The sequence below is a fragment of the Brevundimonas sp. GW822-FHT03E11 genome (assembly GCF_058801445.1).
In genome coordinates this window covers 1-56772 of record NZ_JBXANG010000004.1, presented here as the reverse complement: position 1 = coordinate 56772, position 56772 = coordinate 1, and the positions used below count along the sequence as shown (strand labels likewise).

Genomic DNA, 56772 nt, shown 5'->3' with positions numbered 1-56772 from the left:
CAGTGGCCAGAGGCTTCTGCACCTCGGCGCCGGCCCCGTGGGCGAGGGCCATCGGGATGAAACCGACGATGGCGACCATGGCCGTCGTCAGCACCGCCCGCAGACGGCTTGTCGCCCCCTCGATGGCGGCGTTGCGGGGATCGGCGCCGGCGGTCAGCCGGTCGCGGATCGCCTGCATCAGCACCAGCCCGTTCAAGGTGGCGACGCCGGAGACCGCGATGAAGCCGACCGCAGCGGACACCGAGAACGGCATCCCCCTGAGCAATAGCGCCAGGGCCCCGCCGACCAGGGCCAGAGGCACGCAGGCGAACACCAGTCCCGCCTCCGCGAAGGAGCCCAAAGCCATGAACAGCAGGATGCCGATCAATATGAAGACGACCGGAATGACGAGCCCCAGACGCTGCTCGGCGCGCTTGAGGTTCTCGAACTGTCCGCCCCAGTCGAGGCGCACGCCGGTCGGCAGCTGGATCTGATCGACCTGCTGCTGGGCGTCGCTGACGAAGCCCCCCAGATCGCGCCCGCGGACGTTGGCCTGAACCACCATGCGGCGGCTTCCGTCGTTGCGGCTGATCTGGTTCGGTCCCTCGGCGCTCTGGATACGGGCGACCGAGGACAGGGGCACGGTCACCCCGGTCGACGACACAATCGGAAGGGCGGCCAGGGCCGCCGGATCGTTACGCGCATCGTCCGGAAGACGGACCACCACGTCGAAGCGGCGGTCGCCCTCGAAGATCCGCCCGGCCTCGGCGCCGCCGATGGCGGCCGAGACCGCTTCGGAGACGTCGGCGGCCGACAGGCCGTAGTTGGCCGCCGCGAAGCGGTCCACGCTCACCGTCAGGGTCGGCAGGCCGGAGGCCTGTTCCACGCGGACGTCGGCGGAACCTTCGGTCTGACGCAAGGCGTTGGCGACCTGGTCGGCGACCTGCTGCATGGTGGCGAAGTCATCGCCATAGACCATGACGGCCAGGTCGGTCCGCACCCCCGAGATCAGCTCGTTGAACCGCAGTTCGATGGGCTGGCTGAACTCGAAGCTGTTCCCGATCTGTCGCGAGGCGACCTCCTCGAAGCGGGCGATCAATGCTTCCTTCTCGAGGTTGGGGTCCGGCCAGGCCTTGCGGTCCTTCAGCACGATGACGCTGTCCGAGATGTTCGGCGGCATCGGGTCGACGGCGGCCTCCGCGGTGCCGGTGCGGGAGAACATGGTCTCCACTTCCGGCTGGGCCGTGATGGCCCGCTCCAGCGCCATCTGCATGGCGAGGGATTGCTCCAGCGATGCGGACGGAACCCGCAGCGCCTGCATGGCGACATCGCCCTCGTCCAGGGTCGGGATGAACTCCCGGCCCAGGGTGGTGAAGGCGATCCCGCCGATCAGGACGGCGCCGAGCGCCGAGGCCAGAACGATCCTCGGACGGTCGACCGCGGACCGGATGGCCGGTTCGATCCACCGACGCGCCTTCCGGAGGATGAAGGTCTCGTGCTCGTGAGCGTGGCCGTGTTCGTCGACCTCGACCTTCTTGGGATCCCGCACCAGCAGGGCCGTCATCGCCGGCACGAAGGTGAAGGAGAAGATGAAGGCGCCGACCAGGGCCAGCATGACCGTCGCCCCCATCGGGATGAAGGTCTTGCCCTCGACACCCTCGAGCATCAGCAGCGGGGTGAAGACCAGAAGGATGATCAACTGGCCGAAGGCGGCCGGCTTGACCATCTGGCGCGCCGCCGCGGCGGCGACGCCGAGACGTTCGCGGCGCGTCAGCATCCGCCCCGCCTCGGCCCGCTTCTGGCTGAGCATCAGCAGGGTGTTCTCGACCACGACGACCGCACCATCGACCAGAAGGCCGAAGTCCAGGGCGCCGAGGCTCATCAGGTTTCCACTGATGCCGAAGCGGTTCATGCCGATGACCGCGAACAGGAAGCTGATCGGGATCATCAGGGCGGTGATCGATGCGGCGCGGATGTTGCCGAGCAGCAGGAACAGAACCACGATCACCAGCAGGGCGCCTTCGGTCAGGTTCTTGGCGACCGTGGCGATGGTCTTGTTCACCAGGGCTGAGCGATCCAGAACCGTGACCGCCTCGATGCCGGGCGGCAGGGTGGACCGGACCTCCTCAAGGCGCTCGCCGGCGGACTGGGCGACCGTCCGGCTGTTGCCGCCGGCGATCATCAGGGCCGTGCCGAGCACCGCCTCGTGACCGTCCCGGCTGGCCCCGCCCAGACGCGGCGCCTGGCCGATCTCGACGGTGGCGACATCGGCGACGCGGACCACCAGGCCGCCGCGATTGACGACCGGCGCCTGGGCGAGGTCCTCGATGGTGAGGGCCAAGGCGTCGGTGCGGACCGTCAGGGCCTCGCCGGAGCGCTGGACATAGCCGGCGCCGGCCTGGGTGTTGGCCCGGTCCAGCGCCTGGATCAGGTCGCCCAGACCGAGGCCGTAACCCGAGAGCCGGGCCGCATCGGGACGAACCGCATACTCCTTCACATAGCCGCCGACGGTGTCGACGCCGGCGAGGCCTGCGGCGGTCCGCATCTGCGGGGCGATGATCCAGTCCTGAACCGTGCGCAGATAGGTGGCGCGGGCCTGGGGCGTGGTCAGCAGCTCGCCGTCAGGGGTCAGATAGGCGCCTCCGGTCTGCCAACCGGGCTGGCCGGGCTTTGCGAGGTTTTCGGTGTTGAACGGCTTGTAATCGACCGTCCACATCAGGACCTCGCCCAACCCCGTGGTGATGGGGGCCATGGCCGGCTCCACCCCCTCGGGCATGGCTTCGCGCGCGCCGGCCAGACGTTCGGCGACCTGCTGGCGGGCGAAATAGATATCGGTCTGGTCGGTGAAGATGACCGTGACCTGGCTGAAGCCGTTGCGGCTGAGAGACCGGGTCGTCTGCAGACCCGGTATGCCCGCCATGGCGGTTTCGATGGGATAGGTGACCTGCCGTTCGATCTGCTCGGGCGCGAGGGCCGGAGCGACCGTGGTCACCTGGACCTGCCGGTTGGTGATGTCCGGCACGGCGTCGATGGGCAGTTTGGTGAGCTGGAACAGGCCCCAGGCCGCGACCAGGGCCGTGGCGAGCACCACGAACCAGCGGAAGCGGACGGAGGCCTCGATGATGGCTTTGAACATGCGATCGCCCCCTTAGTGACCGTGCTCGGCCTCGCCCTTGGCGAGTTCGGCCTTGAGCAGGAAGGCGTTGGCGGCGGCGATCCGTTCGGATCCCGTCAGACCGCGCAGGATCTCGGTCCGCCCGGCGGCCTGACGGCCGGCGAGCACCTGGACGGCCTGGAAGCCGCCCTCGACCTGGACGAAGACCACGGTGTTTCCGTCAACGGTCTGGACCGCCTCGGTCGGCACGGTCATGCCCCCGGTCGACTGGCCGGTGACGACCGCGCCGGTGACGGCCGAGCCGGCCGGCGGGAGCGTCGCGCCTGAAGGTCGGGCGCGGATCACGGTGGCCCCGCTCTCCCCGATCCCGGCGTCTGCGGCGACCCCGGTGACGATGGCGTCGAACTCGCCGTTCGGTCCGGTGACCCGCATCGCCGATCCGGTGCGAACGTTGGCCGCCAGCGCCGGCGGCGCATTGAACACCATCTCGACGCGGGCGGGGTTGCTGACCTCGGCGACCACGCCGCCCTGGGCGACGAAGCCGCCCGGACCGACCTGGACATTGCTGACCACGCCCGAGATCGGACTGACGACGCTCAGCCGGCCCGAAGCGTTGGGCGAGCCGGCCGCGGCGGAACGGGCCCGCGCGGCCCGGGTGGCGGCCTCGGCGCTGAGGAACTGGGCGCGGGACGCTTCCACTTCCTGGCGAGCGACGATGCCCTGATCCGAAAGACTGCGATTGCGCTCGTAGGCCTGGCGCGCCGCCTCGGCAGACGCCCCGGCGGCGTCTGCGTCGGCCCGGAAGGTAGCCGCCTCGCCGCTGACGAGACTGACCAGGGGCTGGCCGGCCCGCACCGCCTGGCCTGGAGCGACCAGCACCCGCTCGACCCGTCCGCCGACAGCGGCGGCCACCGCCGCGCGCGAGTCGACCATCGGCTCCACGCGACCGGCCAGGCGGGTCTCCCCGCCTCCGCCGCCGCCGACCCCGACGACGGTGATCCCCGCCGCCTGGATCTGGGCGGCGGTGAGCGTCACCTGGCCCTCGGGCGCTTCGCCCTCCTCGGCATGTTCGGCTTCGCCCTCGACGTGACCGGCTTCGTCTTCAGTATGGCCGGCTTCGCCTTCGGCGGCGGGCGGCGATGCCGGGTCGCCGCCTCGGGTGGCGAACCAGAGGCCGCCGCCGCCAAGGATCACCAGGGCGGCGACGCCGCCGATCAACAGGGTTTTGTTCGATGTGCGCTTGCGCATCACAGGGCTCCTTGGAAGGGGGCGCGGCCGTCCAGGCGCGCGAGATCGATTTCGGCGCGGACCCGCGCCAGGCGGGCGTCCACCGCGGCGGCGCGTGCGTTGACGAGGGCGGTGCGGGTGATGCGCAATTCCACCTGGGAGATGCGTCCGGCCTCGAAGCCGATCCGCGACAGGCGGTAGGCCTCCTCGGCGGCGGTGACGCCGGCGTCGGCCGCGCTCACCCGGCTGACCGAAGCGGCCAGACGGGCCACGGCCGCGGCGCGGTCGGCCTGGACCTCCTGCCGCGCCGACATCAGCCGGGCGTCCGCAGCGCGGAACTCAGCCTGGGCCGCGTCGATGTTCCCCCGGTTCCGATCGAACAAGGGGAGCGGCATGCTGATTCCGAAGGTCAGGGCCGTGGCGTCCTCCGCCTCGAACCGGCGAATGCCGACGCTGGCGTTGATGTCCGGGCGGGCCTGAACCCGCTGAACATCGACCCGGCGCTCGGCGGCCGTGCGCTGGGCCTCGGCGACGCGAACCGTAGGGGCGTCCTCAATAGCCGAGCCCCCTGTCGCCGGCGTTTCGTCCAGCAGGCTCGCATCGATCGCGGTCACGGGCGCAGGGATCATCGCGACGGCGGTCAGCCGGGCGTAGGCGGCGTCCCGTTCGGCGACGGCCTCGTCCCGTGTGGCGCGGGCGGCCGCGGCTTCGGCCTCCCCTTGAATACCGCGCAGCAGGGGCTCACGGCCTTCCTCGACCAGCGCCAGGGCGGCCCTGGCGTCGGCGACGGTAAGGGTCAGGGTTTCTTCGGCGAGCGCCGCCCGCCGTTGGGCGGCTTCCGCCTCGGCATAGACGAGCGCAAGGCGTCCGGCGGCGTCGATCACCGCCAGATCGCGCTGAAGTCCCACCGCGCCGGCCTCCGCACGCGCGGCGGCGACGCGGGTCGGACGACGCCCCCACAGTTCGAGATCCTGGCTGATCGCCAGGGTCATGTCGGCGTTGTTCAGCCCCGAATAGGGCCCGGAGCCGTAGGCGTTCTCGACATCGAAGCCGAGCACGGGGTTGGGCCGGACGCGCGCCTGACGGACACGCGCCTCGGCGGCGTCGTAGTTGGCGCGCGCCTCGAGGGTCGCCGGGGCTTGCCCGAGCTGGGCGAGAAGTTGGGCATAGGTCGGGGCCGGGTCAGCCCAAACGGGACTGGCCAGGCTCGCCGCGATCGCGACGAGGGCGCAGCCGACCGCGTAACGCGGCCGTCTGCGAGATGTGGGAGACATGATTCATTTCCAGAGTTTCTGAGGACGAAGAGGCGCGCAAAGGCGCAGGTCTTCGGTCAGACTCTGGGGGGACGCTTCAGCCCGTCGGGCGTGATGGAGGCCCGGAAATCATCCTGGCGGCCGCTCTCCAGCGGCGGTTCGCCGAAGGCGGGCGCGATCGCGTCCACGCCATTGGCGCGGGCGGTGGTCGTGTGGTGGCAGTGTCCGTGCGAGCAGACGCCGTGGCCGGCGCCCTTGTCGCTGTGATCGCCGCCGCCCTGATCGTGATCCACGATGGCATGGGCCGCGGGCGGCTCCGGCAGGCAGGTGGCGGCGTCGACGGCAGGCGCGAAGAAGAAGGCGGCGAACACGATAGTCGCCGCCACGATCAATCTCGCCCATGTCGTCATCGACCAGGTCATCTCGCGCTCGTTACTTCCGATCCCGAAAACAGGCAATGCGTTACAAAGTCCGCGCAAAGGCGGCTGTTGCCGGCCTCCGGCCCCCACATGAAACAGGATGGCGATGGCGAACCGCACGATTACACCGCTTTGCATCAGGCCCGCCCGACGCTCGCCCACGGGATCTCCACCATCCAAACCGGCCCGCCGCTCGGCGACCGCGCGCGGTTGGCAGGGTCGATGTCTGGCGTTAGATCGTGTGACGAAGCCTCATCGCCAGACCTCCGACAGACTCAGGTGAATTGTTGGGCGGCGTCGTTGAGGGATAACGCCAGCTTGAGCGCCCCCACCGGATCATCGCTCGGGGTCAGATAGGTCATCATGCCCTTGATCGCCGTGGGACGCGGACCGCCCCCATGCGTGGGAAGGGCGGAAGCGGCGGCCTGGCCGATGAACATCACCGGGAGAGCCGCCTTGCGGCCCGGTCCCAGGGCGGCGAGCCAATCATCGGCCGGGATTTCGTCGAGGGGCGCAAGGATCGCCCGGATCTGCTGGAAGTAGTCGGATGTGAATTTGGTCTCCGGGAAGGGCATCGACGACGCCGGCCACAGGGCGTCGTAGTCGAGCAGGTTCTTCACGTTCAGCACCACCAGACCATGGTCCGCCTCGCATGCCTCGATCTGGTCGGACGCCTTCTTGATGTTGTCGTAGATCGTCCGCGGGCGGCGGCTATGCAGGGTTTTCAGTGCGAGGGCCCAGCGTTTGGAGCGGTACGTCAACATGACATCCGGATTATCGCCCTTTGACGCAGAAGGATGATCCAGCTTCACGTCATCGGCGAACCTCATGGCCAGGGCGGCGACATAGAGCTCGATCACCTTGTTCCCGGCATCATCGGTCACCGGGCTGGCCGCATTCTGCAGCACGGTCGTCTTCGCCAGCATCTTGAGATGAGGGATCAGCTCCCCGAAATCCTTGTGACCCGCGACCCCCACCACCTTGCCGGCAAGATCGACGAACCCCATCGCCGCGCGCAGAACCGGCCGGGGATCGGCCGGCAGCAGGTGCGGATCGCGCCACATCTGGATGACGTTCATCATCTGCAACGCCTCGTCCTGCGACGCGCCGGCGAGGTCTACGCCGTGATCTGAGAGGATTTCGAGGAACCGGTCGACCGTCTCCTCGGCGCTGGTGAAGGAAGGGTAGGACATCAGGGCTCCATCGGCGTGCGGCCGGTCGATCCAAGCTACCATTTCTGACCTCCGGCGCCTGGCCCGGGGCGACGTTTCCGCAGTGGATCGACTCCGGGCGGGAAGCGCCCCTAGACTATGAGCCGGCGGGTTCCGGAACGGATAAGCGCTGATCGAGAGCCGGGGGACGCGAAAGCGTCGGCGGCGGTCATCGCTGAAACTCCCGGCTTCGGTACAGAAGTTCCAGACCCGCCCCCTCCTCGCTCCCGGCCCGAGACTTCACTCCGCGTCGGGGTCGATGATGCCGTCGCGGACGGCGACCGCGACCGCCTCAATACGGGTCCGGACACGGAGCTTCGCACAGGTTTTCTCCAGATAGCTGTCCACCGTGCGCGGCGAGAGGCCGACGATCTGGCCGATATCGGCCGAGCTTTTGCCTCGGCTGACCCACAGAAGGCACTCCGACTCGCGTGGGCTCAACGCGGGTGTCTCGTGAGGCTGGGTCGGTGACGCGCAATCCATGGACAACTCCCTGAGTGAACAGGATTCACGTTGGGCGGGAATCGTCGTTTCAGGCAACGACAGTGATTTGCGGTCTCCCCGCCAGATTTTTGCGGAAAGGCGGCCGGCGCGCCGCGGCACCGGGCGACTTGCACCCGCCACGCCTTTGATTCATGCTTCCAGGGCCGACGTTCGCGTTGGTGGGGCCTGGAATCCCCTGTGCGACATCAAGTCATCGACGACCCCGTGCGACGCACGGATGTCGGTTGCCGGCGCCTGCGGAGGCGTGCGCTGACGCGCGCGCGGCCGCGCGTGCGGTCTCGCCCGGATTCCGGACCTCTGTCGAAGAGGTCGGAGAGGCGTGGTGACAGACACGAAGCAGCTGGGCGCGGAGGGACAGGACGGTCTGGGCCGTCTCTACCGTCAGTACGCCCCCTGGCTGGGACGGCGTCTGCGCGGTCGGATCGGCGCAGACGCCGCCGCGGACGTGGTCCAGGAGACCTACATCCGCGCCGCGCCCTACGCCCTGGCCGACATCCGTCACCCCAAGGCCTTCCTGCTCAGGATCGCCCTGAACCTGCTGAATGACGAGCACAGGCGGGACGCCCGTCAGCGAAGGAACCGGGAGGCGGCGCCCGAGCCTGTCAGCGAAGCGGCCGCGCAATTCGACGCCGCGCTGCTGACCGAGACAATCCGCGAGATGCCGCCCCTGTATCGCAAAGTCTTCGTTCTCAACCGCTTTGGCGGTATGACTTATCCGGAGATTGCCCGGACCCTCGAGATCAGCGAGCAGACCGTGAAGTGGCGGATGGCCCGGGCGCTTGAGTATTGCGCGTCTCGGCTGGACCTTTAGGCAAGACGAATGACGATCGAGGCGGAGGCCGACATCAGGCGCAGGGAAGCCGTCGAGTGGTTCACTCGACTCAATCAGCGCAAGGTGACCACAGCGGACGTGCGCGGCTTCAGCGCCTGGCGCCGCGATCCCGCCAACGCGCGGGCTTTTCAGAAGATCGAGTCGATGTGGGAAGCCGCCGGCGCCCTGGCCGGCAACCCGGAGATGGCGGCCCTGACGGCCGAGGCGGCGCGCGGGCCTGAAACCCGACGGAAGCGCAGGCCGTCGGGCCGTCTGGTCTCGCTGGGCGTCGCCGGGGCGACCGCCCTGGCGGTCTGCGCCTTCAGCCTCACCTGGCTCCAGCAGAGGCCCGCGACCTATGAGACGGCGATCGGGGAGCAGAGGACGGTGCGGCTGGAGGACGGCTCGCGGATCACTCTGGACACCAACACGCGGGTCGCAGTGCGCTACACGCGGGATCGTCGCGCCGTCACCCTCACGTCCGGCCAGGCGATGTTCGATGTCGAAGGCGACGCCGCGCGCCCCTTCGTGGTGGCGGCCGGGGACACAAGGGTGACCGCTCTGGGGACCCGTTTCGACGTCCGGCGCTCCGGCGCGGGCGCGCGGGTCATCCTGGTCGATGGGCGGGTCGCGGTCCGACACGATGTGGACAGACCGGCTCAGTGGTCCCTCGCGCCGGGGCAGCAGGTCGTCACTTCCGCCCGCCAGCCCCAGGTGGTGACCACCAACGTCACGGCGGCGACGAGCTGGACGGTCGGACGGCTGACCTTCGAGAACACCCCGGTTTCGGTGGCGGTGGCGGAGGTCAATCGCTACAGCCGCGAGCCGATCGAGCTTCAGGACGCCAGGGTCTCGGAAATCCTTGTCAGCGGCGTCTTCAATGCAGGCGATGTCGACGGCTTTGTCGCGGCCCTGACGGACCTCTATCCGCTCCAGGCCTCGCGGACAGACGACGGCCGGATCGTGCTGCGCCGCAGCGCCTGAAAATAATTCGTTCCCGGACTTAGACTGAAGTCCGCGACCCAACGTCTCCTCCCCGCCCCGCACATTCGCGGGTAGAAAAATGGGGGAAAGCCATGGGCCACGGATACACTTCAACTGCGCTCGCCGCGCTGATGATGGCAGTCGCGACGCCCGTTATCGCGCAGTCGTCGGACGACGTCCGCCGCTTCGAGATCGCCGCTGGGCCGCTGGAGCGCACCTTGCCCGCCTTCGGCCGTCAGAGCGGTCTCCAGATCCTCTATCCGAGCGCCCTTGTCGCCGGCCGCCGGTCTGCGGCCCTGAGCGGAGATCACGCGCCGGAAGCCGCCCTGCAGCTCATGCTGCGCGACACCGGTCTGTCGTATCGCCAGAGCCGGCCGACGGTCTTCGTCCTGTTCGATCCCGCCGCGCGCGCCGACCTGGACGTGGACGAGGCCACCGAGCTGGGCGAGGTCGTGGTGACCGGCACCTATCTGCGCGGCGCCGACAGTCCGTCTCCCGTCACTGTCGTCACCCAGGCCGACGTCGACCGACAGGGACGGGGCACGGTCGCCGAAACGCTCGCCGCCCTCCCCCAGAACTTCACCGGCGCGGCCTATGAAGGGTCGGCCGGAACAGGCGCAGACCGCACGAGCCGCAACCTCGCCTATGCGACCGGAGTGAACCTGCGAGGCCTCGGGGCTGACGCCACCCTGGTCCTGGTCAATGGTCGGCGGATCGCTGGCACCGGCAGCGCGGGCGACTTCTCGGACATCTCGAACATCCCCACCAGCGCGGTCGCGAGGACGGACGTGCTCCTCGACGGCGCGTCCGCCCTGTACGGTGCGGACGCCGTAGGCGGGGTCGTCAACGTCATCCTGAAGTCCCGCTTCGAGGTGGCCGAGACCCGCCTGCGCGTGGGAGGGACGAGCGACGGCGGCGCCGAGGAAGTCTTGCTGTCGCATAGCGGCGGCTTCGACTGGTCGAGCGGCAGCATGGTCGCCGCCTACGAGTTTCATGACCGCGGAGAGCTTCGGGCGGCCGATCGCCGGCTGACCGCCGATGCCGACCTTCGCGCCCTGGGCGGGTCTGATCATCGCTTCTTCTACGGTGCGCCCGGCAATCTGATGGCGTTTGATCCCATCAGCGGTTCGTATGAACCAACCCACGCCATTCCCCCGGGTCAGAATGGCCTCAATCTCACGGCGGGCGATTTCCGGCCCGGCGCGGTCAATCTGACCAACCAGATGCAGGGACAGTGGAGCCTCCCCCACCAAAGGCGGAACAGTCTCTTCCTGGCGGGGCGTCAGGACCTGCCGGGCGGTTTCAGCCTGGACGGCGACATCCGGTACACGGACAGACGGTACAAGCAGGACACAATGGCCGATATCGGCATCCTGTTCGTATCCCCCGACAACCCCTATTTCACCCCTGTCGCGGGTGAGCCGTACCAGGAAATCGCCTACTCCTTCATCAACGATCTCGGCCCCGGCCGGGACGAGGGGTTCTCACGGAGCGTGGGCGGAGCCTTAGGGATCAGCGGAACGCTATTCGGATGGAACACCGACGCCTATTTCAGCGGAGGGCGTGAAACGACGGGGCTGCTGGCGACCAACCGTGTGCAGACGTCCCGGCTCGACGAAGCGATTGGCGCGACGCCCGATAATCCTGCGACCCCCTTCCGCCCGTCGGTCGACGGCTTCTTCAATCCCTACGGCGATCCGGCGTCGCACAGCGCGGCGCTGCTGGCCTTCATCGGGTCCGGCTACATCCGGTCGGAAAACGTCAGCACGGTCGCCTCGATGAACCTGAAGGCGGACGGCGTCCTGCTGAGCCTGCCCGGCGGCGACCTCCGCATGGCGATCGGCCTCGATGTCCGGCGCGAGCGGTTCGAGACCTCCGGTGAGAACTTCATCTCCGGCGCGACCCCACGTATCGCCGCCCCGACCCGGTTCGAGCGCGATGTGACCGCCGCCTTCGCCGAATTGCGAATCCCGATTGTGGGGCCGGACAATACCCGCCCCGGCCTCGAACGGCTGGAGGTATCGCTCGCCGGCCGGATCGAGGATCACGAAGGGGTCGGTCAGACGACCAATCCCAAGGTCGGACTGCTCTACAAGCCGACCACGGATCTACTTTTTCGAACAAGCTTCGGCACCTCGTTCAGAGCGCCCTCATTGCGCGAACTGAACAGTGCATATCGATTGGGCCCGGTTTTCCTCGATCGCGCGGGCTCCAATGTGATCAGCATCGTTCAGTACGGTGGCAATCCTGATCTGTCCCCGGAGACCGCCGAATCCTGGACCGCCGGGTTTGTCTGGACACCGAGCTCGATGGAAGGGTTGCGGATCGAAGGCGGCTGGTTCCGCACGACGTTCGAGGACCGGATCGCAACTCCGGTGGCGGAGAACCTGATCGACGCCCTGAACGATCCGACGCTCGCGCCTTTCATTCGCTACGTCGCCCCGCGCACCGATGCGGCCGATCTCGCCTATGTGCAGTCGCTCCTCGCCCATCCCGGCAACTACAACCCGAACGTCTTCCCCGCGACGGCTTATGGCGCGGTGATCGACAATCGCTATGTCAACGCCTCGGCGGTGGAGGTGCAGGGGCTGGATCTGTCGACGCGCTATCGCTTCACCCTTGGATCTGGCGACCTGTCGCTCGACGCGACCGTCACGCACCTGATCACGAACGACAGGACGATCACCCCGGCCTCGCCGACTGAGGACCTCCTCGGCGTTCCCAACTTCCCCGCGCGTTGGCGGGGCCGGCTGGGGGCCCAGTGGATGCAGGGGCCCATCACCATCGGGGGCGTCCTCAATCACGTCAGCGGCGGGCGGGACACCGCCAATGGCAGGGCGATTGATGACTGGATCACCCTCGACGGTCAGGCGCGTGTGGATCTGGATTCTGGCTGGATCAGGGGCCTTTCGCTCACCCTGAACGTGCTTAATCTCCTGAATGAGGGGCCGCCATTCTATGACGCCCCGGCGGGCATCGGCTACGACGCTGCGAACACAAATGTCCTCGGGCGCCAGGTCTCTCTCCAGCTCGTCAAGCGCTGGTGAGCGCGAATGCGCAGAGCCCTGTTTCTGATGGCGAGCGCTCTTGCGCTCGCCTGCCCGTCCCTCGTCCGGGCTGACCCATTGACGGTTGAGATCGCCTTGGGTCTTGAGAGCTACGGGCGCGTGGCGATCGACCCAACCGGCGCCATCGCCGTTTTCGAGGAACGCCTCAGCCGGATCGATCTCCCCCGACATGATGTCGAGGCCGAGGGCGCCAACCGCTACGCCCGACTGTATCGTCTCGATCTGGACGACACCGCCCCGCCGCGACCGCTTTTGCCGATGGCGGACAACGCCGGGTACACGGCTGGCCCGTTCTCGCCGGACGGCAGCCGCATGGTCGTCTTCAGACTTCGGGACGACGCCTGGCGTCTGGGGGTCGTCGTCCTGGCTACGGGGCGGGTGGTCTGGACGGAGGTTGCACCTGACCTGGGGCTGTGGGGGCGGTCAGTCGAATGGTTGGGAAACGACAGCCTGATCGTGCTGGGAACACCTGACGGCTCACTTCCCGCACGACTGGCGGGACCGCGCACGGAGCAAGCGCGCTTGCTGGCCCTGAGAGCGGCGGCGATGGAGGGGGCCGCTGCGGCCGTCATGGTGGGCTCAGACGCAAAGGATACCCTGGCCCCTCGTCGCCTCTGGCGGATCACGGCCACGACCGGACGCGCCTCCGCAATCGCCGACGGCCCGTTCCTGGACTTCGAATCCTCGCCGGATGGCCGCCATGTCGCGCTTCTCCTCGATGGTCCGCTGCTGCCGCCCCCAGCCGCCGAGGCCTCGACGGAGGTGAGGCGCGCGCGAGGCCTGCAGATCGTCTCGCTGGAGGATCGCCGGCTCATATCCCCCCCTGGGACTGGAGACATCTCCACCAGCCTTCTCGCCTGGTCGCCCCGATCAGACGCACTTCTCGTGGTCGCCATTGACGGCGACCGCACGCGGCTTCTGACTGTTGGGACCGACGGGCAGGTGCAGGATCAAACCCCGTCGGGCGTCACCCCCGTCGCGGCGACCGACTTCCAGGGAATGCCCACCGCCGAGGGTGGCTGGCTGGACGGCGCCCCGGTGTTCAAGGGCCGCTCCGAGGCGGGAGAAGGCTGGTTCAGCCTCGATGGCGGCATCCAGCCGATTTCCGGTCTGGGGCCGAACGCCCGGCTCGTTGCGGAACACCCGTCCGTCGTCCTCTTCAATCACGGAGGGAACCTCGTCCGCCTCGATTCAGACGGCCAGGTGACCGTGCTCGGACCGGCGGGATCCGCGGTCGACCCCGGCGGACCTTTCGGCCTGCGGGCCCTGAACGGCCCGATGAAAAGGCGCTTCGCCACCTTGTCACAACTTGGCGGGAGGCTCTGTCGAGTGTACGCCGACCCCGCTCTCGAGACGGCCTGTGCGATCGCCGCCCCAGGGGCTGCGGTCAGCTGGAGCCACGGGGTGAGCATCGACCGAAGTGGGCAGGAGGACGAGCCCGACGTCTTGAGGCGGCAGGACGAGCACGGGCGTACCGTGGTCCGGCGTATCAATCCCGAGCTGGACCGCATCGAGGTGGCGGCGCCGCGCCGGGTTTCAGCTCCGGGCGGCGTCGGCGGGTGGCTCTATCTTCCTCGAGATCTGTCCTCGAAACCGCCGGTCATCGTGGTGCCCTATCAGGGTGACGCCTATGACGCGCCGCCCTGGTGGATGCGGCGGGAATCCACGAGCCTTTCCATGGCCCCGCAACTGCTCGTGGCCGAAGGCTACGCCATTCTCATTCCGGACCTCCCGCCGACGCGCGAGCCCGCTGACGGACTGGCCGCGCGCATCCTTGCCGTTGTCGACGCGGCCGGCGCCGAAGGCCTGGTCGATGGGGAACGGGTCGGCGTATGGGGCTGGAGCTTCGGCGCCTGGTCAGCGGTCATGGGCGCGGCCCAGTCAGACCGCTTCGACGCCGTGGTCGCCCTGAACGGACCCATGAATTTCTCGACGGTCATTGGCGATGTGGGGTCGACCCTCAGGCTGGAGGGGGGGCATCCCCTTGCGGCCTCCGCCAGCGCGCGCTGGCTCGAGTCCGGCCAGGCCGCGATGCGGACGTCCTACTGGAGCGCGGCCGACCGATACCGCCGCAACAGTCCCTTCGACCAAGCCGACCGAATCCACACACCCACTCTCCTGGTCGCCGGGGAGTACGATCTCATGCTGGGCCAATCGGAACAGCTCTACGGCGCGCTCCACCGTCTTGGACGGCCCGTCGCCCTGACGCTCCTGATCGGGGAGGAGCATGGCCTTCGCAGCCCCGGCAATATCCGGCTCTACTACCAACAGGTCAGGGCGTGGTTCGACCGTTACCTCAAGCCCTCTGGAGGGCCAGCCGATCTCGCCACCGCCGAACCCAAGCCTCCGTCTGCGCCAGACTGAGCAGTTCTGAATGGCCGCCCCGCCAAAGCAGGTGATCACGGGTCAGGCGATCCTCCAGCGAGGGGGCGAGCAAGCCAGCTTCCGCCAGGGCGCCCCCGAGGAGATAGTCTCTGATGAAGGGAAGATGCTCGGCCACGGCTCGACCGTAATAGGCCCCGAGTTCGCCCTTGGATCGACGATCGAGGACGACGGACGGCACCGTATCGGCGAAAGCCGCCCGTGCGGCCGCGCGATCGCGACCGCCCCAGGTCAGGTCGACTGCGGAACGGGCGAGACCAGCCTCCATGACCGGCTGGCTGAGCAACGGATTGATACACGGTCCGCGACGGCTGCGGACCGCCGGGCCCTGAAAAGTCTGGCAGAAGGCCAGCGCCGAGATCTGCATGGCCTTGGCGGGCGGTACGCCCCGAAGGTCCTCGAGCCACGGATGCGTCCAGGACGACCGGTAACGGAGCTCTTCACGCCAGTCCCGGGCGAGCGCCGTCGGCCAAACGGGACGGCGCAACCAGCGGGACAGGCGATGCAGGACCTCGCCCCTCGCCCTGAAGCCACGCTCCCAGATTTCGTCCAGACCGATCAGCAAGGTCGGCATCTGGAAGAAGACGGCGTCGCCGCCCTGCCCCGTCAGCGATCCCCACGCATCGAGTTCCTCTATGCGTTCGGCGATGTCGTCATTGTAGTCGGGGTCGATGTCATTGGAGGCTGGCCGAAAGCCATCCGCGGCAACCTCAAGCCGTGGGGCTCCGAGACGCAATCCCTCCCGACGCACCTCGGTCAAGGTCACGCCGTGACGTCGAGCAACCGCCCGGGCATATCCCCGCTCGTCACCCTCCCGATGATCGACATAGTGATTGACCCAGGCCGCGACCCGTCCGCGCTGGTCGGTGGACAGGGCGGCCGCCACGATGGCGGAATCCAGCCCGCCGCTGAGTTCCGCGACCCAGCGCCTCGTCCCGGCAAGCGCGGTGACACCGAGTACCACGGATGCCTTGAGGTCCGGCGGCGCGGTCCGATCGCGATGCCTGTAGACTTCGGCCGGCTTCCAGATCCGGTCGCCGAGGTTGAACGTCTCTCCGACGGTCCGCAGTTCGCCGGCGGCGACAGGGGTCAGTCCGGTCAAGGCCAGGTTATGCCGGTGCTCACCCGGCCGACGCACCAGGGCGGCCACCTCGCTCCAGTCGATCGCCGTCGTGTCCGGAAGCCAGGGATCGAGGACGACATCGGCGCCGGTCGCAATGAAGGTCACGCCGTTTCGGCGCCAGACCACGCAATCGATTCCGCCAGACGGGTCGCGGAGAATGGAGACCTCGCCGGAGAACCGGCGAAGGAGAAGATAACGGCCCCAGTATTGGGAGCACACGTCACGGGCGCGCGCGCTGTCGAGACGACGACACCCGAGGACGCCCCGTTCCCGGGCCTCCAGTCGCTCCCCGTCCCTGTTGTAGATGTCTCCGATCAGAAGCCCATGGCCATCGAGGCCGCAGGTGATGTCCAGCCGTCCGGCGGACGGAGCAAACACCGCAAGGAAGGGCGCCTGAACCTTGCGGGACCAGCCGCGTCGGCTCAGTCGTTTCCGCATCGGCGCGATGGCCGCCTCGAGCGCGGCGGGATTGTCGCCGACGAGGACGATAGCCGAGTCCGCCGCCACGTCAGATCACCATGATCGGGCGGTAGACGATGAGGGTTTCAGGCGCCTCGCTGACGCAGTGATCGCCGCACTGGATCCAGCAGTGCGCAAGGAAGGGGAACGTCCTGACGCCGAACACCCAGTCGGCGTCGAGGCCGGCGGCATTGAGAAATCGCAGAAGCATCTCTGCCTGAAGGAGGCATGCCCCGGTCACGGGCGCGAACGGCAGCAGTTGTCTGAAGACCTCGACTCGGGCGGCGAGCGCGACCGGGTCGTCCCGCCGTCCCTGTCGCTCGGCGTGCCGTTGCTTGAGCTGAAGCAGCGTTGGCCGGCGTCCTGCACAATCGGCCCATATCCGGGCAAAGACGATGATATCCCGGATATCGGGCCTGGTCGGCGGCGGCGGCGGAAGGCGGGTCGATGGAAGTTTCGGCGCGTCCGGTCGGTCGTCCTCGGCCTGCATGGGATGCAGCAATTCTTCCGCCGCGAGACGCAGGAGGGCCTCCATGGGGCCGGCGAGACTGCGACCGGTGACAGTGATGTCTCCGCACTCCGGCAGGCACAGATAGTCGTCTGCATTGAGGTCGAGGAGGACAAGGTCATCGCCGATCCGGACCGCATGAAGCCCGTCGGCCAGCGAGGCGCTTTGGAGCTGCGGTGCAACGAGAGAGGTCCCGGACGAGGCGGATTGGATCACAGCAGGGTTCCAGCATTCGAAAGGAGCGCGTGACGGCATCAGGCCTCTCCACATCACGCCCAAGGTCGGATCGAAGGGACCGTCGGGGGCCGCCCTGAGGCGACCCCGTCCGGATCATTCGGGCGGCATCGTCCAATGCCGAGCCGGATTCAGTTCGGTGAACGGTCCCATAGCGATGGCCCGGGTCAGCCGGCGAGCGGCCCCCAGTCGCAGGATCGTCGCGTCGGTCCGGATCTTCATCGATCCATCTCCTTGTCACGAAGAACGCCTCTGATCGCGGGGTCCGGGGCGAGGCCCAGCCCGGAGGTCCGGGCCGCCGAAGCGGCCCGTCCGCTTACTCGGTTGGCGGAATCGTGTACTTCAGCACAGGATTCAGCTCGTCGAACTCGCCACGCGAGTTGGCGCGGGTGAGCTGGCGGGCGGCGCCCAGGCGAACGAGGCGCGAGATGCTCTTGGTGGTCATGGTCGTCTCCTCTTTCTGAAGGTCGACAGAAGGTCGACGACAGACCATCAGCGCCCGATCCCAAATCGATTCAAACGATATTGCGCGTGTATTCGGACTGGCCGGGATCAAGCCGCCGGATGCGGGCGGCCACGAGGCCAGCCGCGACCCGCCACCGTGCATAGTAGGCCTCCAGCCGATCGCCTTCGTCCGGCGTCTCCGCATCGATCATCGCTTCGCCCAGGCGACGCAGGGGCGCGAGCCGGCGTCTGACCCGGATCAGACTCTCGACCAACGGCTGGCTTTCGCAACGGGCGACGACGTCCGTGATCCACCGTTCAACGACTTCATTGGTCGCATCGACCGGCCCCGGAACCATCCCGTCACGGGCGGCCAGACGAACATGGGCGGCCTCCAGATCCAGAAGCCCAACGATATCTTCGAATGGCGCGGCGCGGGTGAAGTACCCGAGCCCCCGCCGATCCTCGATCAGACCTTCGCCGCACAGCCTCGAGAGGGCCTCGCGAACGGGGCTGGTGCTGAGCTTCAGGGAGGCGGCGATGTCCGCGACCGACAGGTGCTGACCAGGCGCGAGACCGTCCTCGATCGCTGTCCGCAGACTGGCCATGGCCATGCCGAAGGGATCACGCTGCCTCATACGGGGCGCGGCGGATACGACCGCTCTCCCCGTAAGCGGACGACCGCTCGGTAAAGGGTCGTGCGCGCGGGTGAGTAGAGTCTATGGTGGGTTCCGCAATAAACTTGCGTCATGACCGCAGCTTTTACGTCGTTGATATTTCGAGGGTTTCATTTGACCCCCGGCTGATGCATTTTTCAACCAGTAGAGGTAGGGAGTATATCTCGCGTGATGTGGATGGCCGGGGCATAGACCGACAGATGGACTCCCAGCACCCCCTGACGCCGAACGCCGTCCTCTCCACCAGCCTGCGCCTCATCCGCACGCACAGACGTATGCGCACGATCGATGTGGCCCAGGGGATGAACATGGCCCTGCGGTCCTACGAGCATTTCGAGTCCGGCGCGGGCCGGATCAACATCGAGCGAATCCACCGCTTCGCCGAGGTCACCGACAGCGATCCACACGGCATCCTCGCGGCGCTGGCCCTGGGGTCTCCGGACTTCGCCTTGCGGTGCGCCGACAATAAACTTGCGACCATCCTGGTGGTCGTTCTGCAGGAGTTCGACGAGGAAGCAGGCGACGCCATCAACGACCTCGACGCCCGCACCTTGATCAACACCTTCACCAAGACGCTGCGGGATCTGGCGGTCCAGTCCGTACATCGTGACGCCGAGGCCGACGCCTGGCTTGAGGAACGTCGGGCGCGGCTGATGCGCCCGGTCCGCGACGACGCCAGCTGACCGAGCGTTCTGGCCGAGCGGACCGACCGTAGGTTTACGGCGCCAAGGTCACGGTCTTTCCAGATGCGCCTCAAGCTCCGCTCAATAGGTCATGTCCCTCGCCCCGACATCGCCGGGCTCGCTCGGATCGTCGATCGACGCCCTGTCAGACCGACAGTTTGAGTGCCTGCGGCTGGCAGCCACCGGTCTCTCCTCGCCCGGGATCGCCGAGCAGATCGGCATTTCACCGCGCACGGTGGACGAGCATCTGGCCGCGGCCTGCGAGGCGTTGGGCGTGCGCACCCGTATCCAGGCCGTGGCGCGTTTCGCCAAGGTCGAGCGTGAACTCTCCGAGCCGCGGTCCTTCCTACCGTAGATCTCCCACAGGGATCTCGCGGGTGGCCCGCAAACCCTCGTCTCTGGTGAGGTGAAGCCTTCTCGTTGGAGGCCTCATGCTCGAACTCGCCGCCGTTCTCGCCCTCTCGCAGGCCTGCGCGCCGTCGGTCGCGCCTGAAACGCTCGCAGCGATCGCCCATGTCGAAAGTCGCTTCGACCCCCTGGCGATCGGTGTGAACCGGGGCGGGACGGCGCCCGCGCGCGCCCGCGATGCAGCCCAGGCTGCGCGCGTGGCGCGGGCTCTGCTGGCGCGCGGCGCCAACATCGATCTCGGCCTGGCCCAGATCAATAGCCGCAATCTTGAATGGCTGGATCTGTCAGTCGAGGACGCCTTCGATCCCTGCCCTAATCTCGCGGCGGCGGCGACCGTGCTGCGGGCCGGTTACCGGGTTTCCGCGGAGACGCCCGCCGACCGTCAGGCCGCACTCAGGATCGCCCTGTCCCGGTACAACACCGGCGACGCCCGACGTGGGTTCCGGAACGGTTACGTCTCAAGAGTGGAGGCTGCGGCGGTCCAGCTTCGGCTGGCTGCGCCGCCCATCGTCGGGACCCTCGCGCGTCCCGATCGCGCCGACCCCGATCTGTCACCGCCAGCGCCCGCTCCGGCCTGGGACATCTTCGGCCGCCGGCAGGCCGGCCCCGTCGTCTTTGCAACTCCAGCCGAACGGTGAACCCGATGAGCCTGATCGCATCCGCGCGCCGCCCTTCCCGCTCCGCCGCGGCGACCCTCTCCATCGCCCTGGCCGCGACGGTCCTTACGGCCCAACCGGCCTTCGCTTCGGCGAACGTCGAGGGGCTGTTGCAAAACGTCGTCGACATGCTGACGGGAAACACCGCCCGTCTCCTGGCCGTGCTGGCGGTCGTGGTCGTCGGCATTCTGTGGATGTTCGGGCTCTTCGACCTGCGGCGGGCGGCGATCGTCGTTCTCGGCATCGTCGTCGTTTTCGGGGCGGCGGAGATCGTCAATCTCATCACGGGCGGAGCGTGATGCCCTCGCCCGGCCTGCTCTCCCTGATCGGACTGGCGTCGGCGCTCCTGGCTCTGTGCCTTGCGGTCGGGCTTGGTCTGATCTCACCGAAACGGTTCGCCCAGCTGATCGGCGGCGGCGCCTGCGGGGCTACCCTGGTCGTCACAGGCGTCTGGCTCGCCGATGGAGGCGGGCATGGCTGAAGAGCGCCTGACGGAGGATCCGCTGTTCCTCGCCTGCACCCGGCCGGCGATGGTGATGGGCGTGCCGATGGAAGCCATGGGCGTCAACGTCATCGTTTCCGGCGTGGTCTTCCTCGTCGGCGGCAGCCTTCTCTACCTCCTCGTGGCGCCCGCCCTGCACCTGGTGTTCCGGGCGATCTGCCGGGCGGATCACAATGCCTTCCGGCTCCTGTTCCTCTACGTCGACACAAAGGGACGGTGCCGGAACGGCGCCCTGTGGGGCGGCAGTTCGGTGTCCCCCCTCCCCCTCGTCCGCCGCTACCAGCCGATGGAGGTTCTCCGTGGGTGACGGCGGCGCTCCTTCGTCCCGCCTGCGCCGGGAGACCGAGTTCCGGTCCCAGCTCCCCTATGCGCGCCATGTGAACGACCAGGTGGTCGCACTGGACAGCGGAGCCCTGATGATGGTGTTCCAGGTCTCCGGCGCCAGTTTCGAGACCGCCGATGCGCGCGACCTGAACGACTGGCACGTCAAGCTCAACCAGGCCTGGCGCAACCTCGCCGACGACCGGCTGGCGATCTGGCATCATATCGTCCGGCGCGAGGTCCCGCCTTCTCCCCCGGGGGGCCATGCCTCGGCTTTCGCCGCCGGCCTCGCCGAGGCCTACGACGCCCGGATGGCCACTCGCCGCCTGTGGGTCAACGAACTGTTCGTGACCCTGGTCCTGCATCCGGGCCGCGACGGCGCCGACCGCGCTGCGGCCATGATGCGGCGGCTGCGCCAGGCTCGCCGGGACGACGCCGAGGTCATGACGGCCCAGGTGCGGCGTCTCGAGGAGGCCGGGCGCGACCTGGTCCAGTACCTCGATCGCTATGGACCGCGATCGCTGGGTCTCTACGAGAAAAACGGGCTGTGGTTCTCCGAACCTCTGGAGGTGATGGGGCTGATCCTGACCGGTCGCCGCTCCGCAGCACCGCTCGTCCACGGCCATCTCGGCGCAGCGGTCTATACTGTCCGCACCATCTTCGGCCGCGAGGTTCTGGAGTTGCGCGACGCGGCCGGAGAACGGTTCGGCGGGGTGCTGGCCATCAAGGAATATCCGGCGACGACCCGGCCAGGCCTCTGGGACCCCCTGCTGAACGCCCGGTTCGGCTTCGTCATGTCGCAGTCCTTCGCCTTCCTGTCGAAGGCCGCCGCGCGCGCGGTGATGGAGCGCAAGCAAAACCAGATGGTCTCGGCGCGCGATCGCGCCGGGTCGCAGATCGAGGGCCTGTCCGACGCCCTCGACGACCTGACCAGCAACCGCTTCGTCATGGGCGAGCATCAGGCGTCCGTCCTCGTCCACGGCGAGAACCCGTCGGAGCTCGCGGACCATCTGTCCAAGGCCCGCGCAGTGCTGGCTGATTCCGGCCTCGTCGTCGCGCGGGAAGACCTGGGCCTGGAAGCAGCCTTCTGGTCGCAGTTCCCCGGCGTCTTCTCGAGACGGACCCGACCGGCCGCCATCACCTCGCGCAATTTCGCGGCCCTGGCGCCGCTCCACGCCCACCCGGTCGGCAAGGCCGAGGGCAACCACTGGGGGTCCGCGGTGGCGGTGTTGCGCAGCACCGCCGGCTCGCCCTTCCATTTCAACTTCCATGTCGGCGACCTTGGCCACACCTTCATCTGCGGGCCCTCGGGATCCGGCAAGACGGTCGTCCAGAACTTCATGCTCGCCCAGCTCGAGCGGTTCGGCGCCCAGCAGCTCTTTATCGACAAGGATCGCGGCGCGGAGATCTTCGTCAGGGCCAGCGGCGGCACCTATCTGGCGCTCCGCAATGGGGAGCCGACCGGCTTCGCCCCCTTCAAGGCGCTGGCGCCCTCCGCCGCCAACCGCGCCTTCCTCGTGCGCCTCATCCGCACCCTGGTCGCCCGCCCTGACGAAACGCTGACGGTCGCCCAGGCGCGCGCCATCGACGACGGTGTCAGCGCGCTCGAGGCCCTGCCGCGCGACCGCCGCTCGATCGCAGCCTTACGCAGCCTCCTGGGTCAGGCCGACGCCGGGGGCATCGGCGCGCGCCTGGAACGCTGGCAGAAGGGCGGCCCTCTCGGCTGGGTGCTCGACAATGACGAGGACGCACTCAGTCTCGGCGCCCGGTTCGCCGGCTTCGACATCACCCAGGTGCTGGACCACGACGAGGTCCGCACGCCGGCCATGCTCTATCTCTTCCATCGTATCGCCGAACGGGTGGACGGCCGCCGCCTGGTTCTGGACATCGACGAGTTCTGGAAGGTTCTGGGCGATCCGGCCTTCACCGACTTGGCCCAGGACGGCCTGAAGACCTGGCGCAAGCAGAACGCCTTCATGGTGTTCGGCACCCAGTCACCCGCCGACGCGCTGCGTTCGCCGATCGCCCACGCCATCCTCGAACAGTGCGCCACCCAGATCTTCCTGCCGAACGCCCACGGCCAGGCGCGGGATTACATCGACGGATTTGGCCTGACCCGCGAGGAATTTCGCCTCGTCCGGGAGGAGCTGACGCCGGAGTCCCACCGCTTCCTCGTCAAGCAGGGCCACGACAGCGTCGTGGTCGAGCTAGACCTCGGCGGCATGGATGACGCGCTCGCCGTCCTGTCCGGTCGCGCCGGAACGGTCGCCCTGCTGGACCGCCTGCGCGCCGAGGTCGGCGACGACTACGCGCAATGGCGCGCACCCTTCCATGAGCAAAGGAGAACCCTGTGATCCTCCGTCCTCTCGCCGCAACAGCCCTGGCCGCAGGTCTGTTGTTCGCCGCCCCCGCCGCCCACGCCCAGTATGTCGTCCACGATCCGCGGGCCCTGGTGCAGATGATCGAGGATGCCCGGACCAGCCTCGAGCAGCTTCAGGCCCTGCAGGCCCAGATCGAGGAACAGCGCGCCCTGTTCGACAGCCTGAACGATCTGTCGGATGTCAACCGCCTGGCCGAAAGCCTGGGCGCACCCGAGCTTCGCAATCCCCTCCCGGACGGTCGTGCGCTGCGCGCCGCCGCCGAGGGAGATCTATCCGCCCTCGGCGCTCTGGCCGACCGGGCCGACGCGATCCGGCGCGAAACCCGGCTCTACACCCCGTCCGGAGGGGAGCTGTCCGAGGCCGACGCCTATTACCGGGACAGTCTCGAGCGGGCAGGCGCCCGCACGGCCCGGGACCTGGCGATCGGCGAGGCGGTCGGCGCGGCCTCCGATCGAAGGCTGGATGGGCTGGAAACGCTGCGTCGCGCCCTGGACACCGCCCCCAACGCCCGCGCGGTGATGGATCTCGAAGCGCGCCTCTCCGCCGAACAGGCCCTGATCCAGAACGAACAGCTTCGCCTTCAAGGACTCGCGGTCACCCAGGCGGCCGAGGCCCGGCTTGAGGAGCAAAGGAACCGGGAGCGGGCCGAGGCCGCTCGCGCCGCCCGTCAGTCCGCCTACGAACGGACGTTCCGGTGAAACGGCTCGTCTGTGTCGCCGGGCTGCTGCTGGCCGCCTGCTCCAGCCCTCAGCGGGACGCGGCGGATTTCGCCGCTGACCCGGAAGCGGCGTTGAGGACCGTGGCCGAGTGCGACGCGGGCGCCCGGCGCCCGGAATGCGCCGCCGCGCGGGAGGGTCTGGCTAAAGCGCGTCGCCGGGAGCGGATGGATGCCTATGCGCGGACGTTCGGCGAGCCCTGACCATGTCGTTCCGCGTCTTCGAGCCGAGCTACGATTTCATCGACGAGCGCCTCAATGTCTTCCTGGGCGAGCGGCTGGCCTCGGTCATCGGCGAGGTGGATGGTCCGCTCCGGATCGCCCTGCTGCTGTATGTCGTGCTGTACGGCGTCGCGATCCTGCGCGGCGCCATCTCGGAACCGGTGATGGATTTCGCGGTCCGCTCGATCAAGCTGGCCTTCCTCTACGCCCTGGCGACGACACCGGCCTATTCCAGCTTCGTCACCGAGCCCCTGTTCACCAGCCTGCCCAACGCCCTGACCCGTGCGGTCAGCGGATCCGAGACGCCGAGCGTCGGGGCCGCCTTCGACCAGTTTTTCGCCTACGCCGCCTGGCTCGGGGAAGACATCTCGCGCGACGCCTCCGCCTTCAATCCTGCCCCCTATATCGTGGCGGCAGCGGTCTTTATCATCGGTGCCCTGGCCGCCGCCCTCGGCTTCGGCGTCGTGCTCGTCGCCAAACTCGCCCTGGCGCTGCTGGTCACCCTGGGGCCCATCTTCATCGCCTGCGCCCTGTTCGACGCCACGCGGCGTTACTTCTTCGGCTGGCTGAGCCAGGCCGTGAACTATCTCGTCCTGTTCGCCCTGATCATCGTCATCTTCCAGCTGGTCCTGTCGCTGGTCCGCGATCAGTGGGGCGCCATCCAGGGGGCCGACCCGATGATCGGCGGTCTGATCTTCGTCGCCCTTTGCCTGCTGGGCGCGATCTTCTTCCTGCAGACGCCGGCGATCGCTGCGGGCATCGCCGGGGGGGCCAGCGCCGGCCTCGCCGACTTCGCCAACGCCGCCGCTCTCGGATCCGGGTTCTCGGGCCGGGCGCGAGGGCCGCTGGAAGCCAGTCGCCAGCCGCCCAAGGGCGGCGGAACCATCCGACCGACGAACGGAGCCTGACATGAGCCTTCGCCTGATGCTGATCCTGAGCGGCCTGCTCGCCGGCTGCGCCACCGGTCGCGACGCCGCGGCCCCGACCTGCGACGGGCGCGATCGACGGCCCGCCAACCCCTATGGATCGATCCTCCTGCCGACGTCGCCGCCTTCCCAGACCGGCGCCGAGCCGACCGCCGGCGAGCCATCCGGCGTCGCCGAAGAGGCCCCGGTCGCCGGAGGGTGCGCATGACCGGCGTTCAGTCCGACGACCTGAAGCAATACTTCACCGAGGCCCGACGGTGGGACCAGGACCGACTGGCGGCGGCCCTGCGATCCCGGCGCCTCGCCTGGGCCGCCGCGGGCGTGGCCACGGCCCTTGCGATCTCCGCCACGGCCGCTGTGACCTTCCTGACGCCGCTGAAGACCAGCGAGCCCTTTGTCATACGCGTCGACCAGGCGACCGGGGCCGTCGATGTCGTTCGGGGCCTGTCGGAGGAGACGGGTCCCATTCGCTATGACGAGGCGGTCAGCAAATACTTCCTCGGCCAGTATGTCCGGGCGCGGGAGGGCTACCTCGACCCGGCGGCGGAGGACGCCTTCCGCCAGGTCTCCCTCCTCTCGGGGCCAGGCGAACAACGCCGCTGGGCCGAGCTTTACCGGGGATCCAACCCCGAAAGTCCGCAGAACCTCTACGGCCGCAGCGGCGAGGCGGTCGTTTCCATCCGCGCCATCGGCTTCATCAACGACAGCGTCGCCAATGTGCGGTTCCGACGCACCGTCCGTCAGGCCCAACAGGTCACCGAGAGCGACTGGATCGCCACGATCGCCTTTTCCTACACCCGGGCGCCGATGACGGAGGCCGATCGCCTCCGCAACCCCCTCGGCTTCCAGGTCACATCCTATCGCGCCGACCCGGAGGTCATCCGATGAAATCCTTGAGCCTGCCCGTCGCGGCCGTCCTGCTGGCGATCACCCTGCCGGCCGGCGGCGCGCACGCGAATGATCGGATCCAGGAGTTCACCTATGCTCCGCACGCCGTCTACGAGATCTCGGGCGCCTTCCGGACGGCCACCCAGATCATTTTCTCGCCTGAGGAAACCATCCGCCACGCCGCCATCGGCGACAGCGTCGCCTGGGAGGTGGCGGCCGAGGGTTCGGTCCTGTTCCTGAAGCCTCGCGAACGCCATCAGGCGACCAATCTCCTGGTCGTCACAGAGCGGGCCGGGCTGGCGCGCCATTATGTGTTCGAGCTGGTCGCCCGCGATCCGGGCGCCCGTTCCACCGCCTACCAGGTCCGCTTCCGCTATCCTGAGGACGAGCAGGCTCGGGCGGCCGCCCAGTTGGCCGCGTCGGCGACCGCGCTCGAGGAACGGCTGGTCGGGCTGGAGCTTCAAGCCGGCGCCATCGAGGGCCGACGGAACCTGGCCTATTCGGTCCAGGGCGACGCCCGTCTCCAACCGAGCGAGGTCACCGACAACGGCCGCTTCACCGTCCTGCGCTTCCCGGGCGCCCAGCCCATCCCCGCGATTTTCGAGGTGGCCGGAGACGGCTCCGAACGGCTCGTCCCCTACGACGTGCGCGGCGAGTTCGTCGTGATCCACGGCGTGACGGCCGGGCTTCGGCTACGCCATGGCGGGTCCGTCCTCTGCATCTTCAACGACGCCTTCGATCCGCGTGGTGTGTCGACCGGCACCGGCACGGCCTCCCCTGTCGTCGACCGCACCGTGACAGGAGACCGGTCATGACGACGGATACGCCTCCCCCGCCGCCCGCTCCCGAGCCCCGGGATCCGTCGCCCGTCCAGGATCGCGGCGTATCGCCGATCGCCGGCCGCATCGGCGGTCGTCAGGGACGCCTGATCACCCTGGCGGCCCTTGCGGCCGGCTGCGGGGTCTTCCTGTTCGCCACATGGGACCGGGGCGATGCGCGCGACCGTGACAATCCGGCCGAGGACGCGCCGCCGCGCCAGCTTGCCCCCTTCGAGCCCGCGAGACGACCGGGGCCGCCGTTGCTGGAGACGGCGGCTTCCGATCCAGATGCGCCCCTGCTGCGCGACGAAGGCGAGGTGGTTCCCGCGATCGCGGCGACCGAACCCGACGCCCGGGCGTCCGGCCCCACGGCCGCGGAACAGCGGCAAGCGCTCGCCGAAAGCGCCCGCCGCGCCCCGGTGCTGGCCTATAGCCGCCCGGGGGCGATGCCGGCGGACCGTTCGCTGGTCGCCTCGCCCACACAGACCATCGTCCCGCCATCGGGCGCCGACCACGCGCTGGACCAGTTGCGGCGGATCAGCCCGATCGGCCAGGCGCGGGCCGGCCGACTTCCCGACCGCAACCTGCTGATCACGGCGGGCTCCACCCTGCCCTGCGTCCTTCAGACGGCGATGGACAGCGCCACCCCGGGCTATGTGACCTGCCTGATCTCCCGGGATGTCTATTCTGAGAACGGCGCCGTGGTCCTGCTCGAGCGGGGCACCCGGGTGCTGGGCGAGTACCGCGGCGCGCTGGAGCCTGGTCGCGGCCGGTTGTTCGTGCTCTGGACGCGGGCGGTGACGCCGGGAGGGGTGGCCATCGCCCTGGCCTCCCCGGCTGCGGACGCGCTCGGTCGCTCCGGCTTCGACGGCGCGATCGACACCCGGTTCTGGGACCGGTTCGGCGGGGCCCTGCTGCTGTCGATCGTCGATGACGCCGCCTATGCGGCAGCTGGCGGCGGCCAGGGTCTCCAGTCCACAGCTCGCGTACCGTCGGACGCGGCGGCCGTCGCTCTTCAGGGATCGATCGGCATTCCGCCGACCCTGCGCAAGGCCCAGGGCTCGGAAGTCTCGATCTTCGTCGCCCAGGATCTGAACTTCGCCGACGTCTATGGCCTGCGCCCGAGGTGATGCGCGACACCTCCGTCATCGACCACTACCTCGCGCCGCTGCGCCCCTATCTCGAACCGGCGACGGTGACCGAGGTGGTGATCAACCGGCCGACCGAGGTGGGGGTCGAGGGTCCGGAGGGCTGGCGTTGGCATACGGCGCCCGAACTCACCGAGAGCTGGCTGCGCACGCTCGCCGTCGCGGCGGCCGCCTACACCGGACAGGATGTGGACGCGGAGCGACCGATCTGTTCGACCGTCCTGCCGGGCGATGCGCGCTGCCAGATCGTGCTCCCGCCGGTCGTTCCACCGGGCACGGTCTCCCTGACGATCCGCAAGCCTTCCGGACGACGGATGGGCCTGGAAGACTTCCACGCGGCCGGCCTGTTCGCCTCGGCCGAGACTGTGACCGGCGACGAAATCGATGACACCGACGCGGCCCTGGTCCGGCTGCGGGAGGCCGGCGACTGGGTCGGCTTTTTCCGGCTGGCGGTGGAGAGCCGCCGCAACATCCTGATCTCCGGCGCCACGGGTTCTGGCAAGACCACCTTCGCCAAGGGTCTTGTCGAACTGATCCCGGCCCACGAGCGACTGCTGACCATCGAGGACACGCGCGAACTGATCCTGCCCCAACGCAACGTCGTCCATCTGGTCTATTCGAAGGACGGCCAGGGGCTGGCCAAGGTCGGCCCCAAGGCGCTCCTTGAGAGCGCGCTGAGGATGAGACCGGATCGGGTTCTGCTTCAGGAACTGCGCGACGGGACCGCCTTCTTCTTCCTGCGCAACGTCAACTCCGGTCACCCCGGATCGATCACCACGGTGCATGCCGATTCCGCCAGCCTCGCCTTCGAGCAACTCACGCTTCTGGTCCGCGAGTCCGAGGGCGGGCGCGACCTGCCGCGCGACGACATCCGCACCATGCTGCACCTGATGGTCGATGTGGTGGTGCAGATGAAGAAGACCAACGGCCGGTTCCTGATGACGGAGGTGTGGCATGACCCGCTTCGCAAGCGCCGCGCCGGGAACTAGGGCGGCCCTGGTCGCGGTGGGTCTGACCGCGGCGCTCGCCTTGATCACGACCGGCGCGCTGCTCATCGCCCTCATCGGTCTGGGCCGGTTCTCCGGAGAGATCGATCCCGTCCGCGTCCCGGCCTGGTTCTACTATTACCGCCACGATCCCGAGGTACGGCGCTGGCTCGGCGTCGGGGCGGGCGTGATGGGTCTGATCCTTCTCATCCTCATGACCGCGATCGCTCTCGGCATGCGCAGACCGCTCCATGGCGCGGCCCGCTGGTCGACCGGCGCGGAGCAGCGTCGTCATCATTTGCGGGACCGGACCGGCATCCTGCTGGGCCAGACCGCCGACGGCCTTCTGGTCGCGGGCGGCCCTATCCATGTGATGCTCTACGCCCCGACGCGGACGGGCAAGGGCGTGGGCGTCGTGATCCCGAACCTCCTGGCCTGGCCCAGTTCGGTCGTCGTCCTCGACATCAAGCGGGAGAATTTCGACGCCACGGCCGGCTTTCGAAAAGAGGCGGGACAGCAGGTGCATCTGTTCAACCCGCTCGCCGCGGACGGTCGCACGGCGCGCTTCAACCCGCTCCAGCACATTGATCGCACCGCCCCGATCGTCGTTCTGGATGAACTCCAGCGCATCGCAGGCATGTTGTTTCCGGCGCACAGCCATGCCGACCCCTTCTGGTCCGAAGCCGCCCGCACCGGCTTCATCGGGGTGGGCGCCTATGTCGCCGCGACGCCGGACCTCCCGTTCACGCTCGGCGAAATCTACCGCCAGCTCACCGAAGGCGACCCCCGCGAGCGTTTCCCCAAACTGCTGGAGGAGCGACGCCGGATCGGCGATCCGGTTCCGGCTGGCGCCGCCTCCGCCCTGACCGACTTCTGCAGTTCGGGCGAGAACACCTTCGCCTCCATCCGCCAGTCGATCACCACCCGGATGGGTCTCTGGCTCAATCCCCTGGTGGACGCGGCGACGTCCGCGAGCGACTTCGACCTCCGCGATATCCGCAACGGCCGTCTGTCGCTCTATCTGGCGGCCTCGCCCGAGAACATGGACCGGGTCGCCCCGCTCTACGCCCTCCTGTTCCAGCAACTCGTCGATCTCAACAGCCGCACCCTGCCGGCCGCCGACACGCCGCCGACGCTGGTCTTGCTGGACGAGTTCGCCCGGCTCGGTCGCGCCCCGGTGCTGGCCCACGCCTTCGCCTGGGTCGCCGGCTATGGCCTGCGTCTGCTTCCCGTCATCCAGAGCCCGTCCCAGCTGCGCGCCCTGTATGGACCGGACATCACCGAGGACATCCTCACCAACTGCGGTCTCGAGATCGTCTTCGCGCCAAAGGAACTGAAGGTGGCCCAGGAGTTGAGCGAACGCCTCGGCTTTTACACCTATCGCGCTCGCAGCCGCAGCCGGCCGATCGGTCTCGGCCAGGGCCGCCGCAGTCTGACGGACTCCGACCAGAGGCGCGCCCTCATGCTTCCGCAGGAACTGATGCAGTTGTCGGACAAGGCCCTGATCGTCCTGAAGGCGGGCCTTTCGCCGACGCGCGGCCGCAAGCTCGTCTACTACCGCGACCGGCGCTTCACGGATCGACTGCGCCCCCCGCCACCGCCGCCGGCGGCGACGGCGCCCCGTGCGCCCACACCGCCGCCGCCGGAGCCCCTGCCCCTGACAGAGGTGGAGACCGACATGGATTTCGACAGCATCGTCCGCCGCTTCACGGCTGAAGGCCTGACGCCCCCGGCGCCGGGCGCGACGGAGGCGGAGGTGCAGGCCTGGCTCCAGCGCGTCGTCACAGCCCCCGTCGGCGCTCCGTCCCGGGAGCGGCTGCCATGACATCCGCTCGGCCAAAGCCCGCCCCGGGCAACCGTGTGTCGCCCAAGCCGGGGACGCGAGCGGACGGCCGCTCGCTCGACAAGGGCGATGTCCCGACCCAGTTGCTGGATCGCTACCTGATCGAGCGCGACCGTCAGGGTCGCCCGGAGCGCTACTATCGCGACCACAAGGCGGCGGACCCGATGTTCCGCGATCATGGCCGGGCCCTGTCCTCGCCGCAGGCGTATCCGGACGCCGTCGCCTCCATGTTGCGGATCGCCCAGCACCGCGGCTGGTCCGGCATCAAGGTCTCGGGCGACGAGGCCTTCCGCCGTGAGGTCTGGGTGCAGGGACGATCCCTGGGCCTCGACGTGGCGGGCTACAAGCCGACCGAACGGGATCGGCAGGCCGCCAATGAGCCAACCGAACGCGCCGAACGCCGCGCCACGCCCCCCAGCCGGGAGGAGATGAAGCGTCGTCTGGACATGGCCGCCGTGGTCGTCCGCACCCTCATCGCCGACCCGGCCGCCCAGGCGCGTCTGCTGCAACAGGCCTGGGCGCGGGTTCAGCCCGGTCCGGACAAGTCTCGCGATACCGACAACCGCCAACGGGCCGAGCGAACCCGGCAGCGCTGATGACGACCTTCGCCCATGGTTGGGCGATGGCTGATCGTCCTCGTCAGCGGGTTCGATCCCTGCCCCTCTCCGGCCGCCCCTGACCCTCTCCTAGTGCTCGAGCGAGGATCTGGCGCCGCGTCGCCGCTGGCGGCAGGGTCCGGACAAACGTCTCCAGATCCCGCCCGAGACTCCGATCTGACTCCGATTTCGACGCCTGGAGCCGCAAGGCTTCGACCACGAGCGCCTTGCGGATCTGCGCCTGCCTTTCGCGCAGACGGACCTCCCAGGGGGCCGCTTCAGCCGGCGGCCGGGCCGCATCCTTCAGGGCGCCTTTCAGGGTCTCCGGCATCGGGCCGTCTCCACGCTCGAACCGCTCCCGCAGCTTACGAACGGGCATGCGCTCGCCCTTGCGCACCACGCCCCGCGCACGTCGCGGCGTGGCCTCGGCCTCGACGCCGCGATCCCGCAGGGCCGCCGCGAAGGTCTCTCGCCAGAGCTGGAGGTCCGCCTTGCGCGGATTGAGCCTCTCCCCGTCACGTCCGAGCGCCCGGACCGTCAGATGGACGTGGGGGTGTCGGTCGTCCGTGTGCAGGGCGAAGACATAGGGATGCCGATCGCCGAACAGGGCGTTCGCAAACGCGCGCGAGGCATCGTGCACGCGGCCGGGATCGACCCCCGCCGGCATGCTCAGGATGATCGAGAGGGAGACCGGCGCATCTTTCCGGGAGGTCAGCACATCCAGCTCGGCGCGCCAGTCCTCGGCAAGGGCGCGGACCTCCGCCCGTCCCGACAGGCGCTCGCCGTCGGGGCCCTCCAGGACGAGTTTTCCGTTCCGGGTGATGTAGTCCAGGTGGCGCTGCAGATGGCCTGCGTCCCGCGTTCGTCCGGTGATCTTGACCATCACCTCCGGAACCCGGCGCGCGACGCGTTGGAGCCTGGCGTTCGCCGGTTCGCCCGTCTTCCCCCGGGTGACGCGCAGCACCGCATGCGCCAGCCTCGCCCGCCGCATGCGGACGGGAGGACGCAGCGCCTCCTCGAACCCGGACGGGACGCGGAAGTCGTTCACGGATCGGGGGACCAGTAGGACAGGTTACCTGCGAAGGCGTCCCTTACCCCGACCAGATGGGCGCGGATTTCGCGGACGTAGGCGTCCAGCTGGGCGACTTCCAGGTCCAGCACCGCGCCCTCCATCACCGCCGTATTCAGGGCCCGGGCGATCTGGTTGATGTTGACGCCGATGCGGCGAAGCTCGCGCTGTACCTCTAGAAAGGCGATCGCCTCGCCACGGCTGAGTTGGGGGCGCCCATGCAGTCGCGCACGGATCAGGGCCACGGTCCATTGTGTCCGGGATTGGCCTCTCAGGGCCGCCTCGCGCTCCAGGGCGGCCATGTCCACGAGGGTCAGTCGCAGGCCCAATTTGCTCGACAGGCGCGCAGGCGGCGGCGTTTGAGCCTCCGGAAAGGGCGCCTGCGCCGCCGCCTCCATCAGCCGTCGCAGGAGCCGGGCGCGCCCGCCGCTCAGGGCCGCGGCGGCGTCGAAGCGGCGGATCAGATCAGGCGGGACGCGGAGGGTGAGGCGATCCATGAGGGTGTCGGTCTGTCAGACATTGCCGGCGCAAAGCCTATCCTGCCCTAGACCGTCACCCCCTTCGCCCCGTAGGCCTACGGGGCTGCTCGCCCTCCCCTCGGCGGCCGATTCCGGCCGCTCGCCCGCCGCCCTGAAGGGCGCCCCAGCCGATCGGGATACGACGCTGATGCGAAAATCAGGGAGCAGGGTGGGTCTTTCAGGCGCCCCACCGGTCAGGTCGTGACGTTCCGGACCTGGGTCACCACACAGCCACTGAATCATCGTGACTGTAACCATCGCTCCTGGCGTTAATCAACCGAACCATACCCAGTCAGGTGGGTCATGAAAGCACCATACCCCTCGAGCCCCCCCAACCTTGTTCGTGTGATGGAGCGCCCATAGGTTGTTCCGTGAAGGAGCTTTCCATGACCACCTCGACCACCCCGACCGTTGTGCCGTTCGCGCCCTTGGCGTCGGCTCCCGCCAAGGCCGCCGCCTCCCAGGACAAGATCTGGGGCAAGGCCGTGATCTCCAACGGGTACGCCGGCATCCCCTCGATCCTGATTCAGGCTCAGGCGCGACTGGGGCTGACCCCGATGCAGTTCAACATCCTCGTGCAGTTGCTGGACTACTACCGCGATCCGGGTCGCGCCCCCTTTCCTTCCAGGGCGGAGCTGGGTCGGCGGATCGGCGTGGGGCCGAAAACCATTCAAACCAACATCCGCCAACTGGAGCAGGCAGGTCTTGTCCGGCGCGAGCAGCGCAAGACGGCGGCCGGGGACTGGGGCTCGAACGTCTATCATCTGGATGGACTGGTCGAGCGCGTGCGCAAGCTCGAACCGGAATTCACCCAGGCGCGCAAAGACCGGGAGGCCGCCCGGCTGCGCGTCTCCACGCCGGTGGGACTGAGGCAGTCGTAAAGGCTGGGCCCAGAATTGATTTACCCCGGGGGCATGCTTTGCAGCAGAGGCGGTCCCAGGGTGTACGCAGGTAGAGCTAATCCATGACCCACCCCGATGCAAGGTCGGCGGCCGGCGCCGACGCGGTGGAAGCCGCGCTGTCTCTCGAACGCTTCGCCCGCTACGTCGCATGGGCGCAAGGCGACCGCGAGCGCGCCGTAGCCCTCCATACGCTGAACACCCGGGTCTCCGAAGCCCTCTATGTGCCTCTCCAGGCCCTGGAGGTGGCGCTGCGCAATCGCATCCATACTGTGATGTCCGAGGCCCATGGCGGGGTGGTTCCAGCCCGAGGCCGGTCACCTCACCGACCGTCAGGCCGAACAGGTGCGCGCGGCGATCGCCGAGCTGACCGAAGCAGGCAAGCCGATCGAGGACGGCCGGGTGGTCGCCGCCCTGACCTTCAGCTTCTGGACCTCGATGTTCGGGCGGGAGCAGGACGATCTGTGGCAGCGCACCCTGCACCGGATCGCCATGCGGGAGGGCCGCTTCCTGGCCCGCAAGGACTTCACGGCGCCTCTGACGCAGGTGCGGCTTCTGCGTAACCGGATCGCCCACCACGAACCCATCCTCTACTGGAACCTGCCCAAGCTGCATCAGGCCATGCTGGAGATGACCCGCTGGTTGTCGCCGGCGATGGACGACTGGCGTGGGACTGTCGACCGGTTCCCCGAGGTCCACCCGGCCGAACGTCTCGCCCTGCCTCGTCCCGGGAAGGGCGAGGCATGAGCGAGCCCCCCGAGACGACGAGGCAGGTCATCGACGTGAACGCGATGAGGCGGGCGTTGATCGAGGCGCACGGCCTAGTCCACGCCGACAGGACCTACTGGCTCTATTACGACGAGACAAACAACATCCGGCGACTGCATCTCCAGGCCGACGCCTTCAACGTGCCGGAGCTGAACTGCTGGGCGCTCGGCGGCGTGGGTCGTCGGGATGCGGCCCCGATCGATGTCGGGCCGCTGAGAGCGCGGGCCTTTATCCAGCCCAATGCCGAGGAGCTCCATTTCGCGCTCTTCGGCCGGGGCGAGTTTCCGAAGGTCCTCGGATCGAGGAAGCTGGAGGCGTTTCTCGACTGGGCGCTGGAGGAAAACCTCCTCGTCCACTACCTCGCGCTCGACCCCTTCTATTGGTCGGTCGTGGATGTCGTCGACTCGGTGCTGGCGGCCGGGGAGATGCCGGACGGCTTCGGGGAATCCCTGAAGTCGGACCTGTGCACCTTGCTTCGCGCCGACAGGCCCAGAACTGCGGCCCTGATGGCCCGGTTCGACTATCCGGACCTGAAGCCGGAACGCAGGCGCGCCTTCATGACCGAGCTGATCGCCTTCGCGGAAGATCACGCCGATCGCCTCGATCATTTCGGCTACCAGATGCTGCGGGGCCTGCTGCAGATGGGCCGCCACCATCCCCTGCCCTTCATCGAGGGCGGGGAGGCGCGCGTTCTGATCGACGGTTTCCGGGACTTCTTCCTGGAGCGCATCTGCATCCTGAAGAATGCGAGCCACGTCTTCGACGCCGAGGACGTCGTCTCCGGCGAACTCGCCCGGATGACGTTGACGGACGGCGACGCCCCCTTCTGCAACTATCGCTTCGTCGAGAGGTCGCATGACGATCCCGGCGTTCAGGTCTCCGATGTGATGGTCGGCTTCCTCGCCAAATTCTTCAGCTGGATCTCCACTGTGGACGAGGACGAGGTTCAGGAGCTGAAGGCCGCCCTGAGCCCGGCCCAGGCGCGCAACCGGGAGCGCCTCATCCGTCTTCTTGAAGCCAGCTACGCCGAGAACGCGGCGTTCACGCACACGGTCGTCAGCCTCGCGGATCGGCACAAGGCGGCGATGTTCCTCGATTTCTGAGGAAACGGGCCGACCGGTCGTCGGCCCGTCCCGGCCTCAGGGCTGCAGGCCATGTAGATGATCGACGGCCTTCTGCGCGTGCGAGGCCGCCGAGACGATGAAGCGCTTGTCGTCCTTCAGGACCTCCAGCCAGCTGGCGATGTAGGCCGCGTGATCCTCGCGCGGTTCGAGGGCGAGCCCGAGGTCCGCGCAGAGGAAGGCGGCGCCGAGTTCGGCGACCAGCTCCTCGCGGGCATAGCCGGCGTCCCCGAAGCGCTGGCGCCCCAGGTCCCGGTCAAGACGGGTGTGGTGGCGCGTCCAGTGGGTCATCTCGTGGCCGAGCGTGCTGTAGTAGTCGTCCGCCGTTTCGAAACATTCGAACGGCGGCATCTGCACATGGTCTGGACCCGGGGCGTAGTAGGCGCTGCCGCCGCCGTGCCGGATCTCGGCGCCGCAGTGTCTGAAGAAGGCGTCGATGCGGGCGATCCGTTCATCCGGATTGATGTCGATGGCTTCCGGGTCGCCGTAGCGCTCTGGCAGGCCGTCGATCTGGTCGACGTTGAAGACGGTGTAGGCCTTCAGGAACGGGATGCGCTGCTGGACATCCGCGCCCGTGGCGTCGGTGTCTTCACGGACGATCTGGTTGGCGTAGACGACCGTCGCGCCGCGTTCGCCCTTGCGGACGTGGGCGCCGAGGGCCAGCGCCTGACGGAAGGTCATCCAGGTGGACCGGCTGAAACCCCGGCTGGCCGCCTCGCCCCAGAGCAGGACGACATTGATGCCGTTATAGGGCGTTCCATCATGGCGGAGCGGACGGCTGACGGAGATCGAGGCCTTCCAGGGCTGGGTCCAGGGGCGGACCCCGGCTTCGAGCTGGGCGATGATCTGTTGGGTGATCCGGGTATGGATGTCCGGGCGTGCGGGGTCGGCAGGGCGCGTCATGGCGGCCTCCTCGAAACGGATTGTGGGAAGAAGGAGCGGCGGCGCGGTCTCCGCGCCGCCGCGGCTCTTGGTTCAGCGGGACCAGATCAGGCTGTGTCCGCCCTCGACCTCCACCAGGGAGGCGTAGATCGGCGCCGGGAAGCTGGGATCGTCGAGCTTGACCGAGAGGTAGTCGCGATCTTGCTGGCTCTTGCGCTTCCAGGCGGCGCCGAACTCGGTCTGGCCGGCGAAGATCCGGAAGTCGGGGGCCTTGTCGTCGTTCTTCTCGTTGGGCCGCAGAACCGCCGACTTGACGTTGAGGGTGAGGGTCTTGATCGAACCGGTGTAGCCGTCGCCTTGGGCGGTGAAGGTGCCGATGGTGGCCATGTCAGTCTCTCCTTTGCTTCGGGCCACGCCTGCCGCGGCCTCGATGGCGATCGGGAGACCGGAGCCCGGGCGGCGCGCAGGGAGAGCGGAGCGAGCCCCCGCAGCGAAGCGGAGGACCGCGACAAGAGACTTTCTTGTTTCGCGAGGAAGGCCGTCAGGCCGGGGATGAAAGTCGCGCAAGCGGTTGCGCCAGCCGACCGGGTTTCGGTCAGATCCGCCTCATCGAGAGGCCGCGCCGGCTGGCGCGAAAAGGATGCGAGACCCCGGCCGCCCCGAACACCCGGTCATCGCCATGGCCCCCGGCACGCTTGATCAGGCTCCCACCCGCCCAGGCTCAAACCGGCGCTCAGGCTGCGGCGGGGAAGACCTTCTCGACGTCAAGGCTCCCGGCGGGCAGAGCCCGCAACAGTTCGGTCTGTGGCCGCTGAAGGTCGAGCCAGGCCGCACCGTCCTCGGGCCGAAGCACCACGATCTGCCGGTCGTGATAGGGGGCGATATCCTCCCCCGGCTCGGTGGTCAGCATGGCGAAGGCGCCCTCCTTGATCAGGCCCGCCACCCAGAAGAGCCGCTGGCCGGACAGGGTGAAGCGCCATTTGGTCTTTCGCTTCTGTCCGGGCTCGGGGTCGGTGAATTCGAAGAAGCCGTCCGCCGGGATCAGGCACCGGTGCGAGCCATCGAAGGATCGCCCATCGGAACGGAAGTTGAAGACCGGGCGTCCGCCCGGCCCCTTCCAGGCCCAGGGGGTCATCACGGCCTCGGGCCCCTCCGCCCCCATCTGGATGATCGGGGCCCGATCCCCGATGCGGATCGAGGCCATCGGGCCGAAGTTCGGCATGCCGCCGGGAAAGACGAGCCGGTTTCCCGTCAGATTGAACGCCGCGATCACATCGTCGAACGGCAGGATGAGCTGGTACTCGTTGCACATCACACGACCTCCCGTGCTCTTGAACCGAGGATTTCACGAGGCCGCGCCGACCGCAAATCCCGGGGGATAAGACGCCGGCCGGATTGACTCCGACGCCGCCTTAGAACCAGAACATTTAAAGAACATTTATCTCCCCAGGGAGGACCCGTCCATGCAGGCCGTCTGCCCGGCCGACCTTGAAGACCTGCGCGCACAGGTGCGCGCCCTGGAGCAGGCCGATCGCAAATCGGTCGGCGTGCTTCCGTTCAGGGTCGCTGCGCTGGACGCCGCGCTTCCGGGCGGAGGTCTGGCCCTGGGGGCTTTGCACGAAGTCGCCGGCGGCGGAGACGACGCCGTAGGCGGCGCTGCGGCCGCGCTGTTCGCGGCCGGCATCGTCGCCCGTCTGCCGGGACAGGTGCTGTGGTGCATCACTCGACCGGACCTGTTCGCCCCGGCGCTCAGCCAGGCCGGTCTCGATCCGGACCGGGTCATCTATCTCGAAGCCGGTGACGAGAAATCTCTGATGGCCTGTTTCGAGGAAGGGCTGCGTCATGGCGGCCTGGCCGGCGTCGTTTGCGAGACGTCGCGCCTGACGATGACGGCCTCGCGCCGGCTTCAGTTGGCCGCCGAAGCCTCCGGGGTCATGGGCCTGGCGGTCCGACGATGGCGGCGCGCGGCCGAGGCCGCCGACTTCGGCCAGCCGACCGCCGCCGCGACGCGCTGGCGTGTCAGCGCCGAGCCGTCCGCCCCCCTGCCGGTCCCTGGGGTCGGCCGGGCGCGATGGCGGATCGAACTCATGCGTTGCCGCGGCGCCGACGCGGCGGACTTCATTGTGGACGCTTGCGATGAGACGGGTCGTCTCGCTCTTCCTGCCGAACTGGTCCGTCGATCGGCTGCGACGGCGGCTGGGCGCCGACGCGCCGCCGCCTGATCGCCCTCTCCTCCTCACGGGCCGAACCGGCCGCAAACGAATCGTGACGGCCTGCAATGCCGCCGCCGCCGCATGCGGCGCGCGCGTCGGCATGGCGGCGACCCAGGCGCAGGCGCTGATCCCGGGACTGGACGTGAGAGACGCCGACCCGAACGGCGACGCCGACGCCCTGGAGCGTCTCGCCCTGTGGGCGATGCGCCGATACGCGCCGGTCTGTCAGGCCGATCCGCCGGATGGTCTGGTGATCGACATCACCGGCGCCGCGCACCTTCAAGGGGGCGAGGCGGCGCTGTTGCGTGATCTGACGGCGCGGCTCCATGGGGCGGGCGTTACCGGCCGTGGCGTTATCGGCCCCACCTGGGGCGCCGCCCATGCGGTCGCGCGTTTTCGCGCCGACCAGACCCTCATCGCAGACGACGGCGTCGATTCGGCTCTCGCTCCCCTGCCTCTGGAGGCGTTGCGCCTGCCGGCGGACCTCACCGCCAGCCTGAGGCGGATGGGTTTCGAGCGGATCGCGGACATCGCTCATCGACCTCGCGCCCCGCTTCAACTGCGTTTCGGCGCGATGCTGGGGCGGCGGCTCGACCAGGCCTATGGCCGGGCGGCCGAGCCCTTGGTCCCGGTTGAGGCGCCCGAGACGCCGCGCGTCGAACGGATTTTCGCCGAGCCGATCGGCGCGGCCGAAACCCTGGCGCGCTACGCCGAAAGACTTGTCGAGACCCTGTGCGTGCAACTGGAGGCGCTCGGTCTCGGGGCTCGTCGACTGGACTGGCTCTGTTTCCGCATCGACAACCGGATCGAGGCTGTTCGCATCGGTCTGGCCCAGCCGATCCGGGATGTGCGCCGTCTGACGCGGCTGCTGACCGACAAGATTGAGACGATCGATCCCGGCTTCGGAATCGATCGCATGACGCTCGCGGCCAGCGCGGCCGAGCCGCTGAACTGGCGCCCCGCCGCCACGCGCCTCGGCGCGGAGGCGGCGCCGGATGTCTCCATGCTGGTCGATAGCTTGTCGAACCGCATCGGCGCCGACCGGCTGTATCGTCTGGCCCCGGTCGAGAGCGAGGTTCCCGAGCGGTCGATCCGCAAGGTCGCGCCCCTGGCGGCGCCGACCGGAGCGGCGTGGACGCCAGACTGGCCGCGTCCCACGCGGCTGTTCCGCAGACCGGAGCCGATCGAGACCATGGCGCTTCTGCCTGACAACCCGCCGACCCACTTCACCTGGCGGGGAATCCGCCGCCGCATCCGCCGGGCCGATGGTCCGGAACGGATCTTCGGCGAATGGGGACGCCGCGACGCCGAGATGTGGGCCGTCCGCGACTACTTCCAGGTCGAGGATGAGGCCGGCGAACGCTTCTGGCTGTTCCGCGCCGGCGACGGCGAGGACCCAACGACCGGCTCCCAGGCCTGGTTCATCCACGGGCGTTTCGGATAGGACGACGCAGAGTATTCAGCGATTTCAGAAGCGAAACGGAAAACCTCAAAGCGTCTCTTGAACAGTGCGAATCCAACGCCGCTCGAAATCTGTGAGTTCGCCAACCTCATCGACTTCCAGCCCACGCAGCTTGGAGATAACGGCATCGAGCACGATGTGCGGCTCAAGACGGGACGAGATCTTTCCGGCGATCTGGAGCGGAACACCATACTCGTCCAGCGCCGCCACGGTGGCGGGAAGGAAGAGATGGTTCGCCGCTTCGGCGTAGACGGTGTAGTCGCCAGCTTGGACATCCAACATGGCGGCGACTTCTAGCTGGATGTTGTGGATGACCATCAGATCCTGCGGAAAGCTGAAGCTGACGATGTTCCGCGCGATCTTCAGAGCCTCGTCGATCTTCGACGAAATGTCCTGATGCGGGAGCACGCCCTTGGCGACATCCGCAAGGTAAGCGCGCAGACCGCCATCCTGACTCAGGCGCGACAGATGCCAATGTAGCTGACTGGCAGAGGTAACGCCCAGATTTTGCATTGCTGCCCCCGAGAGGAAGTCCATGATCAGCTGGGCGACAGCGACGAGCTGATGCTTCTTTGGAAACCCGCGCCAAGTGTAGAGATCCGGCCTCTCCGCCATTGCGTCGTACAGGGCGCGGGCGATGAGGTTCTGGGTTTCCGGTTCTACCGAGCCGTTCAAGCGTATCGTGTCCTCGCTCAAGAAACTGTCCTTGAGCGCGGCTGCGACGCGAGATCGCGATATGTCCGTGAGATCCTGGTCTTCCAGCTGCATGATCAACGAGAGCGGCGTCTCCTGATCCTGCTCGCCGACCGGATACTCGACCACGGTTTCCTCGTCCGCTGGCGCCTTCTCCAGCATGTAGACCTTGCCGATGAAGTAACGCCCCATGCGACCGGCGCGGCCCTGGATGTTCTTATATGTGAAGAAGTCGAGCACGTTCTTGTTGCGGCGGCGGTCGTAGACGATCACGTTCTCTGCTGCGGTATTCACGCCCTCAATGAGTGTCGAGGTGCATATGAGACGCGTGATGACGCCCTCGTTGAATAGCCGGACCATGTGCTGCTGGAGGGCGCGGGGAATGCCTCCATGGTGCAACCCGATACCTCGTCGCATCGCCTTTGCGACAACCCATTCGGAGTGGAAATTCTCGTCTATCCAGTCCGCATGTTCGGCGCAGTCGGGTATGTCCTCCTTGGCCACCTCCCGCATCAAGGTCGCGGCGACTCGTGCAGCGCTTCCGGGCGCCTGGCAGTAGATCAAGGTCGCCGTATCGAGCTCACGGCAGAGCTCGACCAGCTTCTGATCCCGTTCATCACCACGGGTCGGCAGGTCGAAGTTGACCACATCCACAGCGACAGTGGAGTACTCGGATGGAATGAAGTGGATTTCATAGCGATCAAGCCCCTTGATCGCGTGAATGTTGGGTCCGAGCAGATAGAACTGCGCCTTGGTGCCCGCGAGTTGATGGAACGCGAGATTAAGTTCGATCGCGCGTCGTTTGTCCGTCTCATGGCGCAAATCGAGTTTGTAGAACTCGTCGATGACGAAAAAATCGACATTCGACAGGTCGATCCGTTGGCGGACGCGCTCCTGCGTCAGCACATAGACATTCGTCGTTTTCAGGTCTGCCGTCTGCGTCGGGTGCGTAATGACATGAACCCCGTCCCTGAAACGGCGGACGAGGCGCTTCCGAGTCTCGTCGATCAGGGCCAGGGTCGGCACCACGATGACGATCTTCTTGAACCTCCCCAGCGCGATCATGGCATCGATCAGCAGGCTCTTGCCTACGCTGGTTGACGCACTGAGCACGACATTGGAGCCGGTCCGGAGCTGGTAATAGACCTTCGCCTGGAGACTATGAAAAACCTCATCCATTCCGTCAGGTCGATGGAGCTCGTAGGCGAGGCGATCATCGTCTTGGGCGAAACGGAGCGCTTCGCTCATATAGGGATAGAGACCGACGGCCCGGACGAGAGATGTCAAAACCTGCATCTCGAATTCGTCGAAAGCGTCACTTCGCGCGAGCGCACGGATCACCAGGTCCCGTCCGTCCTGCGCGGCCTCCTTGTCGTTGACGTGGTTTGCGATCGCGCGCAGCAGATCGAACGGCTCGATGCCGTCGAAATCCTGCCCGGCCAAGGCCGATCTCACACGCGCGTAGTTCATGACAGCCCCAGGTTTTCGGCGAATTGGTCCTGGAGCGCCGAAAGCTTCTCCACCGGGATAAGGAAGATGTGGACCCGGACTTCCTCCACTGAGGTCGGGAGGCTCGCCGTCACACCTGCCCCAAGCTCGCTGAGTTCAGTCAGGAGATGGGTTTCATAATCATCGGCGTGCCCTCTGGAGAGTACCTCGCTGTCGTAGGCCACCAGGATGGGCAAGCAGAGGACGTTGATAAAGTCATCGATCGGCGCGCCGGGTGCGAGGGCCTCGCCGACCGCGTGGTCTGTATAATGCTGAGGCTCCCTCAGCTGCAGAATGATCCCCCGCTCTTCAACGAGCAGTTCGGTATCGAGCGCAGTTGTAAGCTCGGCGCTGATGCGCTCGAACAGCGGCGCAGGATCCTTCTCGTCAAACAGATGCGTGCGGCCGATCCAGAGTTCATCGCCCTGCTCTCCGTGCACCAGGTGAGCATTCTTTGTGACCCTGTCGCCATGGACCGACCGGTGAAACAACTTGCAAGGCACAGGCTCACTGCCGAACCAGTGCCGCAACACCGCATGGAGCATGGTCTCGGCCAACAAACTCGAGACATCCAATGCACGCTCGGCCTGAACGGCGCGAAGACCGGCCTCGAGCTTCTCCCGCATATTCAGGGCCGTGATCTCGACGAGCTCGCTGGCCTTCAGCGTCAGTTCCGGAACCCAGTCGGCGAGGTGGCGCGCCAACTGCTTTGAACGCCAGACTTTACGCTCGTACCGCGCGTCATAGCCCGATGATGATCGGCGAAACGACGCATCCTCAATGCGGTGAATTTCGGCGAAGAAGCGATCGCCCTTGGTTCTGTACGGCTTGGATGTTCTGGCCTGGGCGGCGCTCGTGTCCGCCAAATGCTTATCCCACCAAGCCACAGCTTGCTCACGCGTGATCGTCTTCTGTTCGGGGGTCTTGCGAGACGCCACGGCGGCGGCGTCCACGATCCCGAGCAGATCGTTGTAAATCGCCTTCACGTGCGAGTTGGTCGGATTGGCGCCCGCCACCTCGGCCATCGTGTTGATCGCCTGAAGGTTCTTCAACTCGACGTGGTCGACGCCGGGCAACACTTCCCATTGCGCGTTCCGGCCCCAGTACGCCAGATCATGGCCCCTCGCCGACTTGGTGCCGCTATGTTTCGCCAGCAGCTTCGCTGCGAGGGTTTCAACGGGGCCGTCGGTTGCTCGTTTATCGACCGGATCCAGAAGCGCCGAAGCGGTTTGGTTCACCGGCCGGCGTGTGACAATCCGGAAGCGCGCATTGTCTCCATCGGTGTCCGTCAGAAGCGATTTTTCAACGATTGAAGTCGGCCGTGTCTTTGCCGAGGGGTCTCGATCCGTGAGCTCCGTGAACGTCCACTTTTTGTCCCGGTCCGTACTCTTGACCTGAACATACTCGCGAAAAGAGCCCGCTGCGCGGCGATGCACCAGCGTGATATCATCGCTCGTTTCACACTCCACCTGGGCCATTCTGCGATCAGCGACCATCTGCAGAACAAACATCGCCGCGACATGGTCCTGGTACTTGAACCCCAGACGCGCAGATACGCCGCCTGCATCTGATGTTGCGCTCACGTCTGGGTGCCCTCGCGACTCGTTCCCGGATCACCACAATCATGGAGCGATGTTCAGCTTTATCAAAGACAAGGATCGCGCGGAGCGTGTGCGCGCCCCCTCCAGGCCGTGGATTGCAACGAAGGACGTCGAAACATAATAGAACAAAACAGCAACAGTTCGTCGCCCGATGCAATACGCAGAGCTCCAGTGCGCCTCCCACTTCTCGTTCCTTCGGGGTGCGAGCGGCTGCGACGAGTTGTTCGCTCAGGCGGCCGTCTGCGGTCTGTCAGCCCTTGCGATCACAGACCTGAACAGCGTCGCCGGTATCGTGCGCGCCCATGAGGCCGCCAAGGTTACCGGCGTTCGCCTCATCATCGGCTGTCGGGTCCAACTGACTGACGAGACCGCCATTCTCGCCTACCCAACGGATCGGGCCGCCTACAGCCGCCTGTGTCGCCTTCTGACCCTCGGCAAGGGGCGCGCCGGCAAGGGCGCCTGTCATCTCGACTGGTCGGATCTGGCTGACCACGCCAAGGGTCTGATCGCCGTGCTCGTGACCGATCGCGCCGATGCCCAATGTCGGCGACGCCTCACGGCTTTGTCCGAAGTCTTCGGCATGGACGCCTACTGCGCCCTGACGCTCCGCCGCCGCCCTCGCGACCAGATGCGACTGCATCAGCTATCCGAGCTCGCCACGGAGCTTGGGGTGAAGACTGTCGTGACCAACGACGTGCTCTTCCACCACCCTGACCGCCGCATTCTCCAGGACGTTGTGACCTGCATCCGCGAGGGCTCCACGATCGACGATGTCGGCTTCAGACGGGAGCGCTCCGCCGACCGCCATCTCAAGCGAGCCGAAGAAATGCACCGGCTGTTCGCCCGCTATCCCGATGCGCTGCGCAACACCATCGAGATCGCTGATCGGTGCCGGTTCAATCTGGACGAACTGTCGTACCAATACCCCAAGGAGGCCGCCCTCCCCGGCCAGACGCCGCAACAGGCGCTGGACCAACTGACCTGGGAGGGTGCGGCCGATCGCTATCCGGACGGCGTGCCGGAAAAGGTCCGCGCCAGCCTCAAGCATGAGCTGACCCTGATCGAGACGCTGGGTTACGCCCCCTACTTCCTGACGGTGAACTCCATCGTCCGCTTTGCTCGAGGTCGCGACATCCTTTGTCAGGGTCGGGGGTCAGCCGCCAATTCTGCGGTGTGCTTCGTTCTCGGAATCACCTCGATAGACCCCAGCCGAAACGATCTGCTGTTCGAGCGCTTTGTCAGTCAGGAGCGGAAGGAGCCGCCTGACATCGACGTCGATTTCGAGCACGAGCGGCGCGAGGAGGTGATCCAGTGGGTCTATGAGACCTACGGTCGCGACCGGGCGGCGCTCTGCGCCACCGTGATCCGATATCGATCACGCGGCGCCCTGCGCGATGTCGGTAAGGCGCTGGGACTATCCGAAGATCTGATCAAGACCCTCTCATCCCAGGTCTGGAGCTACTCCAGCGAGGGGGTCGAGGATCGACATGCCGAGGATCTGAACCTCAACCTTCAGGATCGCCGACTGCGGTTGGCGCTCGACCTGTCGCGCCAGTTGATCGGCTTCCCGCGACACCTGAGCCAGCACCCCGGCGGCTTCGTCCTGACGGATGACCGCCTGGACGATCTCGTTCCCATCGAACCGGCTGCGATGAAGGATCGCCAAGTCATCGAATGGGACAAGGACGACATCGACGCCCTGAAGTTCATGAAGGTCGATGTGCTGGCGCTCGGCATGCTGAGCTGCATGCGACGCGGTCTGGACCTGTTGCGCGACCACAAGGGCGTCGGGCTCGATCTGGCCTCGATCCCGGCCGAGGATCCGAAGACCTATGCGATGATCCGCAAGGCGGACACGCTGGGGGTCTTCCAGATCGAGAGCCGGGCGCAGATGGCGATGCTGCCCCGGATCAAGCCCCGGACCTTTTATGATCTCGTCATCGAGGTCGCGATCGTTCGCCCCGGCCCGATCCAGGGGGACATGGTCCATCCCTATCTGCGTCGACGCGAAGGCAAGGAGCCGGTCGATTATCCCAAGCCGGAGCTGGAGCGGGTGCTGGGCAAGACGCTCGGCGTCCCCCTATTCCAGGAGCAGGCGATGCGCGTCGCCATCGAATGCGCGGGGTTCACGGCCTCTGAGGCCGATCAGCTGCGCCGGGCTATGGCCACCTTCAAGTTCACCGGCGGCGTCAGCCACTTCAAGGACAAGCTGGTCTCGGGAATGGTCGAGCGCGGCTACACCGCCGCGTTCGCCGAAAAGACCTTCAGCCAGCTGGAGGGCTTCGGCTCCTACGGCTTCCCCGAGAGCCATGCCGCGTCCTTCGCCCTGATCGCCTACGCCTCGTCCTGGCTCAAATGCCATCACCCGGACGTCTTCTGCGCCGCTCTGCTGAACGCCCAACCCATGGGGTTTTACGCCCCAGCCCAGATCGTTCGCGACGCCCGTGAGCACGGCGTCGAGATCCGCCCGGTCTGCGTCAACGCCAGCCGCTGGGACTGCACTCTGGAGCCGACCGACCGTGAGGAGCGGTTCGCTGTTCGTCTCGGCCTGCGCATGGTGCGCGGCCTGGCGAATGCCGACGCCGGACGCCTCGTCGTTCACCGGCAGGCCGCCGCCTTCGCCAGCGTCGAGGATGTCTGGCGGCGATCCTCGACGCCGGTCGGCGCCCTCACCCGTCTCGCAGAGGCGGACGCCTTCCTGCCGTCGCTGGGCCTGCAAAGACGCGAGGCGCTATGGGCGATCAAGGCCCTGCGCGATGATCCCCTGCCCTTGTTCGCCGTCGTCCAGGATGATGGCGCGACAACGCCTGAGGTCTCGGAGGCAGATGCGACCCTGCCTGTAATGCCGGCGGGCCAGGAGGTGGTCGAGGACTACAGCCATGTGGGCCTGACGTTGCGCGAGCATCCGGTCGCCTTCCTTCGCGACACGCTCCAGTCGCGCCATGTCATGACCTGCGCCGACGCCTCGACGATGCGGAACCGCCGCCTGACCCGCGTGGCGGGCCTGGTGCTGGTTCGGCAGAAGCCCGGCTCGGCCAAGGGCGTGATGTTCATCACCATCGAGGATGAAACCGGCGTTGCCAATCTGGTCATCTGGCCCAGCCTCTACGAACAGCAGCGCCGGATCGTGCTGAGCGCCAGCCTTCTGGTCGTGGACGGGAAGGTCGAGCGCGAGGGCGACGTCATCCATATCGTGGCGACACGCCTGCACGACGGTTCCGACCTTCTGGCCTCACTGGGCCAGCGGGACCACTTCCCCCTCCCCCATGGTCGCGGTGACGAAGTCTACCGCGGCAGCGCCCCGGATGCCCGCACCCCAAAGGTCCGCGACATCTACATTCCCGACCTCTCGCTTGAGGCGATCAGAGTACGGACGCGCGATTTCCGATGAACGATGTGGACCGCCCACCGGTGAAAGGTCCGGCTGGCGGAGCGACGGGTCAGGCACGACACTGCACTCATGCCCCACGCCGATCAGCCGGGCGAGATGCCCGCGCCCCCATCCGCTAGGCGTTTCAGTGCCGGCCGGCTTCGGGGACCTGAACGAGGTCGGCTGGTTGCCGTGTTTTGTAGAGGGTCTGGAACTCCGTGTCGGTCCAGGATCCAGCCCCGTAGTCGTCCTTGTCGGCAACCACCATCTCGGGTTCCAGGGTCTGGATCAGATGATGAGGCCCGACGAAGAAGCAGTTCGGGATAAAATAGGTTCGAACGAAGGGGTCGGTCTCGTAGCTCTTCGCGATGAAGCAGGTGCCTGCAGCTTCTGGAATAAACCAGGGTCGGACGGCGAACGTCGAAAACTGCAAATCCAGAATGTCGCGGATTGCAATCACGGCTGCGAGAGCATCGTCTCGCAGCCGCCCGTAGGTTCCAGGGTCGAAGTGGATCGACCGGTTTCTGAGTTTTGCCAGAGCGCGAAAGCGTTCGACCGCCTCGGGAAGAAGGACGCCCCACGCTTCCAGGGCATCGATCGCGATGGTCCAGTTGTCGAAGGACTGTTTGCGGGCAACCTTCCGGTACTCCGGCGTCGTAACGTAGAACTCGCGCAGATCCAGAATCAGATGGTTCAAGACCCGCTCGCCCAGCGCGCAGGCACCAACGAGCGCTGGGTAGTAGGCGCCCATCACGAACGCATTGCGGACCTGTCGATGTAGCGCGTTGTGGTAGGAGATGATCGACATCGATAGCTGCCCGATGGCGATGAAGTTCTCCTCTTTACGGTCGGCCGCATGGCTCCCGAACTCGGCGATCAATCCCAAGCGGATGCTCGCCTTGATCGTCTCCCACTGCTCGATGATATGAGGCTCCCAGTCGGGGAGGATCTCGATCTCAAGGCTATTCACACGGGCATCAAAGTCGTCTGCCTTGCTCATGTAGCGGCGACGCCCGGCGTCCGGCAGAGCGGCGTCCGCAATCTGGATTGCGACGCCGCGTTGGCCCGGCGTCAGTTCACTCACCCTCGGAGCTAGCCTCTTCACGCAGCTGCGTCAGGCGCTCCTGACAGACGACTTCCGTCAGCCCGCGCAGCACCTCAACCCGTTCCGTCAGCCACACGAGTTCCTCATTGGTGATCGTGTAGAAATCCGAATAGCGGGCCTTCACATAGGCTTCGCGCAGCAGCTCGAAGCAGCGGCGTTCGAACTTGGTCTCGCGCGGCCAAGCCTCGGCCAGACGGGCATCAATGGCCTCAGCCTTCTTGCGCAGGAAGGCGAGGTTGTGAGCCTTGCCGCTGTACAGCGTCACAACAAGAAGGATGCAGTGGTACAGGTGCTCCGCTGACTGATGCAGGCTGAAGGCGGCGAGGTTCGGATCCGCACCATCCCCCATGTAGAATTTGGCACCGCGTGCGAAGCTCGCAGAACTCGACGTCCATTTCGCGAAATACTTCTCCGCCTCGACCAGGGCAGCCTTGGCCTTGATCGACGCAGGCTTGTGCAGCTTGGCGCCGGGCGTGTCGTAAAGAATGACGCCGTCGCGGAGAATGTCCGCGAAGAAGTACCGACCGCGATCCAGCTGCTCGTTCACGTCGTCCAGGCTGTGAACAATGATGCTGACAGGCGTACGGATTTCCCCTTCGCCCGGCATGGTCCGATTGTTGGCGTCGTACCAGAACTCGCCGTCTGTCAGATCTTCATGATCGACGATGACCAGAAGATCGAAGTCCGAGAAATACCGGCCCACCGGATCATGGACCCAGTCGCCGCGGGCATACGATCCGTAGAGGATGATCTTGAGGATCCTGCCGTTCTTCAACCGCTCGGCGCGACGCGTCGAGATCGCTTCCTCGAAGGAGTCGCGGATCACATCGACGACGTGACGCAGTTCGGACTGCTTGGGCAGCGGCAGATGATCGAGGTTCTTCTTCACTCCGCGAGTCTCCGCGATCTGGTCGGATACAGCAAGTCAGTCATAGTCGCATCTCAAGCTTGTCGAGGTTGAGCAGCGGCGCATTGTCCTGCTCCAGATGACGAATGTCGCCAATCAGGGTCCGGGACACATAGAGCGTCTTGATGCGAGCATCGCCGCGGAGCTGGACGGCCACAGTCTCGGTGATCGCCTGCTCGCCGATCCGACCCGGAATCAGATCGCGACGAACGGTGACTGTCCTGTCCCATTGGTCCAGGTCGTCGGCCCAGCGCTGACGGAGCTCGGAGATGATCGCGCTCTGCTCGGTCATGTACCTTCGGACAAGCTTGTGCAGATCGAGCCGTTCAGGCGTCGTCGGCTCCGCGTCCCGCATCGCGCTGAACTCAGCGACGATGCCCTTCCATTTCGGGAATCCGGCGAACTCGCGCAGGTCGAGCTCGGGGCGAAACGCCTGTACTCTCTGCCGGCCCTTTTGCTCGGGCAGGTCGATCCACCGGCTGCTATAGGTCTGGCTGTTGACCGCCAGACCCTGGTGCTGCGCGTGATTACGAAGCTTCTCCATCACCCGATAGGCGAAGCTCCCGTCGTAAAGCCTGCGCTTGAATTGCTGGTGTTCATCGAGAACGACCGGCCCGTAGATCGCGCTCACCGCGCTCTCCGCCACGTGCTGGAAGGTTCGCACGCTGCTAAGCAGATTGCTTATTGCGCGGCTCATCTCCCGACGGGTGGAATGCCATCGCACGCCCGAGAAGTCGCGGCGCGTCTCACGCGAGATCAGTATCCCGGCCACGGCTCTTTCGAAGTCCGCGTAGTTGCTCACCGCGACATCGAACGTCTCTTCGACCTGCATGACGAGCGCGAGCCGCCGTAGAGCCTCCTGGACCTCGATGAAGTCGGCTTCGGTGATGGGGACCACGTCGGGCTCATCGAACGTCTCGTGGACAATCTGAAACGTGTCGCTCATCGCGAACTCTCTCCTGACGGACTGGGCGTGATCGCGCGCGTCGCGCAGTCTCCCGTCCCGCGCGCCTGCGCCCTGCGCCGCCACGAGAACCGGCGAGATCGTGAAGCGACGGTCCGATCTTCAGACACAGTCACCACCAGCCTCAGGCCGCCTGCCGCGTCGCCCATCCCAGGATGAGGACATCGAGACTGTCCAGGGCCGCCTCCGACACCTGAGCGGAATGCTCGCAGTCCTCGGCGTCACCGAACACGGCCCAGCCCGTCACCAGCGCCTGCACCGACCAGTGCATTCGGGTGGCCGTGACCTCGTCGAGTCCGAAGCGGCCCAGCACCGAGACGATCTCGGTGGCCGTGCCCTGGAACGCGTGCTTGACGGACCGGGCGCTCATCAGCAGCGCCCCCGCGTCACGGGTCGTCTCCTGCGCGCGCCATATGGCGAGCCCGAAGGCCCGCAACCAGGATTGCCAATCCTCGGAGGGCGGGATTGAGCCCAGACAGTCGCGCAACAGACGCTCGCCCATCGCTGCGCGCAGATCATCCTTATCGGCGATGTGCCAGTAGAGCGACGGCGCCTTGACCCCCAGGCTTGCCGCTACCTTGCGAAGGCTGAGGTCCTCGAGTCCCACCTCCTCCAGCAGCCGCAAAGCCTCTGTAACGATGACGGGACGGGAGAGCTGCCTGTCGGCCACATCGACTTCCTTCGATCACAAGAGCCATTGCCTATCGCCACTCTTACACTGTAAGTCGATAGTTAGCGAACGCCCCGACCCACGGCGGGAATGCGGAACACGCTCATGTAAGGATATCGCGATGCCCCAGACGAAAGTGGCGCTCCTCTCCGACTACGGAGACCTCGACACCCTCTCGATCGACACGGTCGATCTCCCGCCCCCTGGTCCCGGCCAGGTGCGCGTTCGCGTCGCCGGAGCGGCGGTCAATCCCGTGGACATCAAGACGCGCAAGGGCCTTCTGAGGGATTGGTTCAACCTCGCGTTTCCTGCCCAGCTCGGCAATGACCTCGCCGGCGTGGTGGAGGCGGTCGGCGAAGGAGTCGCCAAACTGCAGATCGGCGATCGGGTCGCCGGGCTTGTCGATCCGGCCCAGGGCGGCGCGTATGCGGAGCGGGCCAACGTCTATGAAGCCGCCCTCGTGAAAGTACCAGACAATCTCGACCTGATCGACGCCGCAGCGGCGCCGACCGGGGCGCTGACCGGCACGCAACTGATCGAGAGAGCGATCCGGCCGAAGCCGGGCGACCGGATCCTGGTCACGGGCGCCAGCGGCTCCACCGGCCGGGCTGCGGTGTTCGCGGCCCTGGACGCCGGCGCCATCGTGTTCGCGGGCGTCCGTGCGTCCGGCGTCACCGCCGTCGCTGACCTGCCGGTCGCCAGTGTCGTCGTTCTCGAAGACCAGTCCAGTCTGGAGACCATGGGGCTCCTCGACGCCATCGCCGACACCATTGGCGGGGAAACGACCGAAGGCCTGTTCATGTATGTCAAACCGGAAGGAAAGGTCGTCTCGATCGCTGTCCCGGGCCCCAATCCGCCTATCGGGTCCACACAGTCTTACAGCCCCTATGTCGTCACCTTTGACGGTGAGCGTCTGGAGCGCTTCTTCACCGATCTCGACCGCCTCGGTCGCGTCATGCCGGTGGCCCGACGCCTGCCGCTGGAGGATGTCCGGGAGGCCCATCGCCTGATGGAGGTCGGCGGCCTGAACGGCAAGATCGTCCTCGTCCCCGAGGCCCATTGACCGCCCCCGGTCCGGCCGGCGGCCAGCCGTCGTCCGGACCGGGCAGCGTCGATGCGGTGCGGCCTCCCGCCGCGTGGAACGGCGGGCTGATCGTACGCATTAATTAGACTGTTCAGTCTCGTTAATGGTCGCTCCGTCCCCATGAGGCGTGCGGACGACGCATCGCAAAGGTTAGTCATGAGTCATCTCGATTTCGAAGGCCGCGTCGCTCTCATCACCGGAGCGGGGTCGGGCATGGGGCGGGAGCACGCGCTCCTTCTCGCCCAACGCGGCGCCAGGGTGGTCGTCAACGACATCGCCGGCGAAAAGGCCGAGACCGTCGCCCGGATGATCGTCGAGGCGGGAGGCGAAGCGGTCGCCGACACCCACGACATCATCACGGGGGCCGCCGCGCTCGTCGAAACAGCGATCGACGCCTTCGGCCGTCTGGATGTCGTCATCAACAACGCCGGCATCTCCCGGTTCGGACGCTTCTGGGAGACCGAACCGGAGGCCTGGTGGCATGTGTTCGACACCCATTTCCGGGGCGCGGTCGAAGTCTCGCGTCACGCCTTCCCGCATCTGATCGCCTCGGGCAGCGGACGCCTCATCAACATCTCGTCCAGCGCCATGCTCGGCGCGCCGCAGTTCTCGGCCTATGGCGCGGCGAAGGCGGCCATCTGGGGGCTGGGCAACGCCCTCGCTATCGAGGGCCGGGACGTCGGCGTTCAGGTCACCACCGTCCAGCCATCGGCCTGGACGCCGATGACGGAGGACGCCTTCGACAATCCCGCCATCAAGAAGGTGCTGAGAGAAAAGCTCCCGCCGGCGGCCGTGTCGGCGTTTGTCGCCTGGCTCGCCCACCAGGACACGCGCGCCTATGGCGGCTGTTTCCAGACCAGCGGGGCGTCCGCGGGGCGCGGCGTGTTCGCCGCCTATCCGCGGGTCCTGTTGGCCGAGTCCACCCCTGAAGCCTGGGCTGAAGCCGCCGACGCGCTTGAGGCGGGCGGCGCACTGACGCCTTTGACCAGCACCAGCGAATCCTTCCGCGCCGAACTCGTCTTCCTCGACCCTTCGATGGAGGACGAAATCCCCCGCGACGCGGCCGATGTGACGAAGCGCGACCCGGACTGACAGCCGCCCCCTGACGTCACGACCGGCTCGAGGTCAGACCCCGCACAGGCGGGTGAAGGCTTCGAACCGGTCGTCGAACCAATCCGTGGACTTGCGCCCGTCGAGGGCTGTCCGCGAGCCCAGGCTCTGCTGGAGACGATAGGGGGCGCCGTTGATCAGATCGAGCAGCAGATGGGCCAGCGCGCGGGGATCGCCGGATCGCAGCCGGCCCGCGTCCTGGGCGCGAACGATCAGGTTCTCGAAGGCCGACATGCTCAGATCGTGCCAGCGCTTCTGGCGGCCCTGGAGTTTGGGATTGGTCAGGGCCGCCGTGTTCAGATAGGCGGCGAAGTGGGCGTTCTCGGGCCGAACGGCGACCGTGAAATAATGGTGGGCGAACACCTTGAGCTTCTCGAGCGCCTCGCCTTCGGCGCGACCGGGGAGGATCGCTGCCTGCATCCGGGCCAGTTCACGCTCCACCACGGCGTCGAGCAGCGCCTCCTTGCTCGCAAATCGCCGGTAGAGGGTCTGTTTGGCGACGCCGATCTCCGCCGCGAGCCGGTCGATCGAGATGGTCGCGAAGCCGGCGGATCTCAGCGTGTCCATGGCGCGGTCCAGCACCAGGGACTCAAGCGCCGCAGCTTCCTGAAGACTCGGGCGTCCTGCCCGTCTTTGCGCCATCTGAGGCTCCCGCGAGGTCTTCACCCCTTATCCTGTCGTGCCGCCGCCAGACCAAACGGTCTGCGAAGTCGCGCCCGAGCGTCCAAGCCTCAAGGTGTGAACTGATGATCGTTGCGCGACGCTCCGGCAACGGTCAAGGGAAGCGCATTACTGTCAGGGCGTTTCACCTAAGACGCTCGCCGTCCAACCAATCGAAGAGGCCGCGAGCCGTCGGGGCCTGCTACTCCGCGCTCTCGGCGATGCTTCGGCTTGCGAGCCAAAGCCTCAAGACGCCTCCTGCGAGACCGTCGAGGGTCGCCAGACAGAAAAAGGCCGCGCGCCCCCGAAGGGCGCGCGGCGAGTTTTCCGGTCCTGATACGGTCTATTCGGCGGCGAACCGATAGGCGTCATCGTCGGAGGCGGGCGGCTCGGTCTCTTCGCCTTCGGGCTCCGGCGCGTCCGGATCGGCCGCCGGAGCGGTTCTCAGGACGGTCGGAAGCCAGCCCTTGCCCTCGACCAGCCGCTCGGCGGCCTCGGCCATGTCGCCCTTCTTGAACCCGGCGATCCGCCCGGCCTCTTCGGGCGTGGTCGCCTCGGTCACCGCTTCCAGCACCCGCGCCTTGGACACCCGCGAGAAATAGCTGGCGGCGGTCGCCGTCCACGTCCCGGTCATGTCCAGACCGGTGACGGTCGCCAGAACCTCGGCGTGGGCCAAGGCGTCCGGCTTGCGGTCGTGCGGATCGCGCACAGCGTAGACACCGACGCCCGCGCAGCAGGCCATCAGGTCCAGAAGCTCGGACGGCGGCAGGGTCATCAGAACGGCCCAGAGGTCCCGCGCCTCTTCCGGCAGACGGGCGCCCCATGCCTCCAGCCGGTCGGCCACCCGCCGCCCGGCGGGGCTGTCGCCGACGCCGGGGGCCAGCCGGTCCAGACCGGTGACGCTCAACCGCAATTGCAGGGGCGTCCACGTCCCCCATGCCGGATAGAAGACCTGCAGGGCGAGCGCGTGAACCACCATCGTCAGGGCGATGTTTTCGTCGGCCTGAACAGCGTCGCGCAGCCCCATCGTCCGATGGGCGGTGAGGTCGATCACCAGCCGTTCCGAGAGGGGCGCCAGCCCTTCGTCGGCCTCCGCTTCGGGAGCGGGCTGGGCCTCCCCTTCCCGGTCGCCGTCCTCGGACCAGCTCTCGGGCGCTTCGGGATCGGGTCGCCGCTCTTGGACCACGTCCTCGGCCCGCACCAGACCGCGCTCGAACCGGGCCAGTCCGTCATGGCCCAACAGGACCATGACCCCGGCGCGCGCCTTGACCTCGGCGGGATAGTCGAAGTCCGGGCCGAAGGCTTGCAGGGCCGCGTCGATCTCCTCGAGACGGGCGTCGGCCTCGGGCGTCAGCCCTTCCGGCCCGGCTTCGGAGACGATGCCGTCATACTCCTCCGACAGGTTGGCGATCTCGGCGGCGTCCGCGTCGCTGCGCCCGACCTGCGCCGGATAGACCCGGCCCAGGGCGCTGACCTCGGCATATTCAGACACGGCCTGAGCCCATTTCCAGCCCTCGCGCCCGCGCGCCTCCTCGGCGAGCGCGGCCAGCTTGTCGCTGACCATCCGGTCCAGAAGGGCCGGGTCCTCCAGCCAGCCGCCGCCGTCCTCGGTGAACAGATCGCGCAGCACTGTCCCGCCTTCGGCCTCATACGCCTCGACGCCGATGAAGACGGCCCGGCGGTCGTCGGCCCGCACCTTGGCCTCGGTCATGGCCCGGCGAATGGCGTGAACGGGACGGTACTCGCCCAACTGCTCGAACACCTGCCGCTGCCGGTCCTGATCGGCGCTGACGCAGAAGGCCATCAGCTGGTCCAAGGCCAGCGCCCCGTCCCGATACGCCGTCATCAGCTCCGGCGCCGCCGCGCCCAGCCGCAGACGCTGGCGCACCACGGTCGCCGTCACCCCGAACCGGGCGCCGATCTCCTCGGCGCCATAGCCCTTCTCGTCGGCGAGGCGCTTGAAGGCTTCGAACTGGTCGGCGGGATGCATGGCCTCGCGGGTGGTGTTCTCGTCGAGGCTGATCTCATGGGCGTCGTTCTCGGTATCGACGACCACCTTGACCGGATGGGTCCGCTTGATCTGCTTGCGCTTGGCCAAGAGCCGCAAGCCCTGACGGCGCCCTTCGCCGATGGTCACGAGATAGTTCCCGGTGGCGGTCCCGTCCTCGCCGCGCTCGATCTCGACCACGGGCGGCTGCAACACCCCCTTGACCTTGATGGAGGCGGCGAACGCCTCGATGGTCGCCGCGCTGTGCGGCACCTTCCGGGCGTTCCTTGGGGACGCCTTCAACCGGTTCAGCGGAACCACGATCTCCGCGCCGTGCACCGGCTCCTGAACCGCTCCGGTCGCGGCGGCGACAGCCGCCGCAGGGATACGGGCTTGGGTGGATTGAGCAGTCATGTCTGCCTCCTTTGGGCAAGGGTTGCAGGCACGCGACACGCGCGCCTGAAACCCTGCCCGTCGGCGAGACCGGGGTAGCAAGGGCCAGGGCGGATCGGCCGGAGGGGGATCGCCCGGCCTGCACAAGCCTCGCACCGATCGCAGTCATCGCTCCCGTCGCCGGCGCGGAAGGCCGGGGAGACCGGCCGATCCGGCGGCGCAGCCGCTTCACCCTGGCCCGCGCGAGGGCGGAGCCCTTCCATGTCCTTTTTCAAGTGTCTGGACGTGCGAAAACCCCTCCGCGCCGCAGGCGCGGA

At 67.3% G+C, this 56772-nt stretch carries 53 protein-coding genes (1 of these 53 only partly in view); 29 read left to right on the top strand and 24 right to left on the bottom strand.

Features of this window, described 5'->3' with window-relative positions; genetic code table 11:
- The 6 genes from AC1RKE_RS07930 to AC1RKE_RS07905 form a co-directional block, all read right to left on the bottom strand.
- A protein-coding gene (locus tag AC1RKE_RS07930) for an efflux RND transporter permease subunit (RefSeq protein WP_492896783.1) crosses the window boundary here: on the bottom strand, positions 1–3115 show its 5' portion. Its footprint begins 107 nt before the window's first position; only the first 3115 of its 3222 coding nucleotides appear in the window; the start codon lies at positions 3113–3115; the stop codon falls past the left edge of the window.
- A gap of 12 nt (positions 3116–3127) precedes the next feature.
- Entirely contained in the window at positions 3128–4342 is a 1215-nt protein-coding gene (locus tag AC1RKE_RS07925; protein ID WP_348685369.1) for an efflux RND transporter periplasmic adaptor subunit, read from the bottom strand.
- Entirely contained in the window at positions 4342–5595 is a 1254-nt protein-coding gene (locus AC1RKE_RS07920; RefSeq protein ID WP_492896781.1) for a TolC family protein, read from the bottom strand. Before AC1RKE_RS07920 ends, AC1RKE_RS07925 begins: the two co-directional genes overlap by 1 nt.
- Positions 5596–5651: 56 nt before the next feature.
- Complete coding sequence (locus AC1RKE_RS07915; RefSeq protein WP_348685192.1) at positions 5652–6113, bottom strand: hypothetical protein; 462 nt, start codon at positions 6111–6113, stop codon at positions 5652–5654.
- Positions 6114–6268: 155 nt separating this feature from the next.
- Positions 6269–7186, bottom strand: a complete 918-nt coding sequence (locus tag AC1RKE_RS07910) for a hypothetical protein (protein WP_348685190.1) — start codon at positions 7184–7186, stop codon at positions 6269–6271.
- Positions 7187–7444: 258 nt separating this feature from the next.
- Entirely contained in the window at positions 7445–7687 is a 243-nt protein-coding gene (locus tag AC1RKE_RS07905; RefSeq protein WP_492896778.1) for a helix-turn-helix transcriptional regulator, read from the bottom strand.
- Between the two features lie 343 nt (positions 7688–8030).
- On the opposite strand from AC1RKE_RS07905, the gene AC1RKE_RS07900 reads away from it, so the two are divergent.
- The 4 genes from AC1RKE_RS07900 to AC1RKE_RS07885 all read left to right on the top strand — a co-directional run bounded on the left by AC1RKE_RS07900 (position 8031) and on the right by AC1RKE_RS07885 (position 14935).
- Entirely contained in the window at positions 8031–8519 is a 489-nt protein-coding gene (locus tag AC1RKE_RS07900) for an RNA polymerase sigma factor (RefSeq protein ID WP_492896776.1), read from the top strand.
- Positions 8520–8528: 9 nt separating this feature from the next.
- Entirely contained in the window at positions 8529–9503 is a 975-nt protein-coding gene (locus AC1RKE_RS07895; protein ID WP_348682981.1) for a FecR family protein, read from the top strand.
- Positions 9504–9595: 92 nt separating this feature from the next.
- Positions 9596–12550, top strand: a complete 2955-nt coding sequence (locus tag AC1RKE_RS07890) for a TonB-dependent receptor domain-containing protein (protein WP_348682979.1) — start codon at positions 9596–9598, stop codon at positions 12548–12550.
- Between the two features lie 6 nt (positions 12551–12556).
- The gene (locus AC1RKE_RS07885; RefSeq protein WP_492896773.1) at positions 12557–14935 is read left to right on the top strand and encodes a S9 family peptidase; all 2379 of its coding nucleotides are present in this window, start codon (positions 12557–12559) and stop codon (positions 14933–14935) included.
- On the opposite strand, the gene AC1RKE_RS07880 is transcribed toward AC1RKE_RS07885, so the two are convergent.
- The 5 genes from AC1RKE_RS07880 to AC1RKE_RS07860 form a co-directional block, all read right to left on the bottom strand.
- Positions 14868–16583, bottom strand: coding sequence for an asparagine synthase-related protein (locus AC1RKE_RS07880; RefSeq protein ID WP_348682976.1), 1716 nt, complete (start codon positions 16581–16583; stop codon positions 14868–14870). The two genes, AC1RKE_RS07885 and AC1RKE_RS07880, sit on opposite strands and share 68 nt — an antisense overlap.
- A gap of 1 nt (position 16584) precedes the next feature.
- The gene (locus AC1RKE_RS07875) at positions 16585–17259 is read right to left on the bottom strand and encodes a lasso peptide biosynthesis B2 protein (RefSeq protein WP_348682975.1); all 675 of its coding nucleotides are present in this window, start codon (positions 17257–17259) and stop codon (positions 16585–16587) included.
- 114 nt (positions 17260–17373) lie between these two features.
- On the bottom strand, positions 17374–17499 hold the full coding sequence (locus AC1RKE_RS07870; RefSeq protein WP_348682974.1) for a hypothetical protein: 126 nt from the start codon (positions 17497–17499) through the stop codon (positions 17374–17376).
- A gap of 94 nt (positions 17500–17593) precedes the next feature.
- Positions 17594–17722 (bottom strand): hypothetical protein, encoded by a 129-nt coding sequence (locus AC1RKE_RS07865; RefSeq protein WP_257720135.1) that lies wholly within the window; start codon positions 17720–17722, stop codon positions 17594–17596.
- 70 nt (positions 17723–17792) lie between these two features.
- A complete protein-coding gene (locus AC1RKE_RS07860; RefSeq protein WP_348682972.1) occupies positions 17793–18359 on the bottom strand; it encodes a GntR family transcriptional regulator in 567 nt (188 codons plus the stop codon).
- Between the two features lie 239 nt (positions 18360–18598).
- Between AC1RKE_RS07860 and AC1RKE_RS07855 the strand changes: the two genes are divergently transcribed.
- The 17 genes from AC1RKE_RS07855 to AC1RKE_RS07775 all read left to right on the top strand — a co-directional run bounded on the left by AC1RKE_RS07855 (position 18599) and on the right by AC1RKE_RS07775 (position 31491).
- Positions 18599–19081 (top strand): helix-turn-helix domain-containing protein, encoded by a 483-nt coding sequence (locus AC1RKE_RS07855; RefSeq protein ID WP_348682970.1) that lies wholly within the window; start codon positions 18599–18601, stop codon positions 19079–19081.
- A gap of 91 nt (positions 19082–19172) precedes the next feature.
- Positions 19173–19436 carry a helix-turn-helix domain-containing protein gene (locus AC1RKE_RS07850; protein WP_348682969.1) on the top strand — a complete coding sequence of 88 codons (264 nt, stop codon included), beginning with the start codon at positions 19173–19175 and terminating at the stop codon, positions 19434–19436.
- A 76-nt stretch (positions 19437–19512) separates the two neighbouring features.
- The gene (locus AC1RKE_RS07845; RefSeq protein ID WP_348682967.1) at positions 19513–20127 is read left to right on the top strand and encodes a lytic transglycosylase domain-containing protein; all 615 of its coding nucleotides are present in this window, start codon (positions 19513–19515) and stop codon (positions 20125–20127) included.
- A gap of 5 nt (positions 20128–20132) precedes the next feature.
- On the top strand, positions 20133–20444 hold the full coding sequence (locus tag AC1RKE_RS07840; RefSeq protein WP_348682965.1) for a TrbC/VirB2 family protein: 312 nt from the start codon (positions 20133–20135) through the stop codon (positions 20442–20444).
- Positions 20444–20626, top strand: coding sequence for a hypothetical protein (locus AC1RKE_RS07835; RefSeq protein ID WP_348682964.1), 183 nt, complete (start codon positions 20444–20446; stop codon positions 20624–20626). The genes AC1RKE_RS07840 and AC1RKE_RS07835 overlap by 1 nt, the downstream gene beginning before the upstream one ends.
- Positions 20619–20954: a VirB3 family type IV secretion system protein gene (locus AC1RKE_RS07830; RefSeq protein ID WP_348682963.1), complete on the top strand. Its 336-nt coding sequence runs from the start codon at positions 20619–20621 to the stop codon at positions 20952–20954. The genes AC1RKE_RS07835 and AC1RKE_RS07830 overlap by 8 nt, the downstream gene beginning before the upstream one ends.
- Positions 20947–23322 carry a VirB4 family type IV secretion/conjugal transfer ATPase gene (locus tag AC1RKE_RS07825; protein ID WP_348682961.1) on the top strand — a complete coding sequence of 792 codons (2376 nt, stop codon included), beginning with the start codon at positions 20947–20949 and terminating at the stop codon, positions 23320–23322. The genes AC1RKE_RS07830 and AC1RKE_RS07825 overlap by 8 nt, the downstream gene beginning before the upstream one ends.
- A complete protein-coding gene (locus AC1RKE_RS07820; protein ID WP_348682960.1) occupies positions 23319–24047 on the top strand; it encodes a TrbJ/VirB5 family protein in 729 nt (242 codons plus the stop codon). The genes AC1RKE_RS07825 and AC1RKE_RS07820 overlap by 4 nt, the downstream gene beginning before the upstream one ends.
- Positions 24044–24268, top strand: a complete 225-nt coding sequence (locus AC1RKE_RS07815) for an EexN family lipoprotein (RefSeq protein ID WP_492896766.1) — start codon at positions 24044–24046, stop codon at positions 24266–24268. The genes AC1RKE_RS07820 and AC1RKE_RS07815 overlap by 4 nt, the downstream gene beginning before the upstream one ends.
- Before the next feature lie 2 nt (positions 24269–24270).
- Positions 24271–25194: a TrbL/VirB6 family protein gene (locus AC1RKE_RS07810; RefSeq protein ID WP_348682956.1), complete on the top strand. Its 924-nt coding sequence runs from the start codon at positions 24271–24273 to the stop codon at positions 25192–25194.
- Position 25195: 1 nt separating this feature from the next.
- The gene (locus AC1RKE_RS07805; protein ID WP_348682954.1) at positions 25196–25420 is read left to right on the top strand and encodes a hypothetical protein; all 225 of its coding nucleotides are present in this window, start codon (positions 25196–25198) and stop codon (positions 25418–25420) included.
- Positions 25417–26100 (top strand): VirB8 family type IV secretion system protein, encoded by a 684-nt coding sequence (locus AC1RKE_RS07800; RefSeq protein WP_348682953.1) that lies wholly within the window; start codon positions 25417–25419, stop codon positions 26098–26100. Before AC1RKE_RS07805 ends, AC1RKE_RS07800 begins: the two co-directional genes overlap by 4 nt.
- Positions 26097–26915, top strand: a complete 819-nt coding sequence (locus tag AC1RKE_RS07795) for a TrbG/VirB9 family P-type conjugative transfer protein (protein WP_348682951.1) — start codon at positions 26097–26099, stop codon at positions 26913–26915. Before AC1RKE_RS07800 ends, AC1RKE_RS07795 begins: the two co-directional genes overlap by 4 nt.
- Positions 26912–28048, top strand: coding sequence for a type IV secretion system protein VirB10 (gene virB10, locus AC1RKE_RS07790; protein WP_348682949.1), 1137 nt, complete (start codon positions 26912–26914; stop codon positions 28046–28048). The genes AC1RKE_RS07795 and virB10 overlap by 4 nt, the downstream gene beginning before the upstream one ends.
- Positions 28048–29055 (top strand): P-type DNA transfer ATPase VirB11, encoded by a 1008-nt coding sequence (gene virB11, locus AC1RKE_RS07785; RefSeq protein WP_348682948.1) that lies wholly within the window; start codon positions 28048–28050, stop codon positions 29053–29055. The genes virB10 and virB11 overlap by 1 nt, the downstream gene beginning before the upstream one ends.
- Positions 29021–30877: a type IV secretory system conjugative DNA transfer family protein gene (locus AC1RKE_RS07780; RefSeq protein WP_348682947.1), complete on the top strand. Its 1857-nt coding sequence runs from the start codon at positions 29021–29023 to the stop codon at positions 30875–30877. Before virB11 ends, AC1RKE_RS07780 begins: the two co-directional genes overlap by 35 nt.
- Positions 30874–31491, top strand: coding sequence for an LPD7 domain-containing protein (locus AC1RKE_RS07775; RefSeq protein WP_348682946.1), 618 nt, complete (start codon positions 30874–30876; stop codon positions 31489–31491). Before AC1RKE_RS07780 ends, AC1RKE_RS07775 begins: the two co-directional genes overlap by 4 nt.
- Before the next feature lie 43 nt (positions 31492–31534).
- Here the strand turns inward: AC1RKE_RS07775 and AC1RKE_RS07770 are convergent, their stop codons facing one another.
- Positions 31535–32539: a relaxase/mobilization nuclease domain-containing protein gene (locus AC1RKE_RS07770; protein ID WP_483458086.1), complete on the bottom strand. Its 1005-nt coding sequence runs from the start codon at positions 32537–32539 to the stop codon at positions 31535–31537.
- Positions 32536–33057, bottom strand: coding sequence for a MobC family plasmid mobilization relaxosome protein (locus tag AC1RKE_RS07765; RefSeq protein ID WP_492896760.1), 522 nt, complete (start codon positions 33055–33057; stop codon positions 32536–32538). Before AC1RKE_RS07765 ends, AC1RKE_RS07770 begins: the two co-directional genes overlap by 4 nt.
- A gap of 407 nt (positions 33058–33464) precedes the next feature.
- On the opposite strand from AC1RKE_RS07765, the gene AC1RKE_RS07760 reads away from it, so the two are divergent.
- From AC1RKE_RS07760 to AC1RKE_RS07750, 3 genes are all read left to right on the top strand, one after another.
- Positions 33465–33959 carry a helix-turn-helix domain-containing protein gene (locus AC1RKE_RS07760; RefSeq protein ID WP_348683213.1) on the top strand — a complete coding sequence of 165 codons (495 nt, stop codon included), beginning with the start codon at positions 33465–33467 and terminating at the stop codon, positions 33957–33959.
- A gap of 306 nt (positions 33960–34265) precedes the next feature.
- The gene (locus tag AC1RKE_RS07755) at positions 34266–34724 is read left to right on the top strand and encodes a hypothetical protein (protein WP_348683215.1); all 459 of its coding nucleotides are present in this window, start codon (positions 34266–34268) and stop codon (positions 34722–34724) included.
- Positions 34721–35848, top strand: a complete 1128-nt coding sequence (locus AC1RKE_RS07750) for a hypothetical protein (protein ID WP_348683217.1) — start codon at positions 34721–34723, stop codon at positions 35846–35848. The genes AC1RKE_RS07755 and AC1RKE_RS07750 overlap by 4 nt, the downstream gene beginning before the upstream one ends.
- A gap of 36 nt (positions 35849–35884) precedes the next feature.
- Here the strand turns inward: AC1RKE_RS07750 and AC1RKE_RS07745 are convergent, their stop codons facing one another.
- The 3 genes from AC1RKE_RS07745 to AC1RKE_RS07735 all read right to left on the bottom strand — a co-directional run bounded on the left by AC1RKE_RS07745 (position 35885) and on the right by AC1RKE_RS07735 (position 38060).
- A complete protein-coding gene (locus AC1RKE_RS07745) occupies positions 35885–36769 on the bottom strand; it encodes an ArdC family protein (protein WP_348683219.1) in 885 nt (294 codons plus the stop codon).
- 72 nt (positions 36770–36841) lie between these two features.
- Positions 36842–37135, bottom strand: coding sequence for a DUF736 domain-containing protein (locus tag AC1RKE_RS07740; protein WP_292118554.1), 294 nt, complete (start codon positions 37133–37135; stop codon positions 36842–36844).
- Positions 37136–37481: 346 nt separating this feature from the next.
- Positions 37482–38060 (bottom strand): SOS response-associated peptidase, encoded by a 579-nt coding sequence (locus tag AC1RKE_RS07735; protein WP_348683221.1) that lies wholly within the window; start codon positions 38058–38060, stop codon positions 37482–37484.
- A gap of 151 nt (positions 38061–38211) precedes the next feature.
- Between AC1RKE_RS07735 and AC1RKE_RS07730 the strand changes: the two genes are divergently transcribed.
- Together AC1RKE_RS07730 and AC1RKE_RS07725 are read left to right on the top strand one after the other, a co-directional pair.
- Positions 38212–38970, top strand: coding sequence for an ImuA family protein (locus AC1RKE_RS07730; RefSeq protein WP_348683223.1), 759 nt, complete (start codon positions 38212–38214; stop codon positions 38968–38970).
- On the top strand, positions 38885–40405 hold the full coding sequence (locus tag AC1RKE_RS07725; RefSeq protein ID WP_348683225.1) for a Y-family DNA polymerase: 1521 nt from the start codon (positions 38885–38887) through the stop codon (positions 40403–40405). The genes AC1RKE_RS07730 and AC1RKE_RS07725 overlap by 86 nt, the downstream gene beginning before the upstream one ends.
- A 45-nt stretch (positions 40406–40450) precedes the next feature.
- On the opposite strand, the gene AC1RKE_RS07720 is transcribed toward AC1RKE_RS07725, so the two are convergent.
- Together AC1RKE_RS07720 and AC1RKE_RS07715 are read right to left on the bottom strand one after the other, a co-directional pair.
- The gene (locus tag AC1RKE_RS07720) at positions 40451–42586 is read right to left on the bottom strand and encodes a DEAD/DEAH box helicase (RefSeq protein WP_348683227.1); all 2136 of its coding nucleotides are present in this window, start codon (positions 42584–42586) and stop codon (positions 40451–40453) included.
- Positions 42583–44187, bottom strand: coding sequence for a HamA C-terminal domain-containing protein (locus tag AC1RKE_RS07715; protein WP_348683229.1), 1605 nt, complete (start codon positions 44185–44187; stop codon positions 42583–42585). Before AC1RKE_RS07715 ends, AC1RKE_RS07720 begins: the two co-directional genes overlap by 4 nt.
- A 169-nt stretch (positions 44188–44356) precedes the next feature.
- Here AC1RKE_RS07715 and AC1RKE_RS07710 point away from each other — a divergent pair, with 169 nt between their 5' ends.
- On the top strand, positions 44357–47596 hold the full coding sequence (locus tag AC1RKE_RS07710) for an error-prone DNA polymerase (RefSeq protein ID WP_348683231.1): 3240 nt from the start codon (positions 44357–44359) through the stop codon (positions 47594–47596).
- A 124-nt stretch (positions 47597–47720) separates the two neighbouring features.
- Here the strand turns inward: AC1RKE_RS07710 and AC1RKE_RS07705 are convergent, their stop codons facing one another.
- From AC1RKE_RS07705 to AC1RKE_RS07690, 4 genes are all read right to left on the bottom strand, one after another.
- Positions 47721–48659, bottom strand: a complete 939-nt coding sequence (locus tag AC1RKE_RS07705; protein ID WP_348683233.1) for a hypothetical protein — start codon at positions 48657–48659, stop codon at positions 47721–47723.
- On the bottom strand, positions 48652–49569 hold the full coding sequence (locus AC1RKE_RS07700) for a HEPN domain-containing protein (protein WP_348683235.1): 918 nt from the start codon (positions 49567–49569) through the stop codon (positions 48652–48654). Before AC1RKE_RS07700 ends, AC1RKE_RS07705 begins: the two co-directional genes overlap by 8 nt.
- A gap of 40 nt (positions 49570–49609) precedes the next feature.
- On the bottom strand, positions 49610–50533 hold the full coding sequence (locus AC1RKE_RS07695) for a hypothetical protein (protein ID WP_348683237.1): 924 nt from the start codon (positions 50531–50533) through the stop codon (positions 49610–49612).
- Positions 50534–50675: 142 nt separating this feature from the next.
- Entirely contained in the window at positions 50676–51221 is a 546-nt protein-coding gene (locus tag AC1RKE_RS07690) for a TetR family transcriptional regulator (RefSeq protein WP_348683238.1), read from the bottom strand.
- A 121-nt stretch (positions 51222–51342) separates the two neighbouring features.
- Here AC1RKE_RS07690 and AC1RKE_RS07685 point away from each other — a divergent pair, with 121 nt between their 5' ends.
- The gene (locus tag AC1RKE_RS07685; protein ID WP_348683239.1) at positions 51343–52284 is read left to right on the top strand and encodes an NADP-dependent oxidoreductase; all 942 of its coding nucleotides are present in this window, start codon (positions 51343–51345) and stop codon (positions 52282–52284) included.
- Between the two features lie 177 nt (positions 52285–52461).
- A complete protein-coding gene (locus AC1RKE_RS07680; RefSeq protein WP_492896752.1) occupies positions 52462–53397 on the top strand; it encodes an SDR family NAD(P)-dependent oxidoreductase in 936 nt (311 codons plus the stop codon).
- Positions 53398–53430: 33 nt separating this feature from the next.
- Here the strand turns inward: AC1RKE_RS07680 and AC1RKE_RS07675 are convergent, their stop codons facing one another.
- Both AC1RKE_RS07675 and AC1RKE_RS07670 read right to left on the bottom strand, forming a co-directional pair.
- Positions 53431–54057, bottom strand: coding sequence for a TetR/AcrR family transcriptional regulator (locus AC1RKE_RS07675; RefSeq protein ID WP_348685305.1), 627 nt, complete (start codon positions 54055–54057; stop codon positions 53431–53433).
- Positions 54058–54418: 361 nt separating this feature from the next.
- Positions 54419–56476: a ParB/RepB/Spo0J family partition protein gene (locus AC1RKE_RS07670; protein ID WP_492896750.1), complete on the bottom strand. Its 2058-nt coding sequence runs from the start codon at positions 56474–56476 to the stop codon at positions 54419–54421.
- Positions 56477–56772: the final 296 nt, after the last annotated feature.

Bases quoted from the DNA above. Each gene is read 5' to 3' on its own strand.
- AC1RKE_RS07925 (WP_348685369.1), bottom strand. From the start codon at position 4,342: ATGCGCAAGCGCACATCGAACAAAACCCTGTTGATCGGCGGCGTCGCC.
- AC1RKE_RS07920 (WP_492896781.1), bottom strand. From the start codon at position 5,595: ATGTCTCCCACATCTCGCAGACGGCCGCGTTACGCGGTCGGCTGCGCC.
- AC1RKE_RS07910 (WP_348685190.1), bottom strand. From the start codon at position 7,186: ATGTCCTACCCTTCCTTCACCAGCGCCGAGGAGACGGTCGACCGGTTC.
- AC1RKE_RS07905 (WP_492896778.1), bottom strand. From the start codon at position 7,687: ATGGATTGCGCGTCACCGACCCAGCCTCACGAGACACCCGCGTTGAGC.
- AC1RKE_RS07895 (WP_348682981.1), top strand. From the start codon at position 8,529: ATGACGATCGAGGCGGAGGCCGACATCAGGCGCAGGGAAGCCGTCGAG.
- AC1RKE_RS07890 (WP_348682979.1), top strand. From the start codon at position 9,596: ATGGGCCACGGATACACTTCAACTGCGCTCGCCGCGCTGATGATGGCA.
- AC1RKE_RS07885 (WP_492896773.1), top strand. From the start codon at position 12,557: ATGCGCAGAGCCCTGTTTCTGATGGCGAGCGCTCTTGCGCTCGCCTGC.
- AC1RKE_RS07870 (WP_348682974.1), bottom strand. From the start codon at position 17,499: ATGAAGATCCGGACCGACGCGACGATCCTGCGACTGGGGGCCGCTCGC.
- AC1RKE_RS07865 (WP_257720135.1), bottom strand. From the start codon at position 17,722: ATGACCACCAAGAGCATCTCGCGCCTCGTTCGCCTGGGCGCCGCCCGC.
- AC1RKE_RS07860 (WP_348682972.1), bottom strand. From the start codon at position 18,359: ATGAGGCAGCGTGATCCCTTCGGCATGGCCATGGCCAGTCTGCGGACA.
- AC1RKE_RS07855 (WP_348682970.1), top strand. From the start codon at position 18,599: ATGGACTCCCAGCACCCCCTGACGCCGAACGCCGTCCTCTCCACCAGC.
- AC1RKE_RS07850 (WP_348682969.1), top strand. From the start codon at position 19,173: ATGTCCCTCGCCCCGACATCGCCGGGCTCGCTCGGATCGTCGATCGAC.
- AC1RKE_RS07845 (WP_348682967.1), top strand. From the start codon at position 19,513: ATGCTCGAACTCGCCGCCGTTCTCGCCCTCTCGCAGGCCTGCGCGCCG.
- AC1RKE_RS07840 (WP_348682965.1), top strand. From the start codon at position 20,133: ATGAGCCTGATCGCATCCGCGCGCCGCCCTTCCCGCTCCGCCGCGGCG.
- AC1RKE_RS07835 (WP_348682964.1), top strand. From the start codon at position 20,444: ATGCCCTCGCCCGGCCTGCTCTCCCTGATCGGACTGGCGTCGGCGCTC.
- AC1RKE_RS07830 (WP_348682963.1), top strand. From the start codon at position 20,619: ATGGCTGAAGAGCGCCTGACGGAGGATCCGCTGTTCCTCGCCTGCACC.
- AC1RKE_RS07810 (WP_348682956.1), top strand. From the start codon at position 24,271: ATGTCGTTCCGCGTCTTCGAGCCGAGCTACGATTTCATCGACGAGCGC.
- AC1RKE_RS07805 (WP_348682954.1), top strand. From the start codon at position 25,196: ATGAGCCTTCGCCTGATGCTGATCCTGAGCGGCCTGCTCGCCGGCTGC.
- AC1RKE_RS07800 (WP_348682953.1), top strand. From the start codon at position 25,417: ATGACCGGCGTTCAGTCCGACGACCTGAAGCAATACTTCACCGAGGCC.
- AC1RKE_RS07795 (WP_348682951.1), top strand. From the start codon at position 26,097: ATGAAATCCTTGAGCCTGCCCGTCGCGGCCGTCCTGCTGGCGATCACC.
- virB10 (WP_348682949.1), top strand. From the start codon at position 26,912: ATGACGACGGATACGCCTCCCCCGCCGCCCGCTCCCGAGCCCCGGGAT.
- virB11 (WP_348682948.1), top strand. From the start codon at position 28,048: ATGCGCGACACCTCCGTCATCGACCACTACCTCGCGCCGCTGCGCCCC.
- AC1RKE_RS07780 (WP_348682947.1), top strand. From the start codon at position 29,021: ATGACCCGCTTCGCAAGCGCCGCGCCGGGAACTAGGGCGGCCCTGGTC.
- AC1RKE_RS07775 (WP_348682946.1), top strand. From the start codon at position 30,874: ATGACATCCGCTCGGCCAAAGCCCGCCCCGGGCAACCGTGTGTCGCCC.
- AC1RKE_RS07765 (WP_492896760.1), bottom strand. From the start codon at position 33,057: ATGGATCGCCTCACCCTCCGCGTCCCGCCTGATCTGATCCGCCGCTTC.
- AC1RKE_RS07760 (WP_348683213.1), top strand. From the start codon at position 33,465: ATGACCACCTCGACCACCCCGACCGTTGTGCCGTTCGCGCCCTTGGCG.
- AC1RKE_RS07755 (WP_348683215.1), top strand. From the start codon at position 34,266: ATGGCGGGGTGGTTCCAGCCCGAGGCCGGTCACCTCACCGACCGTCAG.
- AC1RKE_RS07750 (WP_348683217.1), top strand. From the start codon at position 34,721: ATGAGCGAGCCCCCCGAGACGACGAGGCAGGTCATCGACGTGAACGCG.
- AC1RKE_RS07745 (WP_348683219.1), bottom strand. From the start codon at position 36,769: ATGACGCGCCCTGCCGACCCCGCACGCCCGGACATCCATACCCGGATC.
- AC1RKE_RS07740 (WP_292118554.1), bottom strand. From the start codon at position 37,135: ATGGCCACCATCGGCACCTTCACCGCCCAAGGCGACGGCTACACCGGT.
- AC1RKE_RS07735 (WP_348683221.1), bottom strand. From the start codon at position 38,060: ATGTGCAACGAGTACCAGCTCATCCTGCCGTTCGACGATGTGATCGCG.
- AC1RKE_RS07730 (WP_348683223.1), top strand. From the start codon at position 38,212: ATGCAGGCCGTCTGCCCGGCCGACCTTGAAGACCTGCGCGCACAGGTG.
- AC1RKE_RS07725 (WP_348683225.1), top strand. From the start codon at position 38,885: ATGAGACGGGTCGTCTCGCTCTTCCTGCCGAACTGGTCCGTCGATCGG.
- AC1RKE_RS07720 (WP_348683227.1), bottom strand. From the start codon at position 42,586: ATGAACTACGCGCGTGTGAGATCGGCCTTGGCCGGGCAGGATTTCGAC.
- AC1RKE_RS07710 (WP_348683231.1), top strand. From the start codon at position 44,357: ATGCAATACGCAGAGCTCCAGTGCGCCTCCCACTTCTCGTTCCTTCGG.
- AC1RKE_RS07695 (WP_348683237.1), bottom strand. From the start codon at position 50,533: ATGAGCGACACGTTTCAGATTGTCCACGAGACGTTCGATGAGCCCGAC.
- AC1RKE_RS07685 (WP_348683239.1), top strand. From the start codon at position 51,343: ATGCCCCAGACGAAAGTGGCGCTCCTCTCCGACTACGGAGACCTCGAC.
- AC1RKE_RS07680 (WP_492896752.1), top strand. From the start codon at position 52,462: ATGAGTCATCTCGATTTCGAAGGCCGCGTCGCTCTCATCACCGGAGCG.
- AC1RKE_RS07675 (WP_348685305.1), bottom strand. From the start codon at position 54,057: ATGGCGCAAAGACGGGCAGGACGCCCGAGTCTTCAGGAAGCTGCGGCG.
- AC1RKE_RS07670 (WP_492896750.1), bottom strand. From the start codon at position 56,476: ATGACTGCTCAATCCACCCAAGCCCGTATCCCTGCGGCGGCTGTCGCC.